The sequence below is a fragment of the Chitinophaga lutea genome, assembly GCF_003813775.1.
Taxonomy (GTDB): Bacteria; Bacteroidota; Bacteroidia; order Chitinophagales; family Chitinophagaceae; genus Chitinophaga; species Chitinophaga lutea.
In genome coordinates, this window is the sequence record NZ_RPDH01000002.1 from 2,248,274 (window position 1) to 2,305,944 (window position 57,671).

At 53.3% G+C, this 57,671-nt stretch carries 48 protein-coding genes and 1 other RNA gene (2 of these 49 running past the window's edge); 21 read left to right on the forward strand and 28 right to left on the reverse strand.

Annotated features, from left to right (window positions below; translation table 11 throughout):
* The 4 genes from EGT74_RS21355 to truB form a co-directional block, all read left to right on the forward strand.
* Window positions 1–473 carry the 3' portion of a riboflavin synthase gene (locus tag EGT74_RS21355; protein WP_123848577.1) on the forward strand. 112 nt of this gene lie to the left of the window's left edge, so the window shows 473 of its 585 coding nt (coding positions 113–585); the start codon falls outside the window, past its left edge; it ends in the stop codon at window positions 471–473.
* Window positions 474–493: 20 nt separating this feature from the next.
* Window positions 494–1,477: an NAD(P)H-dependent flavin oxidoreductase gene (locus EGT74_RS21360; protein ID WP_246008274.1), complete on the forward strand. Its 984-nt coding sequence runs from the start codon at window positions 494–496 to the stop codon at window positions 1,475–1,477.
* Window positions 1,478–1,481: 4 nt separating this feature from the next.
* Window positions 1,482–2,624 carry an MFS transporter gene (locus EGT74_RS21365; RefSeq protein ID WP_123848578.1) on the forward strand — a complete coding sequence of 381 codons (1,143 nt, stop codon included), beginning with the start codon at window positions 1,482–1,484 and terminating at the stop codon, window positions 2,622–2,624.
* A 108-nt stretch (window positions 2,625–2,732) separates the two neighbouring features.
* Window positions 2,733–3,425: a tRNA pseudouridine(55) synthase TruB gene (gene truB, locus EGT74_RS21370; protein WP_123848579.1), complete on the forward strand. Its 693-nt coding sequence runs from the start codon at window positions 2,733–2,735 to the stop codon at window positions 3,423–3,425.
* Window positions 3,426–3,639: 214 nt separating this feature from the next.
* Here the strand turns inward: truB and tamL are convergent, their stop codons facing one another.
* On the reverse strand, window positions 3,640–6,066 hold the full coding sequence (tamL, locus tag EGT74_RS21375) for a translocation and assembly module lipoprotein TamL (protein WP_123848580.1): 2,427 nt from the start codon (window positions 6,064–6,066) through the stop codon (window positions 3,640–3,642).
* An 87-nt stretch (window positions 6,067–6,153) separates the two neighbouring features.
* Here tamL and EGT74_RS21380 point away from each other — a divergent pair, with 87 nt between their 5' ends.
* Complete coding sequence (locus EGT74_RS21380) at window positions 6,154–6,882, forward strand: TrmH family RNA methyltransferase (RefSeq protein WP_123848581.1); 729 nt, start codon at window positions 6,154–6,156, stop codon at window positions 6,880–6,882.
* On the opposite strand, the gene EGT74_RS21385 is transcribed toward EGT74_RS21380, so the two are convergent.
* Complete coding sequence (locus EGT74_RS21385) at window positions 6,875–8,095, reverse strand: ABC transporter permease (RefSeq protein ID WP_123848582.1); 1,221 nt, start codon at window positions 8,093–8,095, stop codon at window positions 6,875–6,877. The two genes, EGT74_RS21380 and EGT74_RS21385, sit on opposite strands and share 8 nt — an antisense overlap.
* A 43-nt stretch (window positions 8,096–8,138) precedes the next feature.
* On the opposite strand from EGT74_RS21385, the gene EGT74_RS21390 reads away from it, so the two are divergent.
* On the forward strand, window positions 8,139–9,425 hold the full coding sequence (locus EGT74_RS21390; RefSeq protein ID WP_123848583.1) for a type IX secretion system plug protein: 1,287 nt from the start codon (window positions 8,139–8,141) through the stop codon (window positions 9,423–9,425).
* Here the strand turns inward: EGT74_RS21390 and EGT74_RS21395 are convergent.
* The 6 genes from EGT74_RS21395 to EGT74_RS21420 all read right to left on the reverse strand — a co-directional run bounded on the left by EGT74_RS21395 (window position 9,417) and on the right by EGT74_RS21420 (window position 15,334).
* Window positions 9,417–10,748 (reverse strand): NAD(P)/FAD-dependent oxidoreductase, encoded by a 1,332-nt coding sequence (locus tag EGT74_RS21395; RefSeq protein WP_123848584.1) that lies wholly within the window; start codon window positions 10,746–10,748, stop codon window positions 9,417–9,419. The two genes, EGT74_RS21390 and EGT74_RS21395, sit on opposite strands and share 9 nt — an antisense overlap.
* A gap of 317 nt (window positions 10,749–11,065) precedes the next feature.
* Window positions 11,066–11,773 (reverse strand): MIP/aquaporin family protein, encoded by a 708-nt coding sequence (locus tag EGT74_RS21400; protein ID WP_123848585.1) that lies wholly within the window; start codon window positions 11,771–11,773, stop codon window positions 11,066–11,068.
* Between the two features lie 37 nt (window positions 11,774–11,810).
* Window positions 11,811–13,307 carry a glycerol kinase GlpK gene (glpK, locus tag EGT74_RS21405; RefSeq protein ID WP_123848586.1) on the reverse strand — a complete coding sequence of 499 codons (1,497 nt, stop codon included), beginning with the start codon at window positions 13,305–13,307 and terminating at the stop codon, window positions 11,811–11,813.
* Between the two features lie 402 nt (window positions 13,308–13,709).
* Complete coding sequence (gene fsa, locus EGT74_RS21410) at window positions 13,710–14,360, reverse strand: fructose-6-phosphate aldolase (protein ID WP_123848587.1); 651 nt, start codon at window positions 14,358–14,360, stop codon at window positions 13,710–13,712.
* Between the two features lie 137 nt (window positions 14,361–14,497).
* An RNA gene (ffs, locus tag EGT74_RS21415) (signal recognition particle sRNA small type) lies at window positions 14,498–14,597 on the reverse strand.
* Between the two features lie 38 nt (window positions 14,598–14,635).
* Window positions 14,636–15,334: a hypothetical protein gene (locus tag EGT74_RS21420; protein ID WP_123848588.1), complete on the reverse strand. Its 699-nt coding sequence runs from the start codon at window positions 15,332–15,334 to the stop codon at window positions 14,636–14,638.
* 62 nt (window positions 15,335–15,396) lie between these two features.
* Between EGT74_RS21420 and EGT74_RS21425 the strand changes: the two genes are divergently transcribed.
* Window positions 15,397–16,209 (forward strand): class I SAM-dependent methyltransferase, encoded by an 813-nt coding sequence (locus EGT74_RS21425; RefSeq protein ID WP_123848589.1) that lies wholly within the window; start codon window positions 15,397–15,399, stop codon window positions 16,207–16,209.
* A gap of 143 nt (window positions 16,210–16,352) precedes the next feature.
* Here the strand turns inward: EGT74_RS21425 and EGT74_RS21430 are convergent, their stop codons facing one another.
* From EGT74_RS21430 to EGT74_RS21440, 3 genes are all read right to left on the reverse strand, one after another.
* A complete protein-coding gene (locus EGT74_RS21430) occupies window positions 16,353–17,084 on the reverse strand; it encodes a shikimate dehydrogenase family protein (RefSeq protein ID WP_123848590.1) in 732 nt (243 codons plus the stop codon).
* Between the two features lie 52 nt (window positions 17,085–17,136).
* Window positions 17,137–17,901, reverse strand: coding sequence for a phosphosulfolactate synthase (locus EGT74_RS21435; protein ID WP_123848591.1), 765 nt, complete (start codon window positions 17,899–17,901; stop codon window positions 17,137–17,139).
* A gap of 164 nt (window positions 17,902–18,065) precedes the next feature.
* Window positions 18,066–19,496: a tetratricopeptide repeat protein gene (locus EGT74_RS21440; protein WP_123848592.1), complete on the reverse strand. Its 1,431-nt coding sequence runs from the start codon at window positions 19,494–19,496 to the stop codon at window positions 18,066–18,068.
* A 146-nt stretch (window positions 19,497–19,642) separates the two neighbouring features.
* On the opposite strand from EGT74_RS21440, the gene EGT74_RS21445 reads away from it, so the two are divergent.
* On the forward strand, window positions 19,643–20,035 hold the full coding sequence (locus EGT74_RS21445) for a hypothetical protein (protein ID WP_123848593.1): 393 nt from the start codon (window positions 19,643–19,645) through the stop codon (window positions 20,033–20,035).
* 597 nt (window positions 20,036–20,632) lie between these two features.
* Here EGT74_RS21445 and EGT74_RS21450 read toward each other — a convergent pair.
* The 3 genes from EGT74_RS21450 to pafA all read right to left on the reverse strand — a co-directional run bounded on the left by EGT74_RS21450 (window position 20,633) and on the right by pafA (window position 24,125).
* On the reverse strand, window positions 20,633–21,295 hold the full coding sequence (locus EGT74_RS21450) for a hypothetical protein (RefSeq protein WP_123848594.1): 663 nt from the start codon (window positions 21,293–21,295) through the stop codon (window positions 20,633–20,635).
* Window positions 21,296–21,354: 59 nt separating this feature from the next.
* Window positions 21,355–22,128: an enoyl-CoA hydratase/isomerase family protein gene (locus EGT74_RS21455; RefSeq protein ID WP_123848595.1), complete on the reverse strand. Its 774-nt coding sequence runs from the start codon at window positions 22,126–22,128 to the stop codon at window positions 21,355–21,357.
* 320 nt (window positions 22,129–22,448) lie between these two features.
* A complete protein-coding gene (pafA, locus tag EGT74_RS21460; RefSeq protein ID WP_246008275.1) occupies window positions 22,449–24,125 on the reverse strand; it encodes an alkaline phosphatase PafA in 1,677 nt (558 codons plus the stop codon).
* Window positions 24,126–24,259: 134 nt separating this feature from the next.
* On the opposite strand from pafA, the gene EGT74_RS21465 reads away from it, so the two are divergent.
* The 3 genes from EGT74_RS21465 (at window position 24,260) to EGT74_RS21475 (ending at window position 29,860) form a co-directional block, all read left to right on the forward strand.
* Window positions 24,260–25,501, forward strand: a complete 1,242-nt coding sequence (locus EGT74_RS21465; RefSeq protein ID WP_123848597.1) for an aminotransferase class I/II-fold pyridoxal phosphate-dependent enzyme — start codon at window positions 24,260–24,262, stop codon at window positions 25,499–25,501.
* Window positions 25,502–26,448: 947 nt separating this feature from the next.
* Window positions 26,449–28,788 (forward strand): TonB-dependent receptor, encoded by a 2,340-nt coding sequence (locus EGT74_RS21470; protein ID WP_158618253.1) that lies wholly within the window; start codon window positions 26,449–26,451, stop codon window positions 28,786–28,788.
* Between the two features lie 4 nt (window positions 28,789–28,792).
* A complete protein-coding gene (locus EGT74_RS21475; RefSeq protein ID WP_158618254.1) occupies window positions 28,793–29,860 on the forward strand; it encodes a PepSY-associated TM helix domain-containing protein in 1,068 nt (355 codons plus the stop codon).
* 115 nt (window positions 29,861–29,975) lie between these two features.
* Here the strand turns inward: EGT74_RS21475 and purL are convergent, their stop codons facing one another.
* Entirely contained in the window at window positions 29,976–32,195 is a 2,220-nt protein-coding gene (gene purL / locus EGT74_RS21480; protein WP_123848600.1) for a phosphoribosylformylglycinamidine synthase subunit PurL, read from the reverse strand.
* 258 nt (window positions 32,196–32,453) lie between these two features.
* On the opposite strand from purL, the gene EGT74_RS21485 reads away from it, so the two are divergent.
* Together EGT74_RS21485 and EGT74_RS21490 are read left to right on the forward strand one after the other, a co-directional pair.
* Window positions 32,454–34,649: a glutamine synthetase III family protein gene (locus tag EGT74_RS21485; protein ID WP_123848601.1), complete on the forward strand. Its 2,196-nt coding sequence runs from the start codon at window positions 32,454–32,456 to the stop codon at window positions 34,647–34,649.
* Between the two features lie 125 nt (window positions 34,650–34,774).
* The gene (locus tag EGT74_RS21490; protein WP_123848602.1) at window positions 34,775–35,458 is read left to right on the forward strand and encodes a hypothetical protein; all 684 of its coding nucleotides are present in this window, start codon (window positions 34,775–34,777) and stop codon (window positions 35,456–35,458) included.
* A 155-nt stretch (window positions 35,459–35,613) separates the two neighbouring features.
* Here EGT74_RS21490 and accC read toward each other — a convergent pair whose 3' ends face one another.
* The 3 genes from accC to efp all read right to left on the reverse strand — a co-directional run bounded on the left by accC (window position 35,614) and on the right by efp (window position 38,147).
* Window positions 35,614–36,951 carry an acetyl-CoA carboxylase biotin carboxylase subunit gene (accC, locus tag EGT74_RS21495; RefSeq protein ID WP_123848603.1) on the reverse strand — a complete coding sequence of 446 codons (1,338 nt, stop codon included), beginning with the start codon at window positions 36,949–36,951 and terminating at the stop codon, window positions 35,614–35,616.
* An 81-nt stretch (window positions 36,952–37,032) separates the two neighbouring features.
* Window positions 37,033–37,515, reverse strand: coding sequence for an acetyl-CoA carboxylase biotin carboxyl carrier protein (gene accB, locus EGT74_RS21500; protein WP_123848604.1), 483 nt, complete (start codon window positions 37,513–37,515; stop codon window positions 37,033–37,035).
* Between the two features lie 65 nt (window positions 37,516–37,580).
* The gene (gene efp / locus EGT74_RS21505) at window positions 37,581–38,147 is read right to left on the reverse strand and encodes an elongation factor P (RefSeq protein WP_123848605.1); all 567 of its coding nucleotides are present in this window, start codon (window positions 38,145–38,147) and stop codon (window positions 37,581–37,583) included.
* Window positions 38,148–38,312: 165 nt separating this feature from the next.
* On the opposite strand from efp, the gene EGT74_RS21510 reads away from it, so the two are divergent.
* The 4 genes from EGT74_RS21510 to EGT74_RS21525 all read left to right on the forward strand — a co-directional run bounded on the left by EGT74_RS21510 (window position 38,313) and on the right by EGT74_RS21525 (window position 41,293).
* Window positions 38,313–38,810, forward strand: coding sequence for a peroxiredoxin family protein (locus EGT74_RS21510; RefSeq protein WP_158618255.1), 498 nt, complete (start codon window positions 38,313–38,315; stop codon window positions 38,808–38,810).
* Between the two features lie 119 nt (window positions 38,811–38,929).
* Complete coding sequence (gene mdh / locus EGT74_RS21515) at window positions 38,930–39,868, forward strand: malate dehydrogenase (RefSeq protein ID WP_123848607.1); 939 nt, start codon at window positions 38,930–38,932, stop codon at window positions 39,866–39,868.
* 296 nt (window positions 39,869–40,164) lie between these two features.
* Window positions 40,165–40,746, forward strand: coding sequence for a YceI family protein (locus tag EGT74_RS21520; RefSeq protein WP_123848608.1), 582 nt, complete (start codon window positions 40,165–40,167; stop codon window positions 40,744–40,746).
* 85 nt (window positions 40,747–40,831) lie between these two features.
* Entirely contained in the window at window positions 40,832–41,293 is a 462-nt protein-coding gene (locus EGT74_RS21525; protein WP_123848609.1) for a MarR family winged helix-turn-helix transcriptional regulator, read from the forward strand.
* An 83-nt stretch (window positions 41,294–41,376) separates the two neighbouring features.
* Here EGT74_RS21525 and EGT74_RS21530 read toward each other — a convergent pair whose 3' ends face one another.
* From EGT74_RS21530 to EGT74_RS21540, 3 genes are all read right to left on the reverse strand, one after another.
* Window positions 41,377–42,627, reverse strand: a complete 1,251-nt coding sequence (locus EGT74_RS21530; protein ID WP_123848610.1) for an MFS transporter — start codon at window positions 42,625–42,627, stop codon at window positions 41,377–41,379.
* Between the two features lie 88 nt (window positions 42,628–42,715).
* Complete coding sequence (locus EGT74_RS21535; protein WP_123848611.1) at window positions 42,716–43,423, reverse strand: DedA family protein; 708 nt, start codon at window positions 43,421–43,423, stop codon at window positions 42,716–42,718.
* 85 nt (window positions 43,424–43,508) lie between these two features.
* Complete coding sequence (locus EGT74_RS21540; protein ID WP_123848612.1) at window positions 43,509–44,888, reverse strand: dicarboxylate/amino acid:cation symporter; 1,380 nt, start codon at window positions 44,886–44,888, stop codon at window positions 43,509–43,511.
* A gap of 251 nt (window positions 44,889–45,139) precedes the next feature.
* Between EGT74_RS21540 and EGT74_RS21545 the strand changes: the two genes are divergently transcribed.
* Together EGT74_RS21545 and EGT74_RS21550 are read left to right on the forward strand one after the other, a co-directional pair.
* Window positions 45,140–46,594, forward strand: a complete 1,455-nt coding sequence (locus tag EGT74_RS21545; protein ID WP_123848613.1) for an amino acid permease — start codon at window positions 45,140–45,142, stop codon at window positions 46,592–46,594.
* Between the two features lie 105 nt (window positions 46,595–46,699).
* Window positions 46,700–47,410, forward strand: coding sequence for a YebC/PmpR family DNA-binding transcriptional regulator (locus tag EGT74_RS21550; RefSeq protein ID WP_123848614.1), 711 nt, complete (start codon window positions 46,700–46,702; stop codon window positions 47,408–47,410).
* Window positions 47,411–48,618: 1,208 nt separating this feature from the next.
* Here EGT74_RS21550 and EGT74_RS21555 read toward each other — a convergent pair.
* From EGT74_RS21555 to EGT74_RS21570, 5 genes are all read right to left on the reverse strand, one after another.
* On the reverse strand, window positions 48,619–49,575 hold the full coding sequence (locus EGT74_RS21555; protein ID WP_123848615.1) for a D-2-hydroxyacid dehydrogenase: 957 nt from the start codon (window positions 49,573–49,575) through the stop codon (window positions 48,619–48,621).
* A gap of 36 nt (window positions 49,576–49,611) precedes the next feature.
* Window positions 49,612–49,770, reverse strand: coding sequence for a hypothetical protein (locus EGT74_RS26955; RefSeq protein ID WP_158618256.1), 159 nt, complete (start codon window positions 49,768–49,770; stop codon window positions 49,612–49,614).
* Between the two features lie 637 nt (window positions 49,771–50,407).
* Window positions 50,408–50,755, reverse strand: a complete 348-nt coding sequence (locus EGT74_RS21560) for a hypothetical protein (RefSeq protein ID WP_123848616.1) — start codon at window positions 50,753–50,755, stop codon at window positions 50,408–50,410.
* A gap of 112 nt (window positions 50,756–50,867) precedes the next feature.
* Window positions 50,868–51,800: a DnaJ C-terminal domain-containing protein gene (locus tag EGT74_RS21565; RefSeq protein ID WP_123848617.1), complete on the reverse strand. Its 933-nt coding sequence runs from the start codon at window positions 51,798–51,800 to the stop codon at window positions 50,868–50,870.
* 120 nt (window positions 51,801–51,920) lie between these two features.
* Window positions 51,921–54,320: an alpha-ketoacid dehydrogenase subunit alpha/beta gene (locus EGT74_RS21570; RefSeq protein WP_123848618.1), complete on the reverse strand. Its 2,400-nt coding sequence runs from the start codon at window positions 54,318–54,320 to the stop codon at window positions 51,921–51,923.
* Between the two features lie 199 nt (window positions 54,321–54,519).
* Between EGT74_RS21570 and EGT74_RS21575 the strand changes: the two genes are divergently transcribed.
* Window positions 54,520–54,924 (forward strand): DUF1573 domain-containing protein, encoded by a 405-nt coding sequence (locus EGT74_RS21575; RefSeq protein WP_123848619.1) that lies wholly within the window; start codon window positions 54,520–54,522, stop codon window positions 54,922–54,924.
* Window positions 54,925–55,023: 99 nt separating this feature from the next.
* Window positions 55,024–56,217, forward strand: a complete 1,194-nt coding sequence (locus EGT74_RS21580; protein ID WP_123848620.1) for a pyridoxal phosphate-dependent aminotransferase — start codon at window positions 55,024–55,026, stop codon at window positions 56,215–56,217.
* Between the two features lie 505 nt (window positions 56,218–56,722).
* Here the strand turns inward: EGT74_RS21580 and EGT74_RS26960 are convergent.
* Together EGT74_RS26960 and carA are read right to left on the reverse strand one after the other, a co-directional pair.
* Window positions 56,723–56,884, reverse strand: a complete 162-nt coding sequence (locus tag EGT74_RS26960; RefSeq protein ID WP_158618257.1) for a hypothetical protein — start codon at window positions 56,882–56,884, stop codon at window positions 56,723–56,725.
* 78 nt (window positions 56,885–56,962) lie between these two features.
* Window positions 56,963–57,671 carry the 3' portion of a glutamine-hydrolyzing carbamoyl-phosphate synthase small subunit gene (gene carA, locus EGT74_RS21585; protein ID WP_123848621.1) on the reverse strand. 404 nt of this gene lie beyond the right edge of the window, so only the last 709 of its 1,113 coding nucleotides appear in the window; its start codon lies off the right edge, out of view — the gene reads right to left on this strand; the stop codon is at window positions 56,963–56,965.

The window sequence follows — 57,671 nt, forward strand, 5'->3', positions numbered from 1 at the left end:
AGAGCGTGTCGCACAACGGGGTCTGCCTCACGGTGACGGCGGTGGAGCCGGACCGGTACACTACCGTGGCCATCGCGGAAACGCTTGAAAAGTCGAATCTCGGCAGCATACAACCGGGCCATTCCATCAACCTGGAAAGGGCCATGATTTTCAACAGCCGCATAGACGGACACCTGGTACAGGGGCACGTAGATGGTACGGGCACCTGCGAATCGGTGCAGGAAGCGGACGGCAGCTGGCTGTACCGCATCCGGTTCGACCGGCAGTTCGCCCCGCTGATCGTGGAAAAAGGCTCCATCTGCCTCAACGGCATCAGCCTGACGGTATTCGACATTACCGACGACGCCTTTACCGTAGCCATCATCCCGTACACTCACCAGCACACCAATATCCGATACCTGCAGCCGGGCGGCACCGTCAACCTGGAATTCGACATTCTGGGCAAATACGTAGCCCGGCAGTTGAACCGCTAACCAATCTAAATATCAGGCACTTGAATTCATTAACGCAAACCCTGGGCATTCAATACCCGCTGATCATGGCTCCCATGTTCCTGGTGAGCAACGAGGCCATGATGAAAGCAGCCATCCGCTGCGGGATTGCAGGCACCTTCCCTTCGCTCAACTACCGCAACGAAGGCGAGCTGCCCGCCCTGCTCGACCGGCTCAATGAAGCCAAAGCGGCCGTACAGTACGGCACTTACGGCGTCAATCTCATCGTACAGAAAACGAACCCGCTCTATAAAAAACACCTGGACGCCTGTGTGGCGGCCAGGGTCCCCTTTTACATCACCTCCCTGGGCAACCCGCGCGAAGTGATCGACGCGGCGCACAGCTACGGCGCGAAAGTGATCTGCGACGTCACCAACCTGGAACATGCGGCCAAAGCGGTAGCGAACGGCGCCGACGGGCTGATTGCCGTGACGGCGGGCGCCGGCGGCCATGCAGGCCCCTACCCCATGCACGTGCTGGTGCCGGCCCTGAAAAAGGAATTCCCGCACATCCCGGTTGTAGCGGCGGGCGGCATCGCCACGGGCCAGCAAATGGCCAGCGCCCTCGTGCTGGGGGCAGACGCAGTGTCTATCGGCACGCGGTTCATCGCCAGCACGGAAGCGGGCGTGAGCGACGAATACAAACAGGCCATCATCAGCCACGGCATGGAAGACATCGTGCTGACCGAACGCCTCTCCGGCACTCCCTGCAACATCATCAACACGCCGGCGGCCCAGAAGCTGGGATACAAACAATCGTCCTGGGAAAAATGGCTGTCGCGCAACCCTCGCACGCGCAAGTATTTCAAAATGATGGTGCAGATGAAAGGCATGAAAAAACTCCAGCAGGCCATCAAACCGAACCACTACAACCAGCTGTGGAGCGCGGGGCAAAGCGTGGAGATGGTCAACGATATCACCAGCGTGGAAAACATCGTGCACCGCCTCATGGAGGAGTATCGTCAGAGCCTGAAAGTATTCGGATAACGGCATGGCAAATAAATGGCAGGTGCGGCTGGCGGTCAGCGCATTCTTTTTCCTGAACGGGCTATGTTTTGCCAGCTGGGCTTCCCGTATCCCGGCCATCCAGGCGTCGCTGCACCTCACCGAAGCAGCGCTGGGCGCGGTATTGTTCTGCATCCCGGTAGGCTCCCTGGCTTCCCTCCCGTTTTCGGGCTGGCTCATCACGCGCACCGGCAGCCGCCAGGTAATGATCGCGGCCTCCCTTCTTTACATCGCCGCCCTCAACGGCATCGGCATCGCACCCAACGCTTACGCGCTCGGGGCGGTATTGTTCTGCTTCGGGTTCATCGGCAACATGGGCAATATTTCCATCAATACGCAGGCGGTGGGCGTGGAAGGGCTTTTCGGCCAAACCATCATGTCGTCGTTCCACGCCACCTGGAGCATGGCGGGTTTCGCCGGGGCGCTCATCGGCACGCTGATGGCGAGCCTCCGCGTGCCGCCGGCCACACACTTCGCTTATGTGGGTCTGGCGGCCCTGCTTATCGTACTGGCGGCCTTTCGCTTCACCATGCGGCAGGAACGCCGGTACAACAACCAGCAACCGGTTTTCGTGAAGCCGGATAAATTCCTCATCCGCCTCGGCGTCATCGCTTTCTGCTGCATGATCTGCGAAGGCACCATGTACGAATGGAGCGGCGTGTATTTCGCGAAAGTGGTAAAAGCGGATCCGGGACTGGTGACCGTGGGTTATACGGCCTTCACGCTGGCTACCACCTCGGGCCGTTTCGTGGGCGACTGGCTGGCGCGGCGTTACGGCATTGCCGGTATGCTGCTGGCCAGTGGCATCCTCACCGCCGCCGGCCTTTTGCTGGCGGTACTGTTCCCCATGATAAGCACTTCTGCCGCGGGATTTTTCCTGGTCGGCCTGGGCGTTTCCACCGTTATCCCGCTGGTATACAGCGAGGCCGGCAAAAGCACCACCATGGCGCCGGGTATGGCGCTGGCCGCGGTGAGCTCCGTAGGTTTCCTGGGCTTTCTCACCGGCCCGCCGGTTATCGGGTTTATCGCACAGGCGGCGGGCCTGCGCGCTTCCTTCACCCTCATCGCCGCAATCGGGTTGATGATCACTTTTCTTGCAAAAAGAAAACCGGCGAAGGATACATTGTAACGTGCCCCGGAAAGATGCACTTGGCCACCACGGTCATCAGGAACGGTCGTGTTTTCCGCATCAGCCGCTCACCTTGGCTGCTGGTCAAATTAGATTTATCTTTGCAAAATGTCTGAATCACAAAACTACCAGGAAGGCGCCGTGCTGCTGATCAACAAGCCGTTAACCTGGACTTCCTTTGACGTTGTACGCAAAATCCGCAATACCACGAAAGCCAAAATAGGCCATGCCGGCACGCTCGACCCGCTGGCCACCGGGCTGCTCATCTGCTGCACGGGTAAAATGACCAAAAAGATCAACGAATACCAGGCGCAGGAAAAAGAATACACCGGCACTTTTACGCTGGGCGCCACCACCCCTACCTTCGACCTGGAGTCGGCCCCGGAAAACGAACAACCCGTGCCCGCACTCAGCAAAGAAGAACTGCAGGCCATTGCGGACCGCTTCACCGGCCCGCAGCAGCAACTGCCTCCCATCCACTCCGCCATCAAGCAGAACGGCAAACCCATTTATCACCTGGCCCGCAAAGGCGTGGAAGTAAAAGTGGAACCGCGCTCGATCGTGATCCATGCTTTCGAGATCACGGAAGTCAACCTCCCCGTGGTGCATTTCAGGGTGCAATGCAGCACCGGCACCTACATCCGTTCGCTGGCCAACGACTTCGGCGTGGCCGTGGGCTGCGGCGCGCACCTCAGCAGTTTGTGCCGCACGCGGATCGGCGCTTTCAGACTGGAAGATGCCATGGAAGTGACGGATTTTATTGAGGCGTATAAACAGGCGCATCCGAAGGAACAGGGCTAGCTGTCAACTGCTTTCCATCCTACAATCAGCATTTCATTTTCGACGGGAATTATACCGGAACGGGGAAACCGGTTCCTTGCAGTCCTGTTGCAACATTTCAACCCGGCCATTCACCGGAACGTATAGCTGTGTGTAAGCATGCCCACGTGATGTCCAATACGCCGGCGGAACCAGGCACACTGTTCCGGCAGCAAAATTTTCTTCAGCAAAATCATCAGAACGGATACCCGATCGCGATATTCCAGATCACATTTTCCCGGCGCCAGCGGCTGTCGCCCAGCGCCCACTCGTTGATGAACCAGCCGCTCTGGTTTTTGGTGGGGTATGGTTTTTTGAGCGGGATGCCCCAGTCGACCCGGATCACGAAATAACTGAAGTCGAGGCGGGCGCCGAGGCCGGTGCCGATCGCCAGTTGTTTATACAGGTTGCCGAACTGGAAATCGGCGCCGGGGCGCGACGTATCTTTCTTCAGCATCCAGATATTACCGAAATCAAGGAAGGTAGCTCCTTTGAGGTTGATCGTGCCGCCGAACAGACGCAGCAGGTCGAAGCGGTATTCCGCGTTTGCTTCCAGCTTCATATCGCCCGTCTGATCAGGGAAAATGGCCGCGACGGGCGACATGTCCACATACGACCCCGGCCCGAGCGTACGCAGCCGCCAGGCGCGGATGCTGTTGGGGCCGCCGGCGGTGAACTGGCGGATGTAGGGCAATACATCGCTCTGCCCGTAAGGAATACCGAGGCCGACATATGCACGCGTGGCCACCGACGATTTATTGTAAATCCAGTAATGGCGGTAATCCGCTTCTCCCCGCACGAACTGCGAGATCTTTACCCTGGCGAGGCTTTCCAGGTCGTTTTTGCCACTGGTGATGCCGCTGATGGCGCCGTTGATGCCTTTCAGCCACAGGCCGGATTCTTCGAAGGTGGCGCGGAAGAAGGAGTTTTTCCTTTTATGGAAAATATCGTTGTTCGAAAAAGTATAGGTCACCGCCTCGCCGCCGACGAACGCGGGTTCGAAGCTGCGGCGCAGGTACGGGTTGGGATCCACCACCGTGTCTTTGAAACCCTGGCTCAGCACCACCTGCACGTAGTTGAGGGTAAAGGGTTTGGCCGTCCACCGTTTGTAGATGGACTCGTTCCATTCGTAACCGAACGCGCCGTTTACCGTGCGGATATTAAACTTGTCGATCCTCGTCAGGTTGTTGAAACCGGCGGATATCCTCGTTTTGGCGGTGGAGCGGTTGTTTTGCCGCACGCGGAATGGGGTGACGAAGCGCGGCAAAATGAAATCCGCGTTCAGGCCGTATTCGGTGGCCTGCATGTTAAACTGGCCGCCCTGGTTGCGCACCACTTCCAGCCCGCCTTTCAGCGTGATGTGCAGTTCGTTGGCCGCCCGGTTCACGTTGAAATGCCGGTATCCCAGCGATACGCCGCTACCCACAAAATAATCGCTACTGGTGGTGAGGTCGATGTTGGCGCTCAGCTCCTGCTTCTTACGCGGGGTGAGCTGGATGAAGGCGTCGAGCTTCTGCACCGTGTCTTTGTTTTCCTTGAACTGTACTGTCACAAACTGCCAGAGGTTCAGCTCGTACAGGCGGTTCACCGTATTGTTGTACGCGGTGGTGGAATATTTTTCGTTGCTGCGCAGCTGCACGGCTCTCGACAATACCCGCGGACGGATGATGTTCTCGTGGTATTTCACGATGAGGTGCCGGCTTTGGGTGGTGTGGAAACCGGTGTCGTTCACATTGTCGTTCAGCGTGAAATCCGGGAACGCATAAATTTTATTGAGGTAAAACAGTTTAGTCAGGTCGCTGGCGGAATCTTCGGGCTGGCGGATCGACAGCTCCACGTCCATCGTGGGTTTCTGGTCGGCGCTCAGCACCGTGGGCATGCTTTCGAAAGGGTTCAGCGGGTCTACGAACAGCGATTTGTTCAGCGTGTCTACCGTAAAGATCACCAGGTCGCGGTTGAATTTGTAATACCCGGCGTCCCTGATCATGCGGGTGAGTCGCTCGCGCTCGTCGCGCAGGTTACCGGCTTTGTAGGCGTCGTTTACCTTGAGCAGCGAGAGGTTTTCGCCGGTCTTCACGATTTTGGCGATGGCCGTATCGGGAATGTCGTACGTGATTTTCCTGATCACGAAATTCTTGCCGGTGTTCACTTCGTAGGTCACGCTGGCCTTCTGGGCCTTGATATCGGTTTTAGGCTGCACCGTGGCATAGAAATAACCCTGGTTGTTGAGATACGATACCATGCGGGCGGCGGATTCTTTCGCTTTCGCGGAGTCGTAGATCACCGGCGCCTGGAGGTTTCTTTCGGCCAGCACCAGGTTCCAGAACCAGTTGCTTTTTTTGTCGTATGTTTTTTTATTGTACAGCCACACTTTCAGGCGGGTGCCGAGCACTTTCTGGTTGGGCTTCTGCAGCATGAGGGAGGTGGAAGACAGGTCGCTTTTCAGTTCGTTCTTTTCGGTGGAATTGAGTTTCCCTTTAATATCCACGCTGCTGGCGGTGAGCAGGCTCTGGTCTTTCTGGAGGTATTGGGTGTTGGAGCAGGCTTGCAGCAACAGGCACAGCAGCATCAGCAGCGCCGGTACCGGCAGATGGAGTGATGTTGCATATGTCGTTTTCTTCACTGGCAGTTTGAATTATCGGGTATTGACGCATCCCTCCTGTAAAGGGCCTGCTTGGCTGAATGCCGGATTTCCTGTAGGTTTGACCCCATGTTATCAAAGGCGCAAATTAAATATATTCAATCATTACAGCACAAAAAAAACAGGCAAAAATTCGGCCAGTTTGTGGCGGAGGGCGATAAGATCGTACAGGAACTGGCCGGCAGCGCCCAGACCGTAAAAGCCATTTACGCCACCGAAGCCTGGCTGGCCGCCCATTCCGTACCGGCCGGCATCACGGTGGAGGCTGTAGGGCCGGATGCGCTCAAACAAATGTCGTCGCTCTCCACGCCCAACCAGGCGCTGGCGCTGGCAGACATTCCCGCCCTGCCGCCGCTGCGGCTTGAAGGCACCGTATCCCTTGCGCTGGATACCGTGCAGGACCCGGGCAATGTGGGCACCATTATTCGTATAGCCGACTGGTTTGGCATCCGCCAGATCATCTGCACGCCGGAGTGCGCGGACGCCTTTAACGCCAAAACCATCCAGGCCACCATGGGCAGCTTCCTCCGGGTGGCCGTACACGTGCAGTCCCTTACGGACCTGCTGCGGACCAACAAACACATCTCCTCCTACGCCGCCACCCTGCACGGCGAAAACATCGTACATACCCCGGTCATCAAAGAAGGCATTATCCTGATCGGCAACGAATCGCGCGGGCTCAGCGAAGAAGTGCTGGCATTATGCAGCCACCGCATCACCATTCCCCGCCTCGGCCAGGCCGAATCCTTAAACGCCGCCGTGGCCACCGGTATTATCTGCGGCCGCCTGCTTATTTGAACTGGATGGCTTTAACGGGCAGGATGCGCTGCACCAGCAGGGAAGGTATCAGTAAAATGAGCACGCAGATGAGCAGCGTGCCGGCGTTGATGAGTATCACTTTCCACCATTGTATGGCTATCGGGGCTACCGACATGTAATAGGATTCTTCAGGGAGTTTGAAAAAACCGGTGTGCTGCTGCAGCAGCGCCAGGCCGATGCCCAACACGTTCCCGATCACGATGCCCGCCAGCACGATGTACCCCGCCTGGTACACGAATACGCCCTGTATGGCGCCGTTCCGCATCCCCAGCGCTTTCAGGATGCCCACCATGTTGGTGCGCTCCAGTATCAGGATGAGGATGGCCGTGATCATGTTGATCACCGCCACGATGGTCATGATCACCAGGATGATGATCTCGTTTTTGTTCTGCAACCCCAGCCAGTCGAAAATATTCGGGTACACCTCCTGCATGCTCCGCAGGTTCAGCTCGTCGGGCAGCACCTCGCCGATGCTGCTGCGGGCGCTGTCGATCATCCCGTAGTTGTGCAGGAACACTTCGTACCCGCCGATGTCGCCGGGCTCCCAGTCGTTCAGCCGGCGGATGAGACTGATGTCGCCCAGCAGGTACGCTTTGTCGTATTCTTCGATCCCGGTTTTGTAAATGCCGCAGATATTGAGTTTGCGGGCACGCGGAGGCAAGCCGTCGCCCCGCATGAAATATACCACCACCGCGTCGTTGAGGCGTAACTGTAAGAGTGCGGCGGTGTTGGCGGAAATGATGATGTCTGACGAATATCCGCTGTCCGTATACCGGACGGGGCGCCCTTCTTCAAGAAAGGAGAGTTTGCTGCCGGGGGCGATGCCCTTGAAGATCATGCCCTCGGTTTCCTTGTTATTTTTGACGATCACGCTTTTGGTGGCGAACTCGTACACGTCCTTCACCTGCGGGATAGCACGGATGCGGGCCTCCAGCGCACTGTCTGCCTCGAACGGGATCTGTTCCGCCAGCGGGCCGGCGTTCACCTGGTACTGGGTCACATGCATGTGGCCCCAGAAGCTGAAGATCTTGTCGGATATGACCTGCTGGAACCCGTTGATCAGCGCGGTGGCCATTATCATCACCGCCACACTGAAGGCCGTGGCGATCATGGCTATGTTGATGATGAACTTGGAAAAGGAAGAAAAACGGTTAAAAGCAATCCTTCCGGCAATAAACAGGGACACGCGCATACCGCAATTTATACAATTTAGAAATTCATTGTAAATTACAGCTATGAGCAGAGTAGCAAAAGCATGCTGTACCGTGATCGCGTTGTTTGGTTTTTTAACCCTGCGGGCGCAGGAAAATACCATCACCCCTGACCACATTTACCACCGCAACATCGCCACGGTGAAACTCAACCCGCCCGGCGAACCCCTCGGCATGCCCATTGTGCCGCTCAACGGCGGCGATGTGCTGGAGCTGACGTTCGACGATCTCCTGAATGAAGTGCGGACGTACTACTACACGCTGGTGCTTTGCGACGCCGACTGGAAACCCGCACAGCTCAATCCCATCGAGTACCTGCGGGGATTCACCGAAAACCAGATCCGGACCTACCGCTTCTCCAGCATCGCCCTGCAGAAGTACGTGCATTATACGCTGCAGATCCCCAACGCCAACTGCATGCCCACCAAAGCAGGCAATTACCTGCTGAAAGTGTACCTCGACAGTGATACCTCCAAACTCGCTTTCACCCGCCGGCTGATGGTATTCAACAACCGCGCCGGCGTAACCGGGTATATTTCGCAGCCCACCAACCCGAAGCTGTTCAGGAACTCACAAAAACTCAACATCGCCGTCAACGTCAAAGGCCTCAACATACAGAACCCGTTCAACCAGGTGAAGGTGGTGATACAGCAGAACTTCCGCTGGGACAATGCCATCACCGGCCTCAAGCCCATGTTCATCAAAGGGGACGTGATCGAATACAATGCGGAACAGGACTGTATTTTCCCCGCCATGAAAGAATGGCGATGGGCTGATCTGCGCAGCTTCCGCCTGCAAACCGAAAGGGTGCAGAAAACCGACTACCGCAAAACCGGTACGGAAGTAACGCTCATGCCCGACTTCGCGCGCGACAACGTGGTATACCAATACCTGAAAGATATCAACGGGATGTTTTACCCCGGCACCATAGAAGATTATGATCCCAATTTCGAAGGCGACTACGCACGGGTGAATTTCACCTTCCCCGCCAAGGAACCGTATGCCGGGTATGATATGTACATATTCGGGGAACTGACCAACTACGAGCTCAACACGCTCAACAAAATGACCTACAACGGCCCCCGGCAGGCTTACGAGGGCGCGTTATATCTTAAACAGGGCTACTACAATTACGTCTATGGCCTGCTCGACAGAACGAACAACAAGTTCAGCACGGAATACACCGAAGGCAACTGGTGGGAAACCGAAAATGCCTACACCGTGCTCGTGTATTACCGCGGCCTCGGCGGGCGGTACGACGAACTGGTGGGCCAGCTGCGCCTCAATTCCCTTTTGAACCGGTCAAGGTAAAAGCGGGTCCGTCTGGTACACAGACTGCCGCAGCTTCACGATGTTGGCCGCGCCACGTTTGATGATGATGCGCGTGCCGCGGTCGTATGTAAAATAGCGGTAGAACCAGTTGATGAATACCACAAGTTTATTGCGGAACCCCAGCAGGTTGAGCAGGTGCACCACCATCCAGGCCACCCATGCCAGGTAGCCGCTGAGGCGGATGCCCGCAAACTCGGCCACGGCGCGGTTACGGCCGATAGTGGCCATGCTGCCGAGGTCGGCGTATCTGAACGGTTTCATGGCGCGGCCGCGGAGCGATGCGGTGATGTTTTTACCGAGCTGTTTGCCCTGCTGCATCGCCACCTGCGCCACCATCGGGTAACCTTTCGGGAAACGGTCGTCGTTGACCATCATCGCAATATCACCGATCGCGTAAATGTTTTTGCTTCCTTTCACGAGGTTGAACTCATCCACGTTCACACGCCCGTTGGGCAACACTTCCGCTTCCGGCAAACCGGCTATGGGCATACCTTTCACGCCGGCAGACCATAAGAGCGACTGCGTTTCGATCGTTTCGCCGTTGCTCAGCAACAGGTTGTGGCCGTCATAATCTTTCACAGCCACGTTCGTCATCACTTTCACGCCGATATGTTCCAGGCTGGCGAATGTTTTTTTACTGCTGGCTTCCGTCATACCTGCCAGCACGCGCGGGCCGGCTTCGATGAGATAGATGTTCATCAGGTGCAGCGGCAGCTCCGGGTAATCTTTCGGCAATATGTATTTGCGCAGTTCCGCGAAAGCGCCTGCCAGCTCAACGCCGGTAGGGCCGCCGCCCACCATCACGAAGTTCAGTTTGGGCCTGATCTCCTTTTCGCTGCTCAGCAGCAGCGATTCCTCGAATTGTTTCAGCACGTAGTTCCGGATCTGCACCGCTTCGATGAGCGACTTCATGCCGATCGCGTTTTCTTCGATGAGTTTATTGCCGAAAAAGTTCGTATTGCTGCCCGTGGCGATCACGAGGTAGTTGTATCTGATGTCGCCGATGTTGGTGACGAGCACATTATCGGCCGCATTCACGCTTTTCACCTCTCCCATCCGGAAATGGAAGTTTTTCTGGCGTTTGAAGATGCCGCGGAGGGGAAAAGCGATGCTGTCGGGTTCAAGGCCTGCCGTAGCTACCTGGTACAACAGGGGTTGAAAAAGATGATAGTTATTCCTGTCGAGCAACACTACCTGCACCGGGGCGTTTTTCAGGGATTTGGCAATATTGATGCCTGCAAAGCCGCCTCCCACAATCACCACCCGGGGTCTGTCCGTATCCGGAATATTCGGTTGTATCATATGTCAGATTTTAAAGCCATGAGTACAGCAATCTGGCCACAAATGCCATACCATTGTTAATTTTTATCAAAAGTACAAAACTTTCAGTAAAAAATGAAAGATAAGGGAAAGATATTCCGGATGGCGTAAGCGGAATGGGCGGCGCGAGGAAGTTACAACAGGGCAAGAAGTCCGGTGGGTAAGCGTTTGGCCGGATGAAGGATATCAATAAAATTTGAGCGGGGAATTTGCGGGCCATTAAAAGTGTTCCCGGTGCTGAAAGCAAAAAAGGGCTGCTTTTGGTTAAAAAGCAGCCCTTCCGCAATATGTTTTCTTCCTTATTTCAGCCCCATATACAGCGCTGTTGCCAGCATGGCGCCGATGATCGGCCCCACAACGGGAATCCAGGCGTACCCCCAGTCGCTGTCGCGTTTGTTTCTGATGGGCAGCACCAGGTGCGCCAGGCGCGGACCGAGGTCCCTGGCCGGGTTGATGGCGTAGCCGGTAGGCCCGCCGAGCGAGAGGCCAATGCCCAGCACTACCAGCGAAATCGGCAGCGCATCTACCGCACCGAGGCCATGCACGGGTTTGACGATGAAAAACACGGCAACAATGAGTACAAATGTCCCCACTATTTCGGTGATGAGATTGGGAACGGTGGCGCGGACAGCCGGAGAGGTGCAGAAAACGGCCATTTTCAGGTCCGCATCGTCCGTTGCCTCGAACTGTTTCATATAAGCGGCCCATACCGTACAGGCGCCTAAAAACGCCCCTAAAAGCTGTGCGGCGAGGTAAGTGGGCACTACGTCCCACTGGATGGCGCCAGCCACGGCGAGCGACAGCGTAACGGCGGAGTTCAGGTGCGCGCCGCTGTAAGCGCCCACGGTGATCACGCCTACGAATACGGCCATGGCCCAGCCCATGGTAATCACAATCCATCCGCTGTTTTGGCCTTTGTTCTTATTGAGTACAACATTCGCTACCACACCGTTGCCCAGGATAATCAGCAGGGCGGTACCGAGTAATTCTGCCAGAAAAATTGACATAACTGGTCGTGTTTTTTATGAGTTGATGGGTTGAGGATTATTCTTCGGTCCAGGCTTTTGCCGCACGGATGGCGCGCTGCCAGTTTTTGGTGAGCTCCGTGCGCTGTTTGTCGTCCATGGAAGGTTTGAAACGCTGGTCTTCCTGCCACTGGCTGCGGATGGTATCCACACTGTCCCAGAAACCCGTTGCCAGGCCGGCCAGGTAAGCGGCGCCCAGGGCGGTGGTTTCGGTCACCTTGGGCCTTACCACCTGGGTACGCAGGATGTCTGCCTGGAACTGCATCAGCAGGTTGTTGGCCGTGGCGCCACCGTCTACGCGCAGCTCCTGGATGTCCATGCCTGCATCGGCCTCCATGGCTTTGAGCACGTCCATCGTCTGGTAAGCGATGCTGTCGAGCGCCGCGCGGGCGATGTGCGCGTCTTTGGTGCCGCGCGTCATGCCTACGATGGTGCCGCGGGCGTACTGGTTCCAGTGTGGCGCGCCGAGGCCGGCAAAGGCGGGCACGAGGTAAACACCGTCCGTATCTTTCACGGAAGCGGCCAGCGCTTCCACATCGGCCGAGTGGCGGATGATGCCGAGGCCGTCGCGGAGCCACTGCACCACGGCGCCGCCGATGAAAATGCTGCCTTCGAGCGCATAATGGGTAGTGTTCCCGATGCGCCAGGCGATGGTGGTGAGCAGGTTATTGCTGGAAGTAATGGCTTTTTCGCCGGTATTGAGCATCATGAAGCAGCCGGTGCCGTAAGTGTTTTTCACCATACCGGGCTCGGTGCACATCTGCCCGAACAGCGCGGCCTGCTGGTCGCCGGCGATACCGGCGATGGGGATTTCGAACGGCGTGAGGGTGGCTTCGGTATGGCCGTACACTTCGCTGGACGCGCGCACTTCCGGCAGCATCGACGCCGGAATGTCCATCAGCTTCAGCAGGCTTTCGTCCCACTGCTGGGTATGGATGTTGAACAGCATGGTACGGGAGGCGTTGCTCACATCCGTGACGTGGAGCTTCCCCTTGGTGAAGTTCCAGATCAGCCAGCTGTCTACCGTGCCGAAAGCCAGTTCGCCGGCCTCTGCCTTTGCCCTCGCTCCTTCCACGTTATCGAGTATCCATTTTACCTTGGTGCCGGAGAAATAAGCGTCTACGATCAGGCCGGTTCTGGAGCGGATGTCTTCCGCCAGCCCCCTGGCGCGCAGCTCGTCGCAGTAGGCGGCCGTCCTCCTGTCCTGCCACACGATGGCGTTGTACAGCGGTTTGCCTGTTTTACGGTCCCAGACGATGGTGGTTTCGCGCTGGTTGGTGATGCCCATGGCGGCGATCTGGTCGCCGGTAGTGCCGGCTTTCACGATCACTTCCGCCGCCACGCCGGCCTGGGTGGACCAGATCTCGTTCGGATCATGCTCTACCCATCCCGGTTGGGGATAGATCTGTGAAAATTCTTTCTGGGCTACGGCGATAATGTTCCCTGATTTGTCGAAAATGATAGCGCGAGAGCTGGTGGTTCCCTGGTCCAGGGCCATGATGAATTTTGCTTCCATGCGGGTGTTCTGGCTATTTTTTAGAGTGAATTTAGTATTGTTTAACGTGGTACCTAGTTTTACGAGGTAGTAAGATAGTTGTAATAAATTAAAAGTAAAAAAAAATATCGGGGCAAGGGAATGAAAGGAGGCAATTTCAGGGGAACGGGAATGGTGAGAGCGGATGCTTTGGAGGGGCAATGCATCCCGGCGTCTGCTTCTCTCCTCCCGGCATGCTTCGGACAGGCTTTTCTAACCAAAGGTGTGAACCTATATCAGGACCAGACCATACAGCGACAGGTAACTGCCGGAGGTTTGTTTCCAGCGTAAGAAAATGGAGGCTGGAAGAACACCGCCCCGGCAAAGCACAAAAAAAGGGAACAGCCGGTCAGCTGTCCCCTCGTCAATATCGGGTGATGGATACTACATTTTTTTAGCGTCCTCGAGGAATTTGGCCAGGCCAATGTCCGTGAGGGGGTGTTTCAGCAGGCCCAGGATGGAATCCAGCGGGCAGGTGCACACGTCGGCGCCGTTTTCGGCACATTTAACGATGTGGAGGGCGTTGCGGATAGATGCGGCCAGCACTTCGGTTTTGAAGCCCTGGATGCTGTAGATCTGGGCGATCTGGGCGATCAGCTCGATACCGTCCCAGCTGCTGTCGTCGATACGGCCGATGAAGGGCGATACGTAGGCGGCACCGGCTTTTGCCGCCAGGATGGCCTGACCGGCAGAAAATACCAGGGTACAGTTGGTGCGGATACCGTTTTCGGTGAACCAGCGGATGGCTTTTACGCCGTCTTTGATCATCGGCACTTTCACCACGATGTTCGGGTGAATGGCAGCCAGTTTCTTACCTTCTTCCACGATGCCGGCGAAGTCGGTAGACAATACTTCGGCGCTTACGTCGCCTTCCACCATTTCGCAAATGGTTTCGTAGTGTTTCATGATGGCAGCTTCCCCTTTGATGCCTTCCTTCGCCATCAGCGAGGGATTGGTGGTAACGCCGTCCAGAATGCCCAGGTCGTGCGCTTCCTGGATTTGCGAAAGGTTTGCTGTATCAATAAAGAATTTCATATTGGGAGGGTATTTTAATTGTTGTTGATTGATTACGGGCAGTTTGTTCCCGACCCGAAATTTTATCCGGGGCAATTTAGTGAAACCAACAATATATTCCGGAATTGTGAGGCGAGAACCTGGCCATGTGGAAAAAAAAATGGCAAGTTACTTATATCGCACCGCTTCAACCGCCTACCCTTGCTACATTCCTGTCCTGGGGGAGTTCAGCAGGAGCTGGTCGTATAAGACTTGCCGATGCAAAGGTAATTGAAAGCCCGGTATAATGCAAATATTTAACGCGGATTTCGTTTTTTCTTTGGTTTGGAGAACACGTCCTTCTCATTTTTAATGATCATCGATTCGTCCTCCGGCCCTTGTTTGACGGGGATTTCAGTGACTATCTTCATATCGTTGCCGCCTCTGTAAAAAGCGGTGACGGAAATTTTTCTGGTGCTGCTGTCGGTAACGGGAATCAGCAAATCCTGGCCGATGAGCTGGCCGGCGCTGGCGGTGAAGCGGATGCGCGAGGTGTCGAGCGGATAGATTTTGCCGCTGTTGTAAATGCCTTCTACGTTCAGATAGAAGTGAATGCCGCGCTTGAGACTGTCCGCATAATGCTGGAAGCGGATACCGGTGAGGTACGGCAGCTGCAGCATCACTTCGTGCTGCTTCGAGGGCTGGTCGCGGAGGGTGACCAACAGGCGCATCTTGTAATTGTCCGGCCGTATTTTGTTCCGGTTGAACCGCAGTACACCGTTGCTGCATTCACCGAAGGGGGTTTCCACCGTCACCTGGCTCCAGCGCAGGTCGCCTCCCAGCAGGCCGGCGGTCTGGCGTTCGGTACCGTCTTTATAACGCACGATGAGACCGATGGGCGTGGTGCTGTACAATTCGGCCACGGCATTGGAGTCGTACACGGCCGTGATGGCGGCCGCTTCTTTTTGCTGCGCGAAGGCAGGCAGGGCGAATAATATCAAAAGTAACGTTCTCAATATGCTCTTATTTGCTAAAACCATTCCAAAATTAGTCCTAATTTCACGCAATTTTTAAAAGCATGTCATTACCACAACATACCGACGCCACTTTAAGGTACCAGCAGCAGGTTGATAATTCCCGGAGTTACGTGATGCCGTTCATCCAGCGGGAGTTTCCCGAGCTGAAAGGCCTGCGCGTGATGGAAATCGGCTGCGGCGAGGGCGGGGTGCTCACCCCCTTCCTGGAAGCGGGCTGCCGTTGTGTGGGCGTGGACCTCTTCCCGGAAAGAATTGAACTGGCGAAGGGATTCCTGGGGCAGTACATCGACAACGGCCAGCTGCAGCTGATCGCCAAAAATATATACGACGTCGACTTTTTCGGGGAATTCCAGCATGCTTTTGATGTGATCATCCTCAAAGACGCCATCGAGCATATCCCGGACCAGGACAAACTGGTGGCGTATCTCAAAAACCTCCTGACCGTGCGCGGCCAGGTATATTTCGGTTTCCCGCCCTGGTATATGCCCCATGGCGGCCACCAGCAGATCTGCGGCAGCAAATTCCTGAGTTTCCTGCCGTATGTGCATTTACTGCCGCGGCCGCTGTACCGTGGCCTGCTCAAAGCTTTCGGCGAAAGCGAGGGCACCATCAAAGAATTGATGGAGCTGGTGGATACCGGTATTTCCATCGAACGGTTTGAAAAGATCGTGCGCACCACCGGGTTCGATATCACCCAAAGAAAATACTACCTCATCAACCCGATTTACAAATACAAGTTCAACCTGCAACCGCGGGAGCAGTTCGGATGGATGAAGAAGATCCCCTTCGTCCGCAATTTCTTTACCACCTGCATGTACTACATGATCAAACCTTCGGCGGAAACGAAGGGTTAACGCCCTGGTATACCGGCAAGGCATTACTCCGTCCGCGAGGGCGCGGATTTACGTGCCAGATCCTGAAACGGCTACCAGTAAAAAAGGAATGAAGATCGAAGGGGTAAATTGCCCGGCATTTACCAGATCGCGACATGACGCGCTCAGGCATTCCAGATTTCCCAGGATGCCTCGGCCTGCAGTATCAGCATTTCATGACCGTTTTTAACGGAGGCGCCGCGTTCGGCGCCTTTTTTCATGAACAGTGTTTCGGCCGGGTTGTAGATGAGGTCGTACAGCAGGTGCCGGTCCGTGATGAATTCGTAAGGAATGGGCGGCGCTTCGGTTACGTTCGGGTACATGCCCAGCGGCGTGGTATTTACGATCAGCGTATGTTCCCGCATCACCGTTTCGTTCACCGCATCGTACCCGATGGTGCCGTCAAAATATTTGCGGCTCACTTCGGTGTAGGAGATGCCCAGCCGCTGCAGGGCATATTTCACCGCTTTGGCGGCCCCGCCCGCGCCGAGTATCAGCGCTTTGGTATGCTGTGGTTGCAGTAAGGGCTGCAGGGAGCGGCTGAAACCGATCACGTCCGTATTATGCCCGGTGAGCTCGTTATCCCGGCGGCGGATGCAGTTCACTGCGCCGATGGCTTTCGCTGCGTCGCTGAAATGGTGGAGAAAGGGAATGACTTCCTGTTTGTAGGGAATGGTGACGTTCATGCCTTCCAGTTCCGGATGGTCGTTCCAGAGGGCCTGGAACTGGTCTATCGAGGGAATGGGGAAGTTTTCGTACCGGCAATCCGTGATGCCTTCGCGCTGGAATTTTTCAGCAAAAAACCCTTTTGAAAAGGAATGGGAAAGCGGGAAGCCGATCAGGCCGAACAAGCGCATACGGTAAAAATTGAGAATGGCGGACCGGGAGCCGGTCCGCCATGTATGTAGATTATTCTTTGTCGAGGAAAAGGTGGAAGGTATCGCCGCGGAGGCCCACACGCATGGCTTCCAGGGGAATCACCTCGTGGGGGGCCAGGTTGCCCAGGTTGGCGTTGCAGCCTACCAGTTCCAGGAAATACAGCTGCTGGTCTTTCTGGGGAGCTTCCCATATGATTTTTTCAGCCGGTATCTGTGTGAGGATTTCCTGCACCAGCCCTTCGCGCACTTCGCCGCTACCGCGGTAAATGCCTACGTTACCGCCTTCGCGCGCTTCCGCGATCACGTAAGTGGCGCCGGCTTCCAGTTCCGCGCGCATCAGTTCGATCCATTTATAGGGAGGAATGATATGCTCCGCATCTTTGGAGCCCACTTCACTCAGCACCAGGCCGTGTTTGGTGAGTTTTTCGATGTAGCCGCACTTTTCCGCGTGCGGGATGGTGATGGAACCGTCGGAAACTTCCATATAGGAGATACCGTAGTCTTTGATCACTTTCACGTACTCGTCAAACTGGTTACGGATGAGGAACGCCTCAAACAGGGTACCGCCGAAGTATACGGGGATATTCGCCGCCTGGTACAGTTCAATTTTTTCACGAAGGTTGGGAGTTACGAAAGAGGTGCCAAATCCCAGTTTTACAATATCCACATGCGGTGAGGCAGCAGATAAAAAGTTCTTTGCTTCTTCAACGCTCAGGCCTTTGTCCATCACCATGGTGAGCCCATGGTTCCGCGGCTTGCTGGTTCTTTCCGGAATTTGCGTCAGATTAAAATTCATTTTGCACGATTTTATTCTTCTTAATGGTCTTTTCCCACCAAACTGTCATACTTAGCTATGCCTACCTTGTAATTGGATTGGTTTTGTTGGCTTTTCCAATGTTTACAATTTAGAAAACCGCGGCAAAAATAAGAAGTTCTGCAATAGGAGGAGCAAAAAATGGTTTAACGTTTACGCCTGTACCGGCCGATGAGGTCTACCACGGCGATATGCTGGAGGATGGACGGGTCGAGCTCCACCATCTTTTTCACCTGGCGGGGATGCAGTTGCAGGGCTGTTTCCAGCTGCAGCAGGCCCTCTTTGGTTTTGCCGGTGGCAATGAGCAGGGCGGCCCGGTAAAAAAGAAACACGGGTTTACGCCCTATCCGGGCTTCGGCGGCATCGAGCTGCACGAGGGCTTCGTCCACATGACCGGAGGCATACAGGCCGCGCACCAGTTCTTTCCAGGCCTGGGCGCTGTTGGGCCGGATACGCACGGCGTTGAGGAAATGGGCCAGGGCCTCCTTGTCGCTTCCCAGCTGCAGGTAACACTGCCCCAGGGTGATATTGTACTCGGCGCTGTGTTTGTTGATGCGCAGGGCGGACTGGAGGGACTTGATGGCGTTTTCCCAGTTCTCCTCCGTCATGTAAGCCTTGGCTATTTTGAGATAGAGCTTGTCGTCGTTCGGGCTGAGGTGGCTGGCCTTGCGGTAATAATACCGGGCCTGCGTGAACTTGCGCATCTTTTCGTAGCAGTGGCCGATGGCTTCGTAGATCACGTCTTCCGGCTTGGCCACTTCCAGGTGTTTCTGCAGCACCTCGATGGCTTCGTTGTATTTGCGCAGGTGGATGTAGGCGTCGCCCATGTTGCGGTAGGCATAGTCGAACCGCTCGTCGATCACCACGGCGTACTGGTACGCGTCGATCGCTTTTTCATAGAGCTTCAGGCCCTGGTAGGCCGTGCCCAGGTTGAACCAGGCCAGCTGGTTGTACGGGTGCTCGTTGATGATGTTGGTATGGAGGCGGATGCTTTCTTCGTTGCGGCCTGTAAACTCGGTCCAGAAGCAGATTTTGTGCAGGGCTTCCTCGTTGTTGGCATCGTATTCCAGCAGCATCTTGAGGCAGTCGAACACTTTTTCGAATTCTTCCCAGTCGTCGTACACGTCCGCCAGTTCCAGCAGCAGGTCGGTACGGTCTTCCCCGTCGAACTGGGTGATCTGTTCCTCGAGGAGGGAGGCCGCCTTTTCGTGCTGGTTCATGGCCAGGTACACGTCTGTTTTGAGAATATACAGGTTAATATCGTTACTGTCCAGCAATGCGGCTTTTTCCAGCAATGCGAGGGCTTCGCGGTATTTTTTGGTTTCGATTAATAAAGCGGATTTTTTGAGTAGCAGTGCGGAGGAGAAGGGGAACTGCTCGATGGCGATTTCAACGGCCTGGAGGGCATTATTGAGCTCATCGTGCTCATCGTAGTAATCGATGATCTGTTCGAAAGAATCCTCGTCCAGGAAGGCGTGTGATCTGCCCTCCTTAAGATTCTCAAATTGCTGAAGCAAGTCCCTCAAATCTTCAAAATCCTCGTTAAACTCGTTAAATGATGGGAAATCGTGATTCATTAATGTAAATATATGAGATTTTGCATCCGTCACCAAACAAGTTGGCCTTTACCGCTCGTGTATTTTTTAACATTTTTTTAAGATAAAAGGGTAAATTGCTTAAGATTCCGTTATGATAGATGGATTTTTCGTATATTTGCATTACAATGAAGCAGAAATTTAACATAATCCAAAGATTTTCATTGTCTTGCCTCATGGTAAGTGCTTTGTTCATGCTTGCACTGAGTGTACAGGCCAATGATCTGGGCGGTAATTTGGATAACGAAAAGGACAAGGTTGTAAAGAAGACCGAGACCCGCTACAACCTCACCGCCATGCCTAAAACGAATCTGAGCCTTGACGCGGGATTTAAGGCCAGCGGTATCCTGAAAACCGATTTTAACCTGAGTTCTGACAACAGTACTGTTAACGTTAAGTCTGTACTGACATATAAAAGAGGAAATGTCACCTATATCGTGCCTTACTCTGTACAAGCACAACCTGTACCCAGCATGAAGTATCATCAGGTGCAGTTTAACTTACCGTTCAGGAAAAACTAAGGACAATTTGAAAAGAGATTTTGCAGAAAGGCTGTTCGAAAGAACGGCCTTTTTTGCGTTTGGGAGGTGCGGGCCGGTTGAATACCTCAAACGCAGATGGGATGCGCGGTTGCAGGGAATTGGATGTAACGCCCGGGGGGCTGCAATAGCCAGTGACGCATGCAGGATTGGAGATATTGCCCCGAAGGCAGATGGAATGCGCGGTTGCAGGGAATTGGATGTAACGCCCGGAGGGCTGCAATAACGGGTGACGCATGCAGGACTCAGAGTGTTAAATACCCCCGAAGGCAGATGGAATGCGCGGTTGCAGGGAATTGGATGTAACGCCCGGAGGGCTGCTATAGCGGGTGACGCATGCAGGATTGGAGATGTTGCCCCCGAAGGTAGATGGAATGCGCGGTTACAGGGAATTGATGCAACGCCCGGAGGGCTGCAATAGCCAGTGACGCATGCAGGATTCAGGGTATCAGATACCCCCGAAGGCAGATGGGATGCCCGGTTGCAGGGAGTCGCATGTAACGCCCGGAGGGCATGCCTGAGCAAATAAAAAAGGGCTGCTCCATGAACAGCCCCCTATCGAAAATATCTTCAGTATCCTTAACCCCTGATCTTCTTCAGCTCATCCGCCGTAATCTCCCTGTACCCTTTCGGCACATCGAATATCGAGGCGGGTACCGGGCTCAAATCCACCTTGGTGGCTGTCACCTTCATTTTGGAGCCGGACTTCACTACGATCTCGAACTCCAGCGGAATGCCTTTCAGGTTCATGAAACGGCGATTGTAATATTTGTTTTCCGGAATGAGGTCCATCGTGTAATACACATCGAACGTGGTGCCGTCTTCCATTTTTCCGATGGCCTTGCGGCATTTGTAGCCCGCGATTTCGCGGATCTCCGTCTGGTCGGTGAACTGGGTGTTGCTATACTTTTTCGTATCCTGCTCGTAGCCTTTTTTGTCGGTGCGGATCAGGTACTTGTCCCCATGGTTGTCCATGAGCGTCACCACCGTTTCTTCCTGTGCATTGATGAGATAGATGTAGTTAACCACATTGAAGTTCATGTCTATCCGGCTCTGGTGGCCTCGGAGGTATTGAATCATGGAACTGTTGGCGAACATCGCCTCCATCTGGAGCTGTTCCGCCGGCATTTCTACCTTATAGCTTATCCTCGCGTCCGATATGGTACGTTGTGCCCAAAGCGGCGATGCGGAACCGGCTATGAAGCCTGCCAGCAATCCCCCTATCAGTAACAATTTTCGCATAATTGGTTCTTTAGTACATAGGTATGTGTGAAAATTCTGTGCCAAATGCATTAAACCCGCTACCAGCTTGGCTTTTGCTTATCCAGAAAGGCCCCTACCCCCTTCCGGCAGTCTGGATGCTGCCGGGTTTCGGCATTCAGGTGGGCGGCCGTTTCCAGGGCGGCGGGCAGCTGCTGATCGAGCGCCGTACGCACCAGTTGTTTGGTGATTTTCAGGGAGTTGGCCGATGCGTCGTTGCAGAGGCTTTGCGCCACTGCCGCCACATGGGCCCTGATCTGCTCCGCCGGCACCACTTTATTGATCAAACCGTAAGCAGCTGCTTCCTCCGCCGGGATAAGGCGGCCGGTGAGCAGCAGTTCGCGGGCCCTGCCCTCTCCTATCTTCCGCACCAGAAACACGCTCACGAGGGCGGGCACAAAGCCGATGCGCACCTCGGTGTAGCCGAATTTGGCGGCCGGTACGGCATAGCTGAGGTCGGCCAGCGAGGCCAGCCCACAGCCGCCGGCGATGGCGTCTCCCTCGATCAGGGCGATCACCACTTTGGGCAGGGTGTACATTTCTTCCATCAGCTGCATGAGCTCCCTCGAATCGGCGAGGTTTTCCTCGTAATTGTTCTGTTGCAGCTGCTGCAGGTACTCCAGGTCGGCCCCGGCGCAAAACGCCTTGCCGTTACCCGCCAGTACGATCACCTTCACATGGTCGTCCGCCTCCGCGCGGGCGAATGCCTCGCGCAATTCCCTGACCAGCGCGCCATTCAGGGCGTTACGCTTATCGGGCCGGTTCAGGGTGATGGTGGCCACCCTGTCTGCGATATGATAGGTCAATCCGGACATGTTCCAAATGTAAGTGATTTATTTTTACTCAATAAACAGTATACGTAAACTGCTGTAAATTAAACGCCTTTGCCGGAAATCCCGGCAAAGGCGCTATCAACAGTGTTTTCAGTTTAATTACTCGGGAGATTTCATCTCTTTCGTGAATCTGGTTCAATCCGCGGATTTCATCCATCCTCTTCGGGAAACAGCTTACATACAGGGAATCTTTCATTAAATGCCTTCTGCTTTTCAGCTGCATCCGATCTTTCCCGGCTATCCCACCGTACTTCCTTCACATCCCGGATACCCATCAATCGGTTAGTTGTTCTGAGAGACAACTATTTCGTCAATTCCTCGATCACATGCCCCACGTTGCCGTTCGGCATCTGGATGCGCAGCATCGCTGCGATGGTAGGCGCAATGTCGGCCATAGACACGGTACGGTTGGTTTTACCCTGGCGTACGCCCCAGCCCATCCAGAGCAGGGGAATATGTGCGTCGTAGGGGTTCCAGAGGCCGTGGGTGGTGCCGGTGGAGCCGCCATCGAGCCATCCGGGCTGCAATACCAACATGATGTCGCCGCTGCGCTGTACGTTGTAGCCGTTGGTCATCATGGACTTCTGCGGCTCGGGAAGCGCGGTGGCGCCCAGTTTATGCAGGTCGAACGCGTTGGCGATGCCGGGCCATCTGAGCGTTTCGCGTATAATGAACTGTTTGATCTCTTCGGTTTTACCGGATTTTTCAAGGGCTTCGTTGTCGAGGCTCAACTGGTAGTTATACCCGGAAAGGATGGCTTTCTTCACGCCGAACGCCTTTTCGGTAGCGGCATTGAGCGATTTCAGCATGGCCGCGTCGTCCCAGCTGCCGCCGGGGATTTTATTTTCTTTCAGGAAACCGGGCACATGCGCCACGGCATGGTCTGCCGTGAGGAAGAACAGCCACTGGCCCTTGCCCACTTTTTTGTCGAGGTACTGGAAGAACTCCGCCAGGTCGCGGTCGAGGCGCAGGTAGGTATCTTCAATTTCGATGGAGTTGGGGCCGTGCTGGTGGCCTACGTAGTCGGTAGACGACAGGCTGATGGCCAGGAAGTCCGTGATGGGCCCCTGACCCATTTCATGGCCTTCGAGCGCTTTTTTGGCGAACTCGAGGGTGAAAGTGTTGCCGTAGGGCGTAGACGACAGAATGCCGAAGCTGTTGCCCATGGTGCCAGCCAGTTCGTGCGGGAAGGCGGAGTTGTTCTGTCCTTTGAAGCGGCCTTCATACGGTTTATCGTCTGCCGTGCTCTGCACGTAAGTTTCGATGGGATACAGGGTGTTCCACGGTTTGGCGAGGTATTTGGCCGGCAGTTTCTGGTTGTTGAAGGCTTCCGCCCAGGCCGGGAGGCTCTTCATGTAGTAGCTGCTGGTCATGAAGTTCCCCGTTACACCGTCGTACCAATAAGCCGCGGTGGCGCTGTGGCCGGCCGGCAGGATGGAGCCGCGGTCTTTAATGGCCACGCCTACCACTTTGCTGCGGAAGTTGGTGGCCATGCGCAGTTCGTCGGTAATGGTGGAGGTGTACATGTTGGCGGGGCTCATTCTGCCCGCCGCATCGCTGCCGCCAACGGCGGTGACGGTGCTGTCGTCCGTGCAATACACGCTGCTCCTGGAAGCTTTGTTATACCAGGCGTTGCCGATGATGCCGTGGATGGCGGGCACCGAGCCGGTGTATACGCAGGTATGGCCGCAGGCGGTGATGGTGGGGGTATATGGGATGAGGGTGTTTTCGCAGGAGAATCCTTCGCCCAGGAGGCGTTTGAAACCATCGTTCGAATACCGGTCGTTAAAACGGTATAAATAATCCCAGCGCATCTGGTCTACTACCATGCCTACCACGAGTTTGGGCCTGGCCACGTCCTGTTGTGCCTTTTTTCCATAGTTCGGGGGGAAGCCTTTGGTGGGCGAAGTAGCCTTTTGACCAAAGACAACTGGCGCCGTCAACAGACAGATGACGGTCAATAATTTAATACGGCTCATATAAAACATTAATTAATTCCTAACTTGCTCCGTGATGACGTGGAAAAAATAAAGGCATAAAAGTAACCTAAGTTTACAAAAAATAATATTTTAATACCTTTGTGGGCGAATTTTAATCTCATTTTAATAATCATATGGATATATTCGAGAAACTGCTGAAGCATAAAGGCCCTATCGGTGAGCATTCCGAGAGAGCCCATGGATACTTCGCTTTCCCCAAGCTGGAAGGTGAAATAGGGCCCCGGATGAAATTCCGGGGAAAGGACAAGATCGTTTGGAGCCTGAACAACTACCTGGGCCTGGCCAACCACCCGGAAGTTCGTGCCACAGACGCCAAAGCCGCCGCGGATTTTGGCCTGGCATCCCCCATGGGCGCGCGCATGATGAGCGGCAACACCAATTATCATGAGCAGCTGGAAAAAGAGTTGAGCGAATACATGGGCAAGGAAGACACCACCCTGCTCAACTACGGTTACCAGGGCATTATGAGCGCTATCGATGCTATCTGTAACCGCCGCGACGTGATCGTGTACGACGCGGAGTGCCACGCTTCCATCATCGACGGCCTGCGCCTGCACCAGGGGCACCGTTATGTGTTCAAGCACAACGATATCGAAGACTGTGAAAAACAGCTGAAGCGTGCGGTGGAACTGTGCAAAACAAGCGGCGGCGGCATCCTCGTGATCACGGAAGGGGTGTTCGGCATGGCCGGCGACCAGGGTAAACTGAAAGAGATCGCCGCGCTGAAAGATCAATACGAGTTCCGGTTTATGGTAGACGATGCGCACGGCTTCGGCACCATGGGCAAAACCGGTGCCGGTACCGGTGAAGAGCAGGGCGTGCAGGACAAAATCGACCTGCTGTTCAATACCTTCGCAAAATCCGGCGCTTCCATCGGCGCTTTCATGAGCGGCGATAAAGCCATCATCAACTACCTGCGCTACAACATGCGCTCGCAGATATTCGCCAAATCCATTCCCCTGCCCATCGTGATCGGCCACCTGAAAAGGGTGCAGCTGATGCGCCAGCAGCCGGAACTGAAGGCCAAACTCTGGAGCAATGTAAACAAGCTGCAGCAGGGCCTGAAAGACAGGGGTTTCAACATCGGCCGCACCAACTCCCCGGTTACGCCGATCTACCTCCAGGGCGATATTCCGGAAGCCACCGCCATGTGCCTCGACCTCCGCGAGAATTACAATATCTTCTGTTCCATCGTGGTATACCCCGTGATACCCAAAGGCCAGATCATCTACCGCCTGATCCCCACCGCGGCTCACTCCGACGAGGACATCGAGCTGACGCTGAAGGCTTTCACCGAAACCAAGGAAAAGCTCGACCAGAAGGTGTACGCAGTAGCGGAAATTCCCATGGTATAACAACGTAAGTAAGTACCTTTCATAAGGAAAAGGGGCGCTCTCCGGAGTGTCCCTTTTTTATTGCGGCAAGGTGAAACAGAGGTTTACAGTCCCGTAACCCCGGAAATTGTGCACGAATGGACAAAAATTTGATCTGAGTGGAGATTATGAGGGTAAAAGACGAAGCTACAACGAACCTACACTGGGGGAAAGACGAACCTACCTCCAAAAGGGAAGGTTCGTTGCAGGTTCGTTCAAGGTTCGTTGTAGCTTCGTCTTTCTCCCTGCCGGAGCCCAGGCAACCCGCAACCCGCCCGGGGTACTAAAACGTTATACTGACAATACTTTACAGGTCTGTAAAAATATATGAAAAACAGCACCGATGGGTAGCGCTCCTGCCGCTGAAGTGTGCGACGCAACGGGGGCTGACCGGGATACCCCTGCCGGGCCCCGTCATTTAATGGCTGCTACAGGAAAGTGAGGGCAAAAAAAGAGGGCTGATGGTTAGTCAGCCCCGAAACAAATCGTTCTTTCACTAGGTGTAATACATGATCTTAAGAATCGATCGTTCATGAGGACATGGTAATAAAAAAAAGTTAAGGCCATCATAGAATGTGGTTTACGGCGGCAAACCAAAATCTGTTTATGATCAATTACTTTATTAAATGTCTTTAGGGGATGGATTTCTGTTTTCAAAGCGCTTGCTCAGGGCGCGTATTCCTCGAACGTTAATCGTTGCTTTACAACGTTAACCAAAAATAACGTAGTTATACGGTAAAACCATAACACGAAGGTTGTATTTTGTTAACACGATGTTAAAACGGCGCTAAATGGAGTATGTCCGGCCAATGTCAGAGTACCGCAGCCGGCGGCCCTTTCATCCGGAACGGCCAAAAAATTCCCGAATTGATAAACAACGGCCCTCCCCCTGCCCGTACCTTTGCGCCACTTTTCCTTTTAACGATTATATGAGAGCGATATTAACAATTGCCCTGCTGGCCTTTTCCGGTTTGGGCGTACAGGCGCAGGAAGGCGTCATCAGGGGCGTGGTGCGGAGCGATAACGGGCAACCGGCAGCCTTCACCAACGTCAGCATCCCGGCGCTGAAAAAAGGCACCGTGGCAACCGCCAACGGGCGCTACCTGCTGGCTGCGCCGCAAGGCACCCATACTCTCCGTTTTTCGGGCGTGGGCGTGAAAGCGGTGGAAAAAGAAGTGACCATCGGCGCGGATACGACTGTGCTGGATGTGGATGTATCGGCGAGCAGCGACCTGAAAGAAGTGATCGTTTCGGCCAGCCGCCGGCAGGAAACGCTGGACGAAGTACCGTCGTCCGTAACCATCGTAGGCCCGCGCGACCTGGCGGTACAGAAAGGCATCAGCAACAACGTATCCGACATACTGGCCAACACCGTACCCGGCCTGGGTTTCAGCGGCAACCAGACCGGCAACACCGGGCAGACCCTCCGCGGCCGCAATCTCCTGGTGATGATCGACGGCATCCCGCAGTCTACGCCCCTCCGTAACGGCGGGCGCGACATCCGCACCATCGACCCCTCCGCCATCGAAAGAGTGGAAGTGATCAAGGGTGCCACCGCCATTTACGGCAATGGCGCCGACGGCGGGCTCATCAACTACATCACCAAAAAAGGCGATAAAACAAAAGGGCTCAGCGGCGAAACCACCCTGGGCGCCAATACCCAACTGAAAAGCGCGCAACATACGGGCGGCTTCGCGGTGGGACAGCTGCTGTCCGGGGCTTATAAAAAATGGGACTTCGTGGTGAGCGGCCATTATGAACAGACCGGCGTGTATAAAGACGCCAAAGGCGGGGTGCTCAGTCCCGACTACGGCCTGGGCGAAACCCAGCTCTGGAACGGGTTTGCCAAAGTGGGCTACGACATCAACGACCGCAACCGCCTCGAGCTGATGTACAATTTCTTCGGCAGCCAGCAGCGCAGCGATTACATCCAGAAACCCGGCAAATACGGCGACTCCGCCTCCACCGGCATTCCCGGCAAACGCCTGGGCGAGCCGGAGGGCACGCCGTTCAATCACAACGCCAGCCTGCATTACAGCAGCGAAGGTTTCATCGGCGGCACCGACCTCGATGTGAATCTCTATATGCAGCGTTTCCATACCACATACAGCTGGAGCCCCACTTTCGAGCACGGCGGCCAGTCTGAAATCACCTCCAAAAAACAGGGGCTGCGCATCAACCTGAACTCTCCCATCCGTCTCGGCCGCCATTACGATATGCAGCTCGTGTACGGCCTCGATTTCATGAACGACATCACGGCCCAAAACCTCACCGACGGGCGTGTATGGGTGCCCGAGATGGACATGAAAAACTATGCGCCGTACGCCCAGCTGAAGACCACTTTTTACAAACACCTCGTGCTGAAAGCCGGCGCCCGTTTCGAGAACATCAACATCGGCGTGCCCGACTATACCACCATCAAAACGCAGAACCGTGTAACCGGCGCCTTCACCGAAGGCGGCGTGGCCGTCACCGGCGGCACCCTGCGGTACAACGCGCTGGTATACAACGCCGGCCTCCGGTACAACCAGTTCCGCTGGTTCAAACCTTTCATCAGTTATTCACAGAGCTTCTCCATCATGGAAATCGGCCGCGCGCTCCGCACAGCCAAACAAAACACGGTGGCCCTGCTGAAAACCAAAGCGGTGATCGCGCATAACTACGAAGCCGGTTTCAGCAGCACCCTCGGGCCCGTAGACATTGAGGCCAGCTATTACATCAGCACCTCCGACCTTGGTTCTTCCTTCGTGGAAAAAGGCGGGGTATTCGAAATAGCCCGTTCCCCGGAAAGGGTGCACGGTTTTGAAATCGCCGCCGACGCGCGCCTGCTGCAGAACCTCCATGCCGGCGGTTCCTATTCCTATACCGAAGGAAAAAGAGACGTGAACGACAACGGCAAGTTCAGCGACGGCGCGGACGTATACCTGGGCGGCGACCGCATTGCGGCGCCCAAAGCCACCGCATACATCCGTTACAGCCCGCTGCCCCAGTGGAGCGTGCGCCTGCAGATGCTGCACGCCGGCAGCCGCAAAAGGTTTGCGCCGGTAAACGGGATTTATCCCTACGGCACCGGCCCGGTGAACAGCTTCTCCACCTTCAGCCTGTTCTCCACGCTGCAGCTTGACACCCACAGCAGTCTTGCCCTGGGCATCGACAACCTGTTCAACAAAGATTATTATACCGTAGCTTCGCAGTGGGATGGCCGTAACGAGAATTACATCAAGGGGAACGGCGCCCGGCTGAGCCTGAGCTATACTTATAAATTCTGATTCTTTGAATAAACAGATTTTCCGGATACATCGCATCACGGGTTTGATAGCAGGAGTTTTTCTCCTGCTATTGAGTTTTACGGGAAGCCTGCTGGTGTTCAGCGACGAAATCGATCACACGCTGAACGTGACCGCCTTTCATGTGAAGCCCGAAGGCCCGCGCCGGCCGCTGAACGAACTGTACCGCACGGGCGCCTCCGCCGTGCCCGGCAACCCCTACCTGTATTTTCTCCGCCTGCCGCAGGCGCCGTCGGAAACGGTGGTGATGCGGGCCGAGTATTCGGCGGACCATAAAATTTACATCTACCTCCACCCCTATACAGGCCAGGTACTGCATACCCGCAGCAACAAGGGATATTTCACCGGCGCGCTGCTGTACCTGCACTTCACGCTGCTCAGCGGCGTCAACGGCTCCATCGCCGTCATGATCATCGGTTTCCTGATCATCATTTCCCTGCTCACGGGCCTTCATGTGTACCGCAAGCACCTGCTGAAGGTGCTCACGTTCCGCGACAGGATCGAATGGAAGCACCGCAGCAGAAGGTGGCGCAACCTGCACCGCGTGGTGGGCGTATGGGCGCTGCTGTTCAACCTCCTGATCGTCATTACCGGCATCCTCATCCAGTTCAAGGTGGTGGGCGCCCGCGTCGGGAAAAAACCGCCATCCGTGGCCGTTAATGCGCCCCCGGATTTCGACCGTGCGTACGAGGTGGCCCGTGGCGGCATCACGGACTTTACCATCCTCGGCGTTCGCCCGCCGAAAAAAGCCGGCGACCCTGTGGTGTTTACCGGCAATGCCGGTGAAAGCCGCGTGCTGGGAGAATACAACTCATCCGTGAGCATCGACCCGGCTTCGGACACCATCGTCAAAAAACTCGACTTTAAAACGGCGCCCCTTGGCAAAAAACTCAATGCAAGCGTGAACCAGCTGCACTTCGGGAACTTCGGCGGGGTGGGGTTAAAAATCGTGTACTGCCTGCTGGGGCTCACGCCGGGTATCATGGCGCTGTCCGGCGTTCTCATCTGGTGGCGGAGGAAGTATGGGGTGATGAAGCGGCGCAGCGGGCGATAACCGCATCGCCTGGTGGTTATCTGAAGAAAGAAAACCGACAGTAAAAAAATGAGCGTATTGAATAAAACAAAAGGCGGCCTTTGCGGGCCGCCTTTTTATATGCGATGAAATCTGCTTACAGGTGATTCTCCAGTGAAGTATCGTACTTCCCTTTCCAGGCAGCCACCTGGCCCCAGTCTTCGCTATCCACCACGATGCTGTCGCCTTTAACGGTACCGATCTTCTCGTAGCGAACGGATTGTTCGGATGCGTCTACCAGGCCATGCAGCAGCGCCTCGAATTTTTCCTTGTTCCCGGGGCTTACGCTCACCACTACGCGGCTCTGTGCTTCGCCGAAGAGATAGGCGTCTTTCCTGAAATCCTTGTTGGTATGAACATCGAAGCCCAAACCTCTCACCATGGCGCTTTCGAGCAGGGTTACGAAGAGGCCGCCTTCGCTGACGTCGTGTGCGGATTGAATGAGGCCGCCATTGATCAGTTTGGTGATGGCCTGTTGCAGCTTATGCTCTTCTTCCAGGTTGAAATGCGGCGCAGGGCTGAATTCAACGCCGATCAGCTTGTGCAGGTATTCTGAACTGCTGATGTCGTTATAGCTGCGGCCTACCAGGTAAATGAGGTCGCCGGCCTGTTTGAAATCCAGCGTCATGCGCTGGTCCATGCTGTCGAGCACACCCAGCATGCCGATGGTGGGCGTGGGGTATACAGGGCCGTCGGGCGACTGGTTATAGAAGCTCACGTTACCACCGGTAACGGGTGTATTGAATTTGCGGCAGGCCTCGCCCATGCCTTTGATGGCATGTACGAACTGGAAGTACACTTCCGGATCGTAAGGGTTGCCGAAGTTGAGGCAGTTGGTGATGGCCACCGGTTCGCCGCCGCTGCACACGATGTTCCGGGCTGCTTCGGCTACGGCTATCTGTCCGCCCGCATGCGGGTCCGCATGCACGTAGCGGCTGTTACAGTCCGTCGTCACGGCCAGTGCCTTTTTAGTACCTTTCACCAGTACGATCGACGCGTCGCTGGGGGCGTTGGTGCTGGCGTTGGCGGTACCCACCATGCTGTCGTACTGCGTGTATACCCAGCGTTTGGAGGCGATGTTCGGCAGCTGCGCGATTTTTTCCGCTACGGATTTGGCGTGGGTGATATCCGGGATGTTCTGGATATCGAATGCTTTTACTTTTTCGAAGTATTTCGGTTCTACGTAAGCGCGGTGATACTGGGGAGCGCCGCCGCCCAGTACGAGGCTTTCCGCGGGCACTTCCGCTTCCAGCACGCCGTTCATATAAAAACGGAGGGTGGGGTCTTTGGTCACTTCGCCGATCTGTACGCAGTGGAGGTCCCATTTATCGAAGATGTCGAGCACTTCTTTTTCGCGGCCTTTCTCCACCACGATGAGCATGCGCTCCTGGCTTTCGGATAGGAGCATTTCCCAGCCTTTCATGTTCTGCTGGCGGGTAGGCACCTTGTCGAGGTGGATGATCATGCCGTGCTCGCCTTTGGCGCTCATTTCGGCGGTGGAGCAGGTGATACCGGCGGCGCCCATATCCTGCATGCCGATGAGGGCGTTGGTTTTCACCACTTCGAGGCAGGCCTCGAGGAGTTTCTTTTCCTGGAAGGGGTCGCCCACCTGTACGGCCGGCAGGTCTTTGGCGCTTTCTTCGGTGATGTCGGCCGACGCGAAGGAAGCGCCGCCGATACCGTCTTTACCCGTGGCGGATCCTACGATAAATACGGGGTTGCCTTCCCCGTGGGAGGTGGCGGACACCATGGTGCCCACTTTCAGTACGCCCACGCTCATGGCGTTCACGAGGGGGTTGGTACCGTAACAGTCTTCGAAATACACTTCACCGCCCACAGTGGGAACGCCGAAGCAGTTGCCATAGTGGCCGATGCCGTCTACCACGCCTTTCAGCAGGTGCTGGGTTTTGGCGTCGTTGATGTTACCGAAGCGCAGGGAGTTGAGCGCCGCGATGGGGCGGGCGCCCATGGTAAAAATATCGCGATGAATACCGCCTACACCGGTGGCGGCACCCTGGAAAGGTTCGAGTGCGGAGGGGTGGTTGTGCGATTCGATCTTGAATACGCAGGCCCAGCCGTCGCCGATGTCTACAAGACCGGCATTTTCTTCACCAGCTTTCACCAGCAGGCGGCCGCCTTCGCGGGGCAGACTTTTGAGCCATACGATGGAATTCTTGTAACTGCAGTGTTCACTCCACATAACAGAGTACATGCTGAGTTCGGTGAAATTCGGTGTGCGGCCCAGGATGGATTTAATACGTTCAAATTCGTCTGCGGTAAGTCCTAACTGTTCGGCGGTTTCTACTGTGGTTTGCATGTAATGATGAAGATTTAAAAAGAAGATGCAAAACTACATAGATTTCCTGCAAATGACAAGAAACAAGTCCCGCTGCCCCATACACACATTAGTTTATTTTAAATATATCAGATTTTTGAGGCCAGACCCTCGAATATTTACTCAAAAATTAAAAATATAAGGTTTTTACGGGACAATTGCAATTTTTTGGTTAAAAAAACGGACACTTCTTGCATATTAACTGAAACTGGCGTTCTTTTGTAAAAAATAATTCACATCATGCAATCGTTACGCTTTCAGGCGCTGGAAAATCTCACCGGCGTTGATTTTAAAGTAAAGACCGAACTGAATGGGAAAATCACAGACGTGTTCGGCAGCAATGTGTTTACCGGCAAAGCAGTACGGGAACACCTGAGTGATGAGGCTTACAAGAGCCTGATGAACTCCATTAAAGGTGGTAATAAGATCGAGCGTAAAATGGCTGATCAGATTGCTTCGGGCCTGAAATCCTGGGCAATGAAAAAAGGCGTTACCCACTATACCCACTGGTTCCAACCGCTTACCGGTACTACTGCGGAAAAGCACGACTCCTTCTTTACTATTAAAGGCGACGGTTCCAGCATCGAAACTTTCGACGGCGACGCCCTGGTACAACAGGAGCCTGATGCTTCCAGCTTCCCCAACGGCGGTATCCGCGCTACTTTCGAGGCCCGCGGTTACACTGCATGGGACCCCTCCTCTCCTGCTTTCATCATCGAGCAAGGTACAGGAAAAACCCTTTGCATCCCTACCATCTTCGTAGCCTACACCGGCGAATCGCTGGACTATAAAGCTCCGTTGCTGAAAGCGCTGTCTGCCCTGGACAAAGCTGCTGTGGACGTGTGCAACTACTTCGACAAAAACGTAACCAAAGTAACTGCTACCCTTGGTTGGGAACAGGAATATTTCATGATCGACGAAGGTCTGGCTAACGCCCGTCCCGACCTGCTGCTCACCGGCCGCACCGTGGTTGGCCACGCTCCTGCGAAAGGCCAGCAGCTGGAAGACCACTACTTCGGCGCCATCCCCGAGCGTGTATACGCTTACATGCGCGACTTCGAAGAAGAGTCTTACAAACTGGGCATTCCCCTGAGAACCCGTCACAACGAGGTGGCACCCGCACAGTTCGAGTGCGCGCCCATTTTCGAAGAGGTGAACATCGCGGTGGACCACAACTCCCTGCTGATGGACGTGATGAGCAAAGTGGCCAAACGCCATAAACTGAAAGTGCTGCTCCACGAGAAACCTTTCGCAGGCATCAACGGTTCAGGTAAACACAACAACTGGTCACTCGCTACCGATACCGGTGTGAACCTGCTGGCTCCCGGCAAAACGCCGAAAACCAACCTGATGTTCCTCACTTTCTTCGTGAACACCATCAAGGCCGTACATGACTATGCCGATCTGCTGCGTGCTTCCATCGCATCTCCGAGCAACGACTTCCGTCTCGGCGCCAACGAAGCTCCCCCGGCCATCATTTCCGTATTCACCGGCAAATACCTGTTCGACGTACTGCAGGAAGTAAAAAGCCGTGTTAATAACAAATTCGACGAGCAGGATGAAGCCATCCTGAAACTGGACCTGCACCGCCACATTCCGGAACTGTTGCTGGACAACACCGACCGTAACCGTACTTCTCCGTTCGCCTTCACCGGCAACAAGTTCGAGTTCCGCGCCGTAGGTTCTTCCGCTAACTGCTCTTCCGCAATGACCGTTCTGAACACCATCATGGCCAAAACCCTGACCGAGTTCAAGAAAGAAGTGGACAGCCTCATCGAGAAAGGCGAGAAAAAAGAAATCGCCATCATGCAGACCCTCCGCAAATACATCGTTGACTCCGAGAGAATCCTCTTCGAAGGCGACGGTTACAGCGAAGAATGGGCGAAAGAAGCTGAAAAACGCGGCCTCGCCAACGTAAAAACCACTCCGAAAGCGCTGGACGCGATGGTAACTCCGAAAGCTACCAAACTGTACACCGAAACCGGCGTTTACAACGAAAAAGAACTGCATGCCCGTCACGAAATCCTCCTGGAAGACTACGTGAAAAAAGTGCAGATCGAAGCCCGCGTAATCGGCGACCTGGCCACCAACAACGTATTGCCCGCTGCCATCAAATACCTGAATGAGCTGCTGGCCAATATCAAAGGCCTGAAAGAAGCCGGTTTTGGCGAAGATTCATACAAAGCGCAAAAACAGATTGCGATCAAGATATCTGAACACATCAATGTCATCAGCGAAAACGTACAGGCGATGATCGAAGCCCGCAAAGTGGCTAACAAGCTCGAAGACAGCCGTCAGAAAGCGATCGATTACTGTGAGAAGATCAAACAGCCGTACTTTGACGTTATCCGCTACCATTCGGACAAACTGGAATTCCTGGTGGATGACAAGATCTGGGGACTCCCCAAGTACAGAGAACTGCTTTTCTTGCGATAAAAAACCGTAAGATTGTTTTGGTGTATGATGGCCCCCGGTATTCACCGGGGGTTTCTTTTTTTAACAAATCCCCGGTTAAACCTTTTCCATCCCCCGCCGTCTATCTATCTGTAAAACGTCATTTTATGAAGCAACTCTTATTACTCATTTTCCTGGCCGCTACAACCGTAAGTGCGGGGTACGCGCAGGATTCTGCGAAAACAAGGCTGAAAAACAGGCAGGTGCAGGATCTGAAGCTGGATGAAAACCAGGGCAACCAATTGCGCGATATCAATAAATCTTACATGCAAAGCGCCCAGGAAATCCGTAAAAACGAGGCCCTGAGCAAGGAAGACCGGAAAAAACAGCTGGACGCCCTCAACACCGAGCGTGCCGGCAGGATCAAATCGGTACTGAGCGCGGAACAGTTCGAAAAATACCAGCAGAACCGTGAAAAATCCATGGCGCGCGCCGATGCCTATAGTGAAAAAAGGCATAAAAAAGAAGGCCGCGGCAAAGGCAGGCCCAGCGAGGAGATGAAACAATCCCTCGGCCTGACGGACGCACAGGGCCAGGAACTGCAGAACATCAACAAAGACTTCATGGCCCGCATGAAAGAACTCAAAAACAATGAATCACTCAGCAAGGAACAGCGCCACGAACAGCTGAAATCGCTGAACGAAGCAAGGAAAGACAAGATCAAACTGGCACTGGGCAACGAAACGTTCCAGAAGTATCACGACTGGCACAGGAAAGAGATGGGGCATCATAAAGCCATGCGGAAAAGGGACGAGCTGCGGAAGAAAAAAGACACGACAGACAAACTATAACATTTGCTTATCATACAAAATCTGACTAGTACATTTTAAAAGGTTTTAAGGTTATCCGGGCTGCCTCTCCAGGCGGCCTCTTTTTTGAAATGTGATTCGCATAAAAAAAGCGTTCCGGCAGTCACCGGAACGCTTTTCAGTTATATGCAACCTGCTTACTGCAGCTTGAATGTTTCGGTGAATTTGGTGGTGAAGTTCCCTTTGCGGAAGTTCTCGTCCTGCATCAGCTGCTGGTGGAAAGGGATGGTGGTTTTCACCCCTTCGATCACGAACTCGCTGAGGGCGCGCTCCATCGTGTTGATGGCTTCTTCGCGGGTTTGCGCCACGGCGATCACTTTGGACACCATGGAGTCGTAATACGGCGGAATCACGTACCCGGCGTAGATATGCGAATCGACGCGCACGCCATGGCCGCCCGGCGTGTGCAGCACGGTAATGCGGCCCGGGGAGGGACGGAAATCGTTGTAAGGATCTTCGGCGTTGATGCGGCACTCGATGGCGTGCATCTGCGGCGTATAGTTTTTACCGGAAATCGGGATGCCGGCCGCGATCTTGATCTGTTCCTTGATGAGGTCGAAGTTGATCACTTCTTCCGTTACACCGTGCTCCACCTGGATACGGGTGTTCATTTCCATGAAATAGAAATTGCGGTGTTTGTCTACCAGGAACTCGATGGTGCCCACGCTCTCGTAATTGATGGCGCTGGCGGCCTTGATGGCGGCGTCGCCCATTTTTTCGCGGAGCTCGGGCGTCATGAAGGGGGAAGGCGATTCTTCCACCAGCTTCTGGTGACGGCGCTGGATGGAGCAGTCGCGTTCGCTGAGGTGGCACACCTTGCCGTACTGGTCGCCGGCGATCTGTATTTCGATGTGGCGGGGCTCCTCCACGAATTTTTCCATGTAGATGCCGTCGTTGCTGAACGCGGCTTTGGCTTCGGTTTTGGCCATGGTGTAGGCGTTCTCGATCTCGTTCTCGTCCCATACCACACGCATGCCTTTACCACCGCCGCCGGCGGTCGCTTTCATGATCACCGGCAGGCCCATTTCGCGGGCCAGGGATTTGGCCTGTTCCACGCTTTCGAGCAAACCTTCGGAACCGGGAATAACCGGTACGCCGGCTTTGATCATGGTTTCCTTGGCCGTCATCTTGTCGCCCATCTTGCGGATCATCTCCGGGGTGGGACCGATGAACTTGATGCCGTGCTCGCCGCAGATCTCCGCAAAGCGGGCATTTTCCGCCAGAAAGCCGTAACCGGGATGAATAGCGTCTGCGTTGGTGATTTCGGCAGCCGCCATCAGGTGAGGGATATTCAGGTAAGAGTCGCTACTCTGTGGTTTTCCAATACATACGGCCTCGTCCGCAAAGCGCACATGCAGGCTGTCTTTGTCCGCGGTTGAATATACCGCCACCGTTTTGATCCCCATTTCCTTGCAGGTACGGATAATCCGCAGGGCAATCTCGCCACGGTTGGCGATCAATATCTTTTTGAACATGTTTTTCTTATAGGTGATATAAAAACTAAAAAGGGAAAAGGTTGCAAGCAACCTTACAACCTTCTCCCGTTATCAAAGAGTTTATGGTTCTACCAGGAACAACGGCTGATCGTACTCTACAGGAGAGGCGTCATCCACCAGCACCTTTACAATTTTGCCGCTCACTTCACTTTCGATTTCGTTGAACAGTTTCATCGCCTCGATGATGCACACCACCTTGCCGGCAGCCACATCGTCGCCCACGTTTACGAACGGCGGCTTATCGGGGCCGGCGCTGCGGTAGAACGTACCGATCATGGGCGATTTGATGGTGATGAGGTTGCTGTTCACCGGTGCCGCCGCTGCTGCGGGTGCCGCCGCCGCCGGAGCCGGTGCGGGCGCCGCCGCCTGGGGGGCCACTGCTACAGGCTGAACTGCCGTAACCGCCGGTACTGTTACAATCTGTTGTACTTCGCTTTCCTTCTGCTTTATTGTAATCTTAAACTTGTCCTGCTCAATGCTCAGTTCGCTGATATTTGACTTGTTGATCATTTTTATCAGCTCCTGAATCTGTTTAAAGTCCATGTAGACAGTTTTTGGTTTTAGTTAAATGCTGGTTCTCTGATGATAGAAGTTGAAAAAGTATATGGCTATTCTTTTACTCTCTCGATATATTCACCGGTTTTGGTGTTGATCCTGATCAGCTCGCCCTCGTTCACGAACAGGGGCACCATCACGGTGGCGCCGCCTTCAACGGTGGCGGGCTTCAGGGTACGGGTGGCGGTGTCGCCTTTCATACCGGGCTCGGAATAGGTCACTTTCAGCACGATTTTATCAGGCAGTTCAACGCCCATGGGCTGTTCGGTTTCGGTATTGATGGAGATGGATACTTCGTCGCCGTCTTTCAGGAACTGGGGCGCATCCACCATTTGCTCGCTCACCACGATCTGTTCGAAGGTCTCTTTATCCATGAAGTTGTACCCGCTTTCGTCCTGGTACAGATACTGGTATGCTTTTTTCTCCACACGTACCGGGTAAATGGTATCGCCTGAGTTCCAGGTATGTTCGATGGAGCGGCTATTGTCAACCCCCTTCAATTTTGCCCATACTTTGGCAGCGGCACGGGCTGTTTTGTTCTGACCAAACTCTACAACAGAATACAAGCTGTTATCCAGCTTAATGATTAATCCTGTTCTGATATCTGCGGTGGTAGCCATAAAAGGTCACTGATTTAAAGTTAAAAATTTACATTAGGATTGCAAAAGTAAAAATTTTCGCATATGAACAAACAAAACTTGCCGGATTTCACACAAAAGCGGTATAGTTTTGGTACAAAGTCACGCGAAGATCATTGTCACTTTACTATTTTTAAAAATATGATTATGAGAAGCTGGTTATTACTCTTTTTATTCCTTCCTGCTGTATTAAAAGCCCAGTCTGTTGCCCCTGCGGCAGCTCAAACGCCGCCTTTCAAACAGTACAAGATCATTTCTCCCCTGCCGATGACCCTGTACGACGGTCATACTTTCAACAAAAACGACCTCCCGAAAAATAAACCCGTACTGGTGTTTTTGTTCAGCGTGGAGTGCGACCACTGTGCCCATATGACGCAGGAAATTCTCAAAAACATCGGCAAGTTCGGAAAATCCACGATATTAATGGTCACTCCCTTTAAACTGGAGCGGATGAAGGCCTGGTACGACCAGTACAACATCAGGAACTACCCGAACATCATTATGGCTGCCGAGCCTACCCGTCAGATCGCATATTATTACGATCTGAAAAACTTTCCCGGTATTTACATTTACGACAAAAAACACCGGTTGGCGGCGGACTACGAAGGTACCGTTAAACTGGACACTTTGTTAAAGCACTTGTAAAATTCTTTCTTTGGGCCGGCGGCAGGTTATTTTTTAGCAGATTCCTCCCAAATTCCCATTCCGATATGCTATTTTTGTTCACCAAATAATTCTTCACCTTTTTAAAATACTCAGATACGATGAAAGTTACTGTTGTAGGAGCTGGAAATGTAGGCGCAACCTGCGCTAACGTGCTGGCCCACAGAGATTTTCTGCAGGAGGTTGTTTTGCTTGATATCAAGGAAGGCACTGCAGAAGGCAAGGCCCTCGATACCTGGCAGCAAGCCCCCATTGACTATTACAGCACCAAAGTGACGGGCGTTACCAATGATTACACCAAAACCGCCAACAGCGATGTGGTGGTAATCACTTCCGGCCTCCCCCGCAAACCCGGTATGAGCCGCGACGACCTGATTTCCACGAACGCCAACATCGTTAAATCTGTGACCGAGAATGTAACCAAACATTCTCCGAACGCGATCATCATCGTAGTGTCCAACCCGCTCGACGTGATGACCTACTGCGCTTACCTGAATGCTAAAAAAGACAGCAGCAAGGTATTCGGCATGGCCGGCATCCTCGACACGGCCCGTTACCGCGCCTTCCTGGCAGACGAGATCGGCTGTTCCCCGAAAGACATCCAGGCCATCCTCATGGGCGGCCACGGCGATACCATGGTGCCCCTCCCCCGTTATACCACCGTTTCCGGCATCCCGGTAACCGAACTGGTAGCGGCAGACAAACTGGAAGCGATCATCCAGCGCACCAAAGTAGGCGGCGGTGAAATCGTGAACCTGCTGGGCACTTCCGCCTGGTATGCTCCCGGCGCTGCTGCAGCCCAGATGGTGGAAGCCATCCTGAAAGATGAAAAACGCATCTTCCCCGTTTGCGCATGGCTGACCGGCGAATATGGCCTGAAAGACATCTACCTCGGCGTACCCGTGGTACTCGGCAAAAACGGTATCGAAAAAATCATCGAACTGCAACTGAATGCAGACGAACAGGCCCTCCTGAACACTTCCGCCACGCACGTGAAAGAAGTAATGGACGTGCTCGACAACATGAAAACACCCGCCTAAGGCCGGTTGATCATACCATAAAAGCATCCGCGCCCTGGTGCGGATGCTTTTTTTATGTTTGTCGCTTTCCCATCACACCTCGCTGTTTTCTTTTTGAAGCGGTGAACGAAAATACCCCCAACCGGCTGGACCTGACGGCGTTAACCATATACAACGGACATAATTTGCGCCCCGTTTTGACTGTTGTAACAAGGATATTCGTAACTTTAACCTATCCGAGGGCCCGAAGCATAACTGTTCACCACCAGACATGGAATAAGAAACGACATCACTCATATTTTCCGGCAACCAGAAACATGATCAAACTACTGTATGCTGTACTGCTTTGCAGTCCCGTGTGGGCATTTGCACAAACTGTTACATGGAAGGCCGACCGGGAACGCTCCGTGGTGAGGTTCTCCGTCAACCATCTCGTTATTTCCAAAGTAGACGGCGTCTTTAAGAATTTCGAGGGCGACATGACATCCAAAGGCCCTGATTTTTCCGATGCCACCGTCAGTTTTACGGTGGATGTTTTCAGTATCAACACCGGCGATGCGCCGCGGGACAATCATCTGAAATCAAACGACTTTTTCAATGCAGAAAAGCACCCTGCCATGACCTTCAAAAGCAGCTCCCTGACCAAAGTGACCAACGGGAAGTACCTGCTCACGGGCGACCTCACCATCCGCGATGTGACCAAACAGGTAAAATTCAACGTGGCATATGGCGGCACCACCAAAGACGCCACGGGCAAGCAGCGCGCCACCTTCAAAGTGAACACCTATCTCAACCGCTTTGACTATCATCTGAAATGGGACAAACTCACCGAAGCCGGCGGCATGGTGGTAGACAAGATGGTCAATATCGAACTGAAGCTGGAGTTTGTGCAGCAATGACCGTGTAATAGCCGGAGGATGAAAGTGTTAGCAATTGCGCTTTGTATCCCCTTATCCTTTAAATTGCGCTATATTTTTTCGGCATATGTCTAATATTGAAAAGCTTATTTCTATCAGGAATTTCACGAGTGAGCACCATAAAGGCCTGGTCAGCCTCATTTTTGTGGGAAACTGGATCATCTCCAAACATCAGACTTTCTTCAAACAATACGACATTACGATGCAGCAGTTCAACATCCTGCGCATCCTGCGGGGGCAGCACCCCAAAAGCGCCAGCATCAACACGCTCAAAGAAAGGATGCTGGATAAAATGAGCGATGTATCGAGGTTGGTGGAGCGCCTGCGGAAAGCGGACCTGGTGGAACGCAAAAGCTGCGAGATGGACCGCCGCGCCGTGGATGTCAAGATCTCCGCCAAGGGCCTTCAACTCCTGAAGACCATTGACGAAGAAATCGGCATCCTGGAGGATACCCTGAAGGCATCGCTCACTGATAAAGAAGTAGTGCAGCTCAACAAGCTGCTCGATAAACTGTTAAGCTCCTATTAGATTTTTTCCCGGTAACGGCACCACTACCGGTTTTCAGACCTTATAATTTTCCTGAATGTAATTGAGGGCCGGTTTCAGGCCTCCTAGTTCTCTTCGATATAATCGAGATCGATCCCGAATGTTTCCCGCATGGTGAAAGCCGCCACAAATGCCAGCACGATACAGATGATACCGGTAATCAGCCCGCTTGCGAGGTAGGAGAAACCGAAGCTGGTCTGCAACCCGCCGAAAACGATCGATATCACCGGCAATAAACCGCGCGCATAGTTGGGCACGGTGGTAGCCGCTGTGGCGCGCAGGTTGGTCCCGAACTGCTCGGCGGCCACCGTCACGAAAATCGCCCAGAAACCCACACTGAAGCCCATCAGGCCGCAAATGGTATAAAAGGCCGTTTCGGACACGCCATGCGCGCTGAAATACAATACTACGGCGATAAGCACCAGGGTGTAAAAGATGTACAGCACTTTTTTACGGCTGCGCATCACCTGGCTGAGGTAACCGCTGGCAAAGTCGCCGAAGGTGAGCGCCGCATAACAGATCATGATCGCCTTGCCCGGATCGATGGAGCCTTTCACGCCCATTTCTTTTGCGAACGCATTGGAGAACGTCATCAAAATCCCCACCACGTACCAGGTGGGAAGGCCTACCAGTATACATTTGAGGTAACGCATAAAACGTTCCCGGCTCGTAAAGAATTTGAAATAGTTGCCGCGGCTGACGGCGCTTTCCTTGATGTTTTTGTACATGCCGGACTCCACCACGCTTACACGGAGTATCAACAGGGCCAGGCCCAGGCCTCCCCCGATATAATAGCAGATGCGCCAGTTGTCGCCGAAGTAGAGGGAAACGAAATAAGCGGCCACTGCGCCGGAAATGCCCACGCTGGCCACGATCATCGTGCCCAGGCCGCGCCGTTCCTTCGGCAGCACCTCGGATACGAGGGTGATGCCCGCCCCCAGTTCACCGGCCAGCCCCAGGCCAGCCACAAACCGCCAGATCATGTACCAGGTAATGGCGTGCTCGCCGGCCACCATGCCATTGGCCACGTTGGCCACGGAATACAGCAAAATGGAACCGAAGAGCACCGAAAGGCGGCCGCGTTTATCGCCCAGCACGCCCCAGATAATGCCGCCGATGAGCATGCCCACCATCTGGATGTTGATGAGCCACATGCCTACGGTGTCTATTTCCTCGCCCTGCAAACCCAGGTCGGTTAAGCTTTTGATTCGGATAATGCCAAATAGGAGAAGATCATAAATGTCTACGAAGTAGCCCAAAGAAGCCACTATTACTGCAGCGTTCAATAACCTGACCGGTTTCTGCGTGGAATTCATACGAAAGTTTGTTTAGTAGGTTGATAAGTTTGGCTATAAATAAAAAGAGACGCAAATTAATTGCGTCTCTCCAAGATATACAAGAATTTTATGATTTTATTTCTTCTTCTTTTTCTTTGACCGGGGCCTCTATCGGATTCCCGAATTCATCGAAGTGGGAATGAATGGTTGTTTTGCCGAATATAAACTTGATGGCTACCGGCAGGGTGGTGATCACCACGATGATGATGATAATCCATTCGAGGTGGTTTTTCAGGGTGGGGAAGGCTTTATCGAGGTAGTGGCCCGCCAGCATCATGGAAAATACCCAGGAGAAGGAACCGATGATGTTCCAGAACATGAATTTTTTTCTTTCCATGCCCACAATCCCGGCCACGATGGGCGCAAACGTACGTACCACCGGAAGGAAACGGGCTACGAAAATCGCGCCGCCGCCATATTTGTCATATACTTCTTTCGCCTGCCAGAGATGTTTTTTCTTGAAAAAGAAGGTGTCTTTCCTTTTGAACAGGATGGGGCCGGACTTGCGGCCGAACCAGTAACCCACAATATTCCCCAGCACGCCGGTGATGGCAATCAGCGTCATGATGACTACCAGCGGCATATTAAAAAAGCTTTCGCCCAACATTTCGCCGTAGATGCCGGCTATAAAGAGTAAGGAGTCACCCGGGAGGAAGAATCCAATGAACAAGCCGGTTTCTGCGAAAATGATAGCCAGAATCAGGTAAAATCCTCCATTCTGTATAATCCACTCGGGGTTAATTAGATGTTTAAAAAACTCAATAATCTGATCCATGCTGTTGTTTAATTATAATTAGTTAGGACGCCCTAAAATACACTATTATATGTCAAGAGGAAGTTAATATTTTATGAAAGGCAAGCTAGGCCTTCGTTTCAGGCGGCAGGTTCTGGAAATCGACCTCTCCTTCCCATTTCCCGATGACGGCGGTGGCAAGACAGTTGCCGATCACGTTTACCGACGTGCGGGCCATGTCCATCAGCTCGTCGATGCCGAGGATCAGGAATACGGGCCATACCGGCAGGTGGAAGGAAGCCACCGTGCCCAAAATGATCACGAGGGTGGCGCGGGGCACACCGGCGACGCCCTTGCTGGTCAGCATCAGGGTGAACACCATCAGGATCTGCTGGCCCCAGGTGAGCTGATGACCGGCGGCCTGGGCTACGAATATGGACGCCAGCGCGAGGTAGAGCGTAGAGCCGTCGAGATTGAAGCTATAACCGGTGGGCATTACAAACGCGATCACTTTACGCGGCACGCCCATTCTTTCCATCGCCTCCATGGCTTTCGGCAGGGCGGATTCGGAACTGGTGGTGGCAAAAGCGATGGAAACGGGTTCGGATATTTCTTTGATGAAACGTCGGATGGGGAGTTTGATGATGAGCGCCACCGGCACAAACACCAGCAATACAAAGGCGATCAGCGCAACATACAGCGTCAGCAGCAGCTGCAGCAGGTTGCCCAATACCGACAGGCCGCCGTGCCCCACCGTATAAGCGATGGCGGCGCCCACCCCGATGGGGGCAAAATACATGACGATGTTGGTGAACTTGAACATCACCTCCGACAAACTTTCGCAAAACGCCAGCATGGGCCCGCGGAACTTGTCTTTCACCAGCAGCAGCGAAATACCGAAGATGACGCTGAATACCACGATGGGCAGTATCTCCCCGTGATAGATGGATTTGGCGATGTTCTCGGGGAATACGTGCAATACCACGTCCTGCCAGTTCTGCGGTTTGGTTTCCGGCAGTTTTTCGTGCAGGGCCTCCGGCGGCATTTTGATGCCCACCCCGGCCTGGCTGATGTTAATGGCGGCCAGCCCGATAAAGAGGGCGATGGTGGTAACGATCTCGAAATATACAAGGGACTTCCAGCCCATACGGCCCACCTGCTTGATGTCTGAGTGGCCGGCGATGCCCACCACCAGCGTTGCGAAGAGCAGCGGGGCGATCACGGTCTTGATCAGCTGGAGAAATACTTTACTCAGTACCTGGAAATTGACGGCGATGGCCGGGTAGTCGTGCCCCAGCTCCGCTCCTATCACCATGCTCACGAGGATCCAGGTGGTCAGGGATTTTTTGGTGATGGCGAACCAAACAATGGAGGCTACAGCGAGCCACCGCAAAATCATTAAAACAACCGGCGAAACTTCCACCCATCCAAAATGCTCAAACGTGTGTACAAAGGAAACTACCGTAAAAGCGATCAACGCAACAAGTGCCGCCAGCTTTTTATTCATTTAAAGGTGATTTAGTTTTGTTTGTGTCATTAAAAAAACACAGCGGAACACCGTGACCGGCGCCCCGTTGCGCTAAAAATTGCCCAAAAATAAGGTTCTCGGCGCAAAATCCCCACAAATGTTGTCAGAATGCGGTCATGCCGCAGCCCTGGCGCATATAAAATAAAATATGGCTTTATAATTTTACATGCTATATTTGACGACTATAAAAATCTAAACAAGCTAAGTAAATCAACCTCACATCTTATCGTATGAGTAGACTTTTTGCCAAAAAACCTCTATCAATACTCTTATCAGAAGCATCGGACTCAGAAAAAGGATTAAAGCGGACACTCGGTTCCGGGGCGTTGGTAGCGCTGGGCATCGGCGCGATCATCGGCGCGGGGCTCTTTTCCCTGACCGGTATTGCCGCCGCTGAAAATGCCGGCCCTGCCGTAACGATCTCCTTTGTACTGGCGGCCGTGGGCTGCGCTTTCGCAGGTCTTTGTTATGCAGAGTTCGCTTCCATGATTCCTGTTGCGGGAAGCGCTTATACTTACTCCTATGCCACCATGGGCGAATTCGTTGCCTGGATCATCGGCTGGGACCTTGTGCTCGAATATGCGCTCGGGGCGGCTACCGTAGCGGTAAGCTGGTCGAGGTACCTGCTCGAGTTCCTTGCCAAATTCGGTATCCACATCCCCCACCAGCTGGCGGTATCGCCCTGGGAAACGGTGAAGATGAGCAACGGCACCATCATCGAAGGCGGTATCTTCAACCTGCCTGCCGTGATCATCGTGGTACTGCTCTCCCTGCTGCTCATCAAAGGCACCAGAGAGTCCGCCGGCATGAACAACTTCCTCGTTATCCTGAAAGTGACCGTCGTGATCATCTTCATCGTACTCGGCTGGAGCCATATCGACCCCGCCAACTACGATCCGTATATTCCCGCCAACACCGGTAAATATGAAAACTTCGGCTGGACGGGCATAGCTACCGGAGCAGCCGTGGTGTTTTTTGCCTTCATTGGCTTCGACGCCGTGTCCACCGCGGCGCAGGAAGCCAAAAACCCGCAGAAAGGCATGCCCATCGGTATTCTCGGTTCGCTTATCATCTGTACCGTTCTCTATGTATTGTTCGCCCACGTCATGACAGGGCTGCTGAACTATAAACTGTTCGCCGGCGATGCCAAACCCGCTGCCTCCGCCTTCGCGCAAACGGGATACGATTTTTTACAGACCGGCCTCATCATCGCCATCCTGGCGGGTTACACCTCGGTGATACTGGTGATGCTGCTGGGCCAGAGCCGCGTGTTCTACTCCATGAGCCGCGACGGCCTGCTGCCCAAATTCTTCAGCGACGTGCATCCCAAATTCAGGACCCCTTGGAAAACCAACGCGTTTTTCATGGTATTCGTGAGCCTCTTCGCCGGCCTCGTGCCCGTTAGCGATCTCGGCCACATGGTGAGCATCGGTACCCTCTTCGCCTTCTCGCTGGTGTGTATCGGCGTGATCATCATGCGGAAAAAAATGCCGGAAATCCCCCGCGCGTTCAAAACCCCGCTGGTGCCTTTCGTACCCATCATGGGCGTACTGGTGTGCGGTTACCTGATGTACTCGCTGCCCAAAGAAAGCTGGTACAGGCTGGCCGTTTGGCTGGGCCTGGGCCTTGCGATCTATTTCTTCTACAGCAAAAACAACAGCAAACTGGGGAACCCGCAAAAGTAACCCGCTTTGTCACGATATGAAAAGACCCGCCGCAATACCGCTGCGGGTCTTTTATTTGGGAGAATTTAATATTTTTGCACCCACAATCAGGAACTGTATTTTACTATGGGACGTATATTCGAAGTAAGAAAGCATACCATGTTTGCCCGCTGGGACCGCATGGCCAAACAATTCACCCGTATCGGGAAGGAAATTGCCATCGCCGTGAAACAAGGCGGCCCGGACCCCGATAACAACCCCGCCCTGCGCCGCTGCTTCCAGAACGCCAAAGGCGTGAACATGCCGAAAGATCGTGTGGAGGCCGCCATCAAACGCGCCATGGGGAAAGATAAAACCGATTACGAAGAAGTTGTATATGAGGGATATGCACCGCACGGCGTGGCCGTGATGGTGGAAACCGCCACAGACAATACCACCCGCACGGTAGCCAACGTACGCATGCACTTCAACAGGGGCGGCGGCAGCCTTGGCAACAGCGGCTCCGTAGGTTTCATGTTCAACCGCCTCGGGGAGTTCAAAATCAAGAACGAGGGCCAGAACCTCGAAGACCTGGAACTGGAACTGATCGATTTCGGCCTGGAAGAAATCGGGGAAGACAGTGAAGGCAATATCATCATCCGCGCAACTTTCAACGAATTCGGCAACATGGCGAAAGCACTGGAAGAAAAAGGGCTGAACGTGATCAGCTCCGAGCTGAAGCGCATCCCCTCCACCACCGTGGAATTAGGGGAAGAGCAGGCGAAAGAAGTGCTGGAACTGATTGACCGCCTGGAACAGGACGACGACGTGCAGCAGGTGTTCCACAACCTGAAATAGTTTTTTATCGCATATACTCGGACGGGCTGCCTTTGTCGGGCGGCCCGTTTTGTTTGATGGGATGGTTGCGCTGTTGGTCGCAAAGTGCAGGATTTGCGGTTGCACCGACTCATTTCATCGGCCTTTGACTTCTCCGGTATTTCGAAGCAGTAATTCGCCTGCCCTTTCATTCATCGTCCGGTTATTTTATCGGAAACGGGATTTTTCGCCTCATTTGCATCTTCGCCGTCGCGGTTCTTCAATTAGTTTTCGTCTGCAGGTTTTAACTGCCGATGTAAGCAAAGCAGGCAGATTGAACCTACCGGTGTGGGAATCTGTCGAATTTTTCCGCTATCTCTCTATGGCGGGTTTCAAGAAGATTTTTATTTTACCCACAAGCTCAGCTACTGGCATACAACGTTGGGGGAGATAATGCGCTTGCCGACGTGAACGGTCGTCGGCATTTTTCCACTATGGGTGCAAACAGCTGACCGTATTTTTCCATCCCCCCTAAGGCATTCTCCAGTCACCTTTCGAGGAAAGTTTTTTCTTTACCATAAGGTCTAACTACTGGCATAAGCAAAGAGGAATGATACTGACGTGAAGGCCGGCTACATTTTCCATCACTCCTCTACCCCGGTCTCCAGCCGCCCTTCGAGGAAAGTTTTGTTTTACCATAAGGTCTAACTACTGGCATAAGCAAAGAGGAATCATACTGACGTGAAGGCCGGCTACATTTTTCCATCACACCTCTTCCCTGTTCTCCAGCCGCCCTTCGAGGAAAATTTTGTTTTACCATAAGGTCTAACTACTGGCATAAGCAAAGAGGAATGATACCGTCGCGAAGGCCGGCTACATTTTTCCATCACTCCTCTACCCCGGTCCCCAGCCGCCTTTCGAGGAAAGTTTTGTTTTACCATAAGGTCTAACTACTGGCATAAGCAAAGAGGAATGATACTGACGTGAAGGCCGGCTACATTTTTCCATCACACCTCTTCCCCGTTCTCCTGCCGCCCTTCAAGGAAATTTTTTTCATTAGCATAAGGCCTAATTACTGGCATAAGCAAAGAGGAATGATACAGTCGCGAAGGCCGGCTACATTTTTCCATCACACCTCTTCCCCGTTCTCCTGCCGCCCTTCGAGGAAATTTTTTTCTTTAGCATAAGGCCTAATTACTGGCATAAGCAAAGAGGAATGATACCGTCGCGAAGGCCGGCAGCACTTCTCGTTATCCCTTTACCACATTCTCCGGTCGTCCTTCGAGGAAGGCTTTTACGTTGCTGACCGTTTTGGCCATCAGCCTTTTGCGGGCTTCCACGGTAGCCCATGCGATGTGCGGGGTGATGAGGCAATTGCGGGCCGAAAACAGCGGATGGTTGACTGGAGGCGGTTCGGTGCTCAGTACATCAAGCCCGGCGCCTGCCAGCTGGCCTGCATTCAGCGCATTGGCCAGATCGCTTTCGTTGATCAGCGGCCCGCGGCTGGTATTGATGAGGAATGCCGAAGGTTTCATGGTAGCGAGCAGCGCGGCATTGACGAACTCCCTGTTCTGCTCGTTCAACGGGCAGTGCAGCGACACCACGTCCCCATACCGGAAACAGGCCGTCTGGTCGGTGAACGTGACGCCTTCCATTTTGTCGCGTTCCGGGTGTTTATGGCTCACGATCACCTGCATGCCGAACGCCATCGCAATTCGGGCAACGGCCTGGCCGATTTGCCCGAACCCGATGATGGCAAAGGTTTTACCCTGCAGTTCCGTCAAAGGTTGTTTCCAGTAACTGAAATCGGGATTCTGTGCCCACTCTCCTTGCCGTACGCTTGTTGCATGCACCCCAACGCCCTGCACCAGTTCCAGCAACAGCGCAAACGTAAGCTGGGCCACAGAGGCCGTGCTGTAAGCCGGCACGTTGCAGACGGTGATGCCACGGCCATGCGCCGCTTTTACATCCACCACGTTATACCCGGTAGCCATGACCCCGATGTAACGGAGCGAAGGCGATTGCAGGATGGTATCTGCAGATACCAGCGCCTTGTTGGTTAAAACAATGTCGGCGTTTTGCGTCCGTTCTCCCACCAGGGCGGCGGGCGTACGGTCATAAACAGTCACGTTTCCAAGGGTTTCCAGCGCGGCCCAGCTGAGATCGCCGGGGTTGAGGGCGTAGCCATCCAGTACAACAATATTCATGAGAATAAATGTACGGATTAGCTGAAATTTTGCCTGCTAAAAAAGGTCTACCCGCATAAAGGTATTATTCACCTTGTCGATCACGAAATTGCCATACACCGAGCGGTAAGTGCCGTAGCAGAGTTTACCGTTCAGCTGGAGGTTGTGCTCTTTCCCCAAGGGATGCATGCCTTCGATCAGCCGTATAAAACGCATCCGTTGAAGTTGCCCGCCGCATTTACATTTAGTTTCGGAGATTTTTTTGTGTGAGTGCACAATGTTGCTGCATCTGATACATCTAGCTTCCATATTACGTTTATTTGGGTACAAAAAATCAAACAGACTTTGGTTGGAGGTCCATTTTTCTCAGCTGTCGCGATGTATGTATATACGAAACACCAATTGTGGCAAGTCAACAAACAACCGTGTATCATCTGCTAAAGGGAGAAAAAAGGAAGAAGGTCCTTTTGCCGTGTAAGGGTAAAACCTGAGCCTGTTTTTTTCTGACAATCGTCAGCGATCAAAGGATGATGGTTAAACTGTTTTTAAAAAACCAGGCCAGGTTTTTTGTCTAATTTATCAAAGGATGATGGTTAGTCTTCTGCTTACTTAAATTACGAAAAATCCGCTTACAAAGGAAAAAGTTGCACCGGTTTTTTTACTGAAGAAGGCCGTTCAATCGAACGGCCCCCATTTTCAGCCTATTTGAACCGTCTAAGCAATGTTATTTAATGTAACACTGCTAATTTATAGCATTCCATTTTCCCATACAGCTGCCTGGAAACAATGAACGGGGAATGAATAATATTGAAGGAATGAACAGGTAAGTTATTGTTAACAAATAATTTACGTATCAGAATGAACGATTCTTTTTTAAAAAAAGTAATTGAGCTTCAGCCACAGGCGGATAACCGGGGTCGCAGTTGACGATCAACAGGTAGCTGGCCAGCGGGCTCAGCTGCCAGTCGGGTTCCATCGTCCCTTCCCGCGCACAATAAGTTTTCCGGAAGTTCAGCTCCAGCGGCACATGCAAGGCGGCACAGGCGCGCATCGCCCGCTGCAGCGCCTCTTCCCCAGCCCCGGGCTGATAACCCAGCGCTTCCAGCAATTCGCTGGCATAATATGCAACCGCCGCTTCCTGCTCGTGCCGGTGGCGGCTTTCCAGGATTTCATCCAGATAATCAAAGGACTGTAGTATCATGGGTTTGATTGTTTTCGTTTGAACCGATCACCATCATGCCTGATCTCCTTCAGCCTTCCTGCTCCGGTGTATTTGCCCGCCTGGCAATAGTTCTCTTACTTCATGCGCCTCCTTACTTCTTCAGCTGCATCAGCTTTGCAAAAAGTTCCCTTTCTTCCTCCGTCAATTGTTTGGGCACGATGATCTTCACTTTTACGTACAGGTCGCCGCTCCCCTCGCTTCCGCCGGCGGGCCCGGGAACGCCCTTGCCCTTCAGCCTGAACAGCCTGCCGCTGTCTGTACCGGCGGGAATGCTCAGTTGCAGCGGCGTACCGGGTACCGCTACGGGTACTTTCCCGCCCAGCACCGCGGTAAACAGATCCACGGGCACTTCCATGTGCACGTCCTTTCCCTGCAGCTCGAACTGCCCGTCGCCGGTCAGTTCCACCTCGATCAGCAGATCGCCCGGCTCCCCGCCGTTGCGGCCCGGATGACCCTTGCCTTTCAGGCGCAACACCTGCCCGTGATAGGTGCCGGGTTTTATTTTGAGATTGAGCTTCTGCCCGTTCACTTCAATCTGCCGCGTGGCGCCGGTGTACACATCCTGCAGGCCCACTTTCATCGTTGCCTGCAAATCGTTGCCGCGGCGCGAACGGCTGCGGCCCTGCTGCGCCCGGCTACGGAAACCGCCACCGAAGAGGTGCTCGAAAAAATCGGAAAACTGTCCACCGTCTCCGAACATCCCTTCCATGTCTTCATACTGCTGGCGGCCGCCGCCCTGGCCGGACTGCCACTTGCCCCAGTCGAAGCCCCCGCCGCCGGCATTGCCATGCTGTTCGTAATACTTCCAGTTTTCACCGAACTCGTCGTATTTCTTGCGCTTGTCATCATCGCCCAGCACTTCGTACGCTTCGTTCAGCTCCTTGAATTTTTCTTCCGCCACCTTGTCGTCCGGATTTTTATCGGGATGATATTTCACCGCCAGTTTCCGGTAAGCTTTTTTGATGTCGGCTGCGCTTGCCTTTTTATCAACGCCCAGTATTTTATAATAATCTTTGTACTCCATACCTGTAAGAATAATAACAAATGGCGCTCCGCCTTGTTGCAACAGCCGGAGCTAAAAACAAAAACACCCCCTGTAAGGTACAGGGGGTGTTGCTGCTGACAATTATATTTTTTGCAGGAACTACTCCCTGATCATATCCATCACTACTTTCACCACATCCTCGGCGTTCGGTTTGGAGAAATAATCCCCGTCTGATCCGTAAGCCGGGCGGTGGGCCTGTGCGGCCAGTGTTCTCGGCGCTACATCGAGCCAGCGGTAACCACCCTGTATTTCCATCACCTGCTGGAACATATAAGCTGTGCCGCCACCGGGCACATCTTCATCTACAAATAAAATACGGTTCGTTTTTTTCAGCGATTCCAGGATGGAATGGTTGATATCGAACGGCAGTAACGTCTGCACATCTATCAGTTCGCAGGAAACGCCCTGCTCCTCCAGCACCAGCATCGCTTCTTCGACGATCCGCAGCGTGGAGCCGTAAGATACGATGGTGATGTCGCTGCCGGTATGCAGTACTTCCGGGATACCCAGCGGAACGGTCAGCTCGCGCAGGTTTTCCGGCAGTCTTTCTTTCAGGCGGTAGCCATTGAGCGATTCGATCACGATCGCCGGTTCGTTGGCCTGCAGCAGAGTATTGTACATACCTGCGGCCTGCACCATATTACGCGGCACACAAACGTGCAACCCACGAAGGGAGTTCACGATCATGCCCATGGGTGAACCGGAATGCCAGATGCCTTCGAGGCGGTGGCCACGGGTGCGCACGATGATGGGGCAAAACTGCGTGCCTTTTGTTCTGTACTGAAGCGATGCCACATCGTCGCTGAGCGGCTGGAGGCCGTACAGCAGGTAATCCAGGTACTGGATTTCCGCGATGGGGCGTAACCCGCGCAACGCCATACCGATGCCCTGCCCCATGATGGTCAACTCACGGATACCGGTATCGGCTATACGCTGTTTGCCATGTTTCTGCTGCAAACCGGCGAAGCCCTGGTTCACGTCGCCGATCTTACCCACGTCTTCACCGAAGGCAAATACGGTAGGGTGATAGCTGAACAGCTGGTCGAAGTATTTGTTCAGTACTTCGTAGCCGTTGATGAGCGGTGCGTCGTTGGCATACTGCGCCGGCACTTCCGGCACATTGAGTGCGGAGTTGGGGCCGGTGGCATATAAATAGGTATTGTAATTCTCTTTTTCGAGCGCCAGCTGCCGGTCGTAAAACTCCTGCAGTTCATCTACCGCGGCTGAGAAATTGCGGGGATGTTTGAACAGGATGGCGGCGGCGGTTTTAAGCACATCCTTGCGGGCCGGTTCGCGGTTGGAGGCGAGCTCCTGCATGGCCTGCGTCACAAAAGCGGTATCACCGCGGCCGTCGGCCAGGATGGCTTCGCACAGGCCTAACAGTTGCTGCACCTGTGTTTTGATCGGTGAAATGTATTTCTCCCAGGCGCTTCTGCGGCTTTCCTGCGCGATGTTTTTTGCTTCAGCCTCGATCTGCTGCAGCTGGCTTTCTTCCGCCAGCGCATTTTCGAGCAGCCACTGGCGCATCTTCAGGTTGCAGTCGAAATCCTTTTCCCAGGCGAGGCGTTCCTTGCTCTTATAACGTTCATGGCTACCCGAAGTGGAATGGCCCTGCGGCTGCGTGATCTCTTCCACGTGAAAGAGAACAGGAACGTGGGTTTCGCGGGCTTTCCGGATACCTTCCTCGAACACTTCGCACATGCCGGCGTAATCCCATCCTTTTACATTATATATCTCCAGCCCGTTGCTGTTGCCGTTTTTACGGAAACCTTCGAGGGCTGCGCTGATAGAACCTTTGGTAGTCTGGTATTTGCGGGGAACGGAAATACCGTACCCGTCGTCCCAGATAAAAATCACCAGCGGCACCTGCAATACGCCGGCCGCATTCACGGTTTCCCAGAAATGCCCTTCACTGGTAGAGGCATCGCCGATGGTCGCGAAACAAACTTCGTTACCGTTCCTGGAGAGGTGATCATATTGGTGCAGTTCCGGTACTTCGCGGAACAGTTTGCTGGCAAAGGCAAGCCCCAGTGCGCGCGGCATCTGGGCGGCGGTAGGCGCCATGTCTGCAGCCGTGTTTTTCATGGCGGCGAGGTTCAGCCAATTGCCTTCCATATCTATATTGGGTGTGGCAAAATGCGAATTCATCTGGCGGCCGGCCGAGAAAGGATCGTTATTGATATCCGGGTCTGCATACAGTTGTGAAAAGAATTGCTCCACCGTAGCAATACCGCTGGCAAAGGCAAAAGTCTGGTCGCGGTAGTAACCGGAACGGAAGTCGCCCGGCTTGAAATATTTTGCCATTGCAATCTGCGCCACTTCTTTACCATCGCCAAAAATGCCAAACTTCGCTTTACCGGTCAGTACTTCCCGGCGCCCCAGCAGGCTAACTTCCCTGCTGATGCAAGCAAGCCGGAAATCATTCAAAACTTCCTTGCGGAACTCCTCAAACGACAACTGGCTCTGCATATTCATAGCTAATTCGTTGTTTTCGATCATGCCAAACCTTGGTTAAAACACAAATGTAGGGGAAATTGATGAATGGGTGATAACCGCTCTGTTCCTGTTAATAACTAAATTTTAAGAAATTTTTAATATCTTGAGGTCTGCGGATCAATTTTTGGCCGTAAATTTGACTTGGAAACTGGTAGGAACTATATCGTTTTAACCGATCGTTTTAAAAACCAAACTTGAAAAGATGAAAAAATTTATCTTATCCCTATTTGCAAGCCTCCTGCTGACCACCGGAGTGTGGGCGCAGGCGCAGAATGGTTCTGGCGCTGCCAATGCGGTTGATGCCAAAGTGAAGTTCAAAAAGGAGACTGTTGACTTCGGCGTAACTAAACTGAATAAACCGGTGACGGTTACCTTTGAATTCACCAACGTGTCTAAAGAACCCGTATTGATCGAAGCGGCGAAGGCCAGTTGCGGTTGTACAGTGCCCAGCTGGACTGTAGAACCGATTCTGCCCGGTAAAAGTGGGAAAATCACTGCCACCTACAGCGCGAATGCGTCAGGCAAACCCACCAAAACCGTTTATCTGAAGCTCAAGGGAGTAGATCAGGAAAAAGAACTGGTGATTACCGGAACAGTAGAAAACTAAAAGGTTAAACCTTACTGATATCGGCCCCCGTTCGTAACGGGGGCCTTTTTATTTATATGCTTACCTTAACTTTGCATCGCTAAAATCAAACACCAAAAAATGCCTAACATCAGTCACCGGGGGCAGATCATGCCCGCCTCCCCTATCCGCAAACTGGTTCCTTTCGCCGAAGCTGCCAAGAAAAAGGGGATCACAGTGTACCATCTCAACATCGGCCAACCCGATATTGAAACGCCTGCTCCCGTATTGGAAGCGGTACGGAAATCCGACTTCAAAATTCTGGAGTACAGCCACAGCGCGGGTAATGAAAGTTACCGCCGGAAACTGACCACTTATTACAGCAAATTCGGCATTACGGTGGACCATACGGAGATCATCGTAACCACGGGTGGCTCAGAGGCCATTATCTTCGGTTTTATGGCCTGCCTCGACCCGGGCGATGAGATCATCGTACCCGAGCCGTTTTACGCCAATTACAATGGTTTCGCCACCGAAGCGGACATCCGGCTGGTACCGGTGACATCTTCCATCGATACGGGCTTCGCCCTCCCTCCCATCGAAGAGTTCGAGAAAAAGATCACGCCCAAAACGAAGGCCATCCTTATCTGTAATCCGAACAACCCCACCGGGTACCTGTACAGCGGTGCGGAACTCAATGTATTAAAGAATATCTGTCTAAAACATAACCTGTTTTTGTTCTCCGACGAAGCCTACCGCGAGTTCAGCTACGATGGCGAGAATATCTCCGCGCTGCAGATCGAAGGCCTGGAGAACCATGTGGTGGTGTTTGACACCATTTCCAAGCGTTACAGCGCCTGCGGCGGCCGTATCGGCGCATTTGTTACGCATAACCGCGGCCTGCTCGACTCGGTGATGAAGTTCGCCCAGGCGCGCCTGAGCCCGCCCAGTTTTGCACAGATTGCAGCGGAAGCGGCGGTAGACCTGCCGGATAATTACTTCGACAGCATCAAGGCGGAATACCAGAGCCGGCGCGACCTGCTGGTAACGCGGCTGAACACCATTCCAGGCGTGTTCTGCCCTAACCCTGGCGGCGCTTTTTACGCCATGGCCCGTTTGCCTATCGACGACGCCGACAAATTCTGCCAGTGGCTGCTGGAGGAGTTTTCATATGAGCAACAAACTGTCATGCTCTCTCCTGCCACCGGTTTTTATGCCACTCCGGGCTTAGGCCGGCAGGAAGTGCGCTTTGCATACGTTATTAACCGTGAAAATATCGCCAAAGCGATGGAATGCCTGGCAAAAGCGTTGGAAGCATACCCGGGCAGGCAGTAAAATCATACACACAAACCCGGCAAAAAGTCGCCAGCGTAGGTTAAAAAAACATTACTAATATAAAACATGACAAAAATCATGTTTCTAAAAATATCGGCTGTAATGCCTATAAACACTGAATATTTACATTACAATAAATTCTATATTTAGTTTTTACAGCATAAAGTCGATTTTTTATCGAAAATGAATTTTGAAATTTAAATTTATTCCCTACTTTTACTGTGTAATCGATACGCAAAGGTTACAACATATCAAATAACAAAAAGTTAAATTCATGGTAAGTAAAATTCTAAACCTCCTTAGCAAAAATTTAACTTGTATAATTTTGACAAATGGGAAAATGGCGCGACCTTTGCATTATCAACATTATGTAAAAAGACGGCGACAAACTAAAACGTTTTAGCTAATTAATCATATTTTTGTATCAGTTTTTCATAACGTGGAATTTATAAAGGCAAACGGCTCTGTTCACAGAGCCGTATTTTTTTTCCCTATCTCTCTTAATTTATCTTTTTCCAACCGATTGCAATTTCAATTCCTCTATTTCAGCGAAATTAAAGGTCTTTTTCGCCCTATAAGCTCCTGATTTTTTCATATCATTGTCATGTAATGAAAAGACAAGGTGGGTATTGTGCTTAACCGCATAGTACCTTTCGCTAGTTTTCATAACGTGGAATTTTAAAATGCAACGGTCCTGATTCCTCAGGACCGTTTATATTTTTACCAGGTTATGTGGGCTCTACTCCTACATGTTTGCCTTGATCATCGTAAAGAAATCGTCGAACAAATAGCGGGAATCGTGCGGACCTGGGGTCGATTCCGGGTGGTACTGCACGGAAAAGGCGGGTTTGTTCCTGATACGGATGCCCTCTACCGAGTTGTCGTTCAGATTGATATGCGTTACTTCCACATTTTCGGAAGCAGCCACTGCTTTGGCATCGATCGCAAAACCGTGGTTCTGGGTAGTGATCTCGCATTTGCCGGTGAGCAGGTTCTTAACCGGGTGGTTCAGCCCCCTGTGGCCGTGATGCATTTTATAAGTGGGAATACCGTTGGCCATCGCCAGCAGCTGGTGGCCCAGGCAGATGCCGAACAGTGGACGATCTGCTGCCAGTACTTTCTGAATGGTTTCCACCGCATATTTGAGGGGCGCCGGATCGCCGGGGCCATTGGAAATGAAATAAGCGTGCGGTTTAAAGGTTTCGCATTCCTCGAAGCTGGTTTGGGTGGGATGTACCTTCAGGTAAGCCCCTTTTTCAGACAGGCATTTCAGCATGTTCCGTTTCACCCCGTTGTCGAGCACCGCAATGCGGATGTCGGCGTTCGGGTCACCTACGAAGTACGGTTCTTTGGTAGATACTTCCGCACAGAGCGCCAGACCTTCCATGGAAGGAACTTTGGCCAGTTCAGCCTTCAGTTTGGCTTCGTCCAGGATTTCGGAGGAAATGATGCAG

Excerpts from the sequence above, each read along its gene's own strand:
- EGT74_RS21455 (WP_123848595.1), bottom strand. The coding sequence starts at position 22,128 with ATGTCCGGATTGACCTATCATATCGCAGACAGGGTGGCCACCATCACC.
- EGT74_RS21490 (WP_123848602.1), top strand. The coding sequence starts at position 34,775 with ATGAAGCAACTCTTATTACTCATTTTCCTGGCCGCTACAACCGTAAGT.
- accB (WP_123848604.1), bottom strand. The coding sequence starts at position 37,515 with ATGGACTTTAAACAGATTCAGGAGCTGATAAAAATGATCAACAAGTCA.
- EGT74_RS21425 (WP_123848589.1), top strand. The coding sequence starts at position 15,397 with ATGTCATTACCACAACATACCGACGCCACTTTAAGGTACCAGCAGCAG.
- EGT74_RS21470 (WP_158618253.1), top strand. The coding sequence starts at position 26,449 with ATGAGAGCGATATTAACAATTGCCCTGCTGGCCTTTTCCGGTTTGGGC.
- efp (WP_123848605.1), bottom strand. The coding sequence starts at position 38,147 with ATGGCTACCACCGCAGATATCAGAACAGGATTAATCATTAAGCTGGAT.
- EGT74_RS21365 (WP_123848578.1), top strand. The coding sequence starts at position 1,482 with ATGGCAAATAAATGGCAGGTGCGGCTGGCGGTCAGCGCATTCTTTTTC.
- EGT74_RS21395 (WP_123848584.1), bottom strand. The coding sequence starts at position 10,748 with ATGATACAACCGAATATTCCGGATACGGACAGACCCCGGGTGGTGATT.
- EGT74_RS21550 (WP_123848614.1), top strand. The coding sequence starts at position 46,700 with ATGGGACGTATATTCGAAGTAAGAAAGCATACCATGTTTGCCCGCTGG.
- EGT74_RS21535 (WP_123848611.1), bottom strand. The coding sequence starts at position 43,423 with ATGGATCAGATTATTGAGTTTTTTAAACATCTAATTAACCCCGAGTGG.
- EGT74_RS21580 (WP_123848620.1), top strand. The coding sequence starts at position 55,024 with ATGCCTAACATCAGTCACCGGGGGCAGATCATGCCCGCCTCCCCTATC.
- fsa (WP_123848587.1), bottom strand. The coding sequence starts at position 14,360 with ATGAAATTCTTTATTGATACAGCAAACCTTTCGCAAATCCAGGAAGCG.
- pafA (WP_246008275.1), bottom strand. The coding sequence starts at position 24,125 with ATGAGCCGTATTAAATTATTGACCGTCATCTGTCTGTTGACGGCGCCA.
- EGT74_RS26960 (WP_158618257.1), bottom strand. The coding sequence starts at position 56,884 with ATGAAAACTAGCGAAAGGTACTATGCGGTTAAGCACAATACCCACCTT.
- EGT74_RS21530 (WP_123848610.1), bottom strand. The coding sequence starts at position 42,627 with ATGAATTCCACGCAGAAACCGGTCAGGTTATTGAACGCTGCAGTAATA.
- EGT74_RS21435 (WP_123848591.1), bottom strand. The coding sequence starts at position 17,901 with ATGAATTTTAATCTGACGCAAATTCCGGAAAGAACCAGCAAGCCGCGG.
- EGT74_RS21575 (WP_123848619.1), top strand. The coding sequence starts at position 54,520 with ATGAAAAAATTTATCTTATCCCTATTTGCAAGCCTCCTGCTGACCACC.
- EGT74_RS21450 (WP_123848594.1), bottom strand. The coding sequence starts at position 21,295 with ATGCGAAAATTGTTACTGATAGGGGGATTGCTGGCAGGCTTCATAGCC.
- EGT74_RS21545 (WP_123848613.1), top strand. The coding sequence starts at position 45,140 with ATGAGTAGACTTTTTGCCAAAAAACCTCTATCAATACTCTTATCAGAA.
- EGT74_RS21465 (WP_123848597.1), top strand. The coding sequence starts at position 24,260 with ATGGATATATTCGAGAAACTGCTGAAGCATAAAGGCCCTATCGGTGAG.
- EGT74_RS21485 (WP_123848601.1), top strand. The coding sequence starts at position 32,454 with ATGCAATCGTTACGCTTTCAGGCGCTGGAAAATCTCACCGGCGTTGAT.
- EGT74_RS21510 (WP_158618255.1), top strand. The coding sequence starts at position 38,313 with ATGAGAAGCTGGTTATTACTCTTTTTATTCCTTCCTGCTGTATTAAAA.
- EGT74_RS21445 (WP_123848593.1), top strand. The coding sequence starts at position 19,643 with ATGAAGCAGAAATTTAACATAATCCAAAGATTTTCATTGTCTTGCCTC.
- truB (WP_123848579.1), top strand. The coding sequence starts at position 2,733 with ATGTCTGAATCACAAAACTACCAGGAAGGCGCCGTGCTGCTGATCAAC.
- EGT74_RS21555 (WP_123848615.1), bottom strand. The coding sequence starts at position 49,575 with ATGAATATTGTTGTACTGGATGGCTACGCCCTCAACCCCGGCGATCTC.
- EGT74_RS21380 (WP_123848581.1), top strand. The coding sequence starts at position 6,154 with ATGTTATCAAAGGCGCAAATTAAATATATTCAATCATTACAGCACAAA.
- EGT74_RS21560 (WP_123848616.1), bottom strand. The coding sequence starts at position 50,755 with ATGATACTACAGTCCTTTGATTATCTGGATGAAATCCTGGAAAGCCGC.
- glpK (WP_123848586.1), bottom strand. The coding sequence starts at position 13,307 with ATGGAAGCAAAATTCATCATGGCCCTGGACCAGGGAACCACCAGCTCT.
- EGT74_RS21520 (WP_123848608.1), top strand. The coding sequence starts at position 40,165 with ATGATCAAACTACTGTATGCTGTACTGCTTTGCAGTCCCGTGTGGGCA.
- EGT74_RS21430 (WP_123848590.1), bottom strand. The coding sequence starts at position 17,084 with ATGCGCTTGTTCGGCCTGATCGGCTTCCCGCTTTCCCATTCCTTTTCA.
- EGT74_RS21400 (WP_123848585.1), bottom strand. The coding sequence starts at position 11,773 with ATGTCAATTTTTCTGGCAGAATTACTCGGTACCGCCCTGCTGATTATC.
- EGT74_RS21570 (WP_123848618.1), bottom strand. The coding sequence starts at position 54,320 with ATGATCGAAAACAACGAATTAGCTATGAATATGCAGAGCCAGTTGTCG.
- EGT74_RS21540 (WP_123848612.1), bottom strand. The coding sequence starts at position 44,888 with ATGAATAAAAAGCTGGCGGCACTTGTTGCGTTGATCGCTTTTACGGTA.
- EGT74_RS21385 (WP_123848582.1), bottom strand. The coding sequence starts at position 8,095 with ATGCGCGTGTCCCTGTTTATTGCCGGAAGGATTGCTTTTAACCGTTTT.
- EGT74_RS21565 (WP_123848617.1), bottom strand. The coding sequence starts at position 51,800 with ATGGAGTACAAAGATTATTATAAAATACTGGGCGTTGATAAAAAGGCA.
- EGT74_RS21390 (WP_123848583.1), top strand. The coding sequence starts at position 8,139 with ATGAGCAGAGTAGCAAAAGCATGCTGTACCGTGATCGCGTTGTTTGGT.
- EGT74_RS21525 (WP_123848609.1), top strand. The coding sequence starts at position 40,832 with ATGTCTAATATTGAAAAGCTTATTTCTATCAGGAATTTCACGAGTGAG.
- accC (WP_123848603.1), bottom strand. The coding sequence starts at position 36,951 with ATGTTCAAAAAGATATTGATCGCCAACCGTGGCGAGATTGCCCTGCGG.
- EGT74_RS26955 (WP_158618256.1), bottom strand. The coding sequence starts at position 49,770 with ATGCGTTTTATACGGCTGATCGAAGGCATGCATCCCTTGGGGAAAGAG.
- purL (WP_123848600.1), bottom strand. The coding sequence starts at position 32,195 with ATGCAAACCACAGTAGAAACCGCCGAACAGTTAGGACTTACCGCAGAC.
- EGT74_RS21440 (WP_123848592.1), bottom strand. The coding sequence starts at position 19,496 with ATGAATCACGATTTCCCATCATTTAACGAGTTTAACGAGGATTTTGAA.
- mdh (WP_123848607.1), top strand. The coding sequence starts at position 38,930 with ATGAAAGTTACTGTTGTAGGAGCTGGAAATGTAGGCGCAACCTGCGCT.